At 36.9% G+C, this 57,671-nt stretch carries 64 protein-coding genes and 5 tRNA genes (1 of these 69 running past the window's edge); 14 read left to right on the forward strand and 55 right to left on the reverse strand.

The window, feature by feature from the left end; all coding sequences use genetic code 11:
* The coding region (locus L323_RS29225; protein WP_020815197.1) for a polysaccharide deacetylase family protein at positions 1–1,189 on the forward strand (1,189 nt) is incomplete at its 5' end.
* Positions 1,190–1,461: 272 nt separating this feature from the next.
* Positions 1,462–3,264, forward strand: a complete 1,803-nt coding sequence (locus L323_RS29230; protein ID WP_020815198.1) for a WD40/YVTN/BNR-like repeat-containing protein — start codon at positions 1,462–1,464, stop codon at positions 3,262–3,264.
* Positions 3,265–3,523: 259 nt separating this feature from the next.
* Here L323_RS29230 and L323_RS29235 read toward each other — a convergent pair.
* The 9 genes from L323_RS29235 to L323_RS29275 all read right to left on the reverse strand — a co-directional run bounded on the left by L323_RS29235 (position 3,524) and on the right by L323_RS29275 (position 11,519).
* A tRNA-Arg gene (locus L323_RS29235) sits at positions 3,524–3,598 on the reverse strand.
* A gap of 105 nt (positions 3,599–3,703) precedes the next feature.
* A complete protein-coding gene (locus L323_RS29240; protein WP_020815199.1) occupies positions 3,704–4,108 on the reverse strand; it encodes a hypothetical protein in 405 nt (134 codons plus the stop codon).
* Positions 4,105–4,578, reverse strand: a complete 474-nt coding sequence (locus tag L323_RS29245) for a GNAT family N-acetyltransferase (RefSeq protein ID WP_020815200.1) — start codon at positions 4,576–4,578, stop codon at positions 4,105–4,107. Before L323_RS29245 ends, L323_RS29240 begins: the two co-directional genes overlap by 4 nt.
* A gap of 36 nt (positions 4,579–4,614) precedes the next feature.
* Complete coding sequence (locus L323_RS29250; protein ID WP_020815201.1) at positions 4,615–5,301, reverse strand: HAD family hydrolase; 687 nt, start codon at positions 5,299–5,301, stop codon at positions 4,615–4,617.
* 1 nt (position 5,302) lies between these two features.
* On the reverse strand, positions 5,303–6,106 hold the full coding sequence (locus L323_RS29255) for a lipid II flippase Amj family protein (RefSeq protein WP_020815202.1): 804 nt from the start codon (positions 6,104–6,106) through the stop codon (positions 5,303–5,305).
* Between the two features lie 156 nt (positions 6,107–6,262).
* Positions 6,263–6,904, reverse strand: coding sequence for a hypothetical protein (locus tag L323_RS29260; RefSeq protein WP_020815203.1), 642 nt, complete (start codon positions 6,902–6,904; stop codon positions 6,263–6,265).
* A gap of 81 nt (positions 6,905–6,985) precedes the next feature.
* Entirely contained in the window at positions 6,986–7,354 is a 369-nt protein-coding gene (locus L323_RS29265; RefSeq protein ID WP_020815204.1) for a hypothetical protein, read from the reverse strand.
* A gap of 69 nt (positions 7,355–7,423) precedes the next feature.
* The gene (gene spoIIE, locus L323_RS29270) at positions 7,424–9,838 is read right to left on the reverse strand and encodes a stage II sporulation protein E (RefSeq protein WP_020815205.1); all 2,415 of its coding nucleotides are present in this window, start codon (positions 9,836–9,838) and stop codon (positions 7,424–7,426) included.
* A 241-nt stretch (positions 9,839–10,079) separates the two neighbouring features.
* On the reverse strand, positions 10,080–11,519 hold the full coding sequence (locus L323_RS29275; RefSeq protein ID WP_020815206.1) for a nicotinate phosphoribosyltransferase: 1,440 nt from the start codon (positions 11,517–11,519) through the stop codon (positions 10,080–10,082).
* 186 nt (positions 11,520–11,705) lie between these two features.
* On the opposite strand from L323_RS29275, the gene L323_RS29280 reads away from it, so the two are divergent.
* A complete protein-coding gene (locus L323_RS29280; RefSeq protein ID WP_020815207.1) occupies positions 11,706–12,551 on the forward strand; it encodes a YitT family protein in 846 nt (281 codons plus the stop codon).
* A 28-nt stretch (positions 12,552–12,579) separates the two neighbouring features.
* On the opposite strand, the gene L323_RS29285 is transcribed toward L323_RS29280, so the two are convergent.
* The 4 genes from L323_RS29285 to L323_RS29300 form a co-directional block, all read right to left on the reverse strand.
* Positions 12,580–12,655: transfer RNA gene (locus L323_RS29285), tRNA-Val, on the reverse strand.
* A 3-nt stretch (positions 12,656–12,658) separates the two neighbouring features.
* A tRNA-Glu gene (locus L323_RS29290) sits at positions 12,659–12,733 on the reverse strand.
* A 32-nt stretch (positions 12,734–12,765) separates the two neighbouring features.
* Positions 12,766–12,842: transfer RNA gene (locus L323_RS29295), tRNA-Met, on the reverse strand.
* Positions 12,843–13,163: 321 nt separating this feature from the next.
* Positions 13,164–13,895: a hypothetical protein gene (locus L323_RS29300; RefSeq protein WP_020815208.1), complete on the reverse strand. Its 732-nt coding sequence runs from the start codon at positions 13,893–13,895 to the stop codon at positions 13,164–13,166.
* Positions 13,896–14,143: 248 nt separating this feature from the next.
* Here L323_RS29300 and L323_RS29305 point away from each other — a divergent pair, with 248 nt between their 5' ends.
* Positions 14,144–14,374 carry a hypothetical protein gene (locus tag L323_RS29305; RefSeq protein WP_020815209.1) on the forward strand — a complete coding sequence of 77 codons (231 nt, stop codon included), beginning with the start codon at positions 14,144–14,146 and terminating at the stop codon, positions 14,372–14,374.
* Positions 14,375–14,610: 236 nt separating this feature from the next.
* Positions 14,611–15,903, forward strand: coding sequence for a S1C family serine protease (locus tag L323_RS29310; protein ID WP_020815210.1), 1,293 nt, complete (start codon positions 14,611–14,613; stop codon positions 15,901–15,903).
* Between the two features lie 43 nt (positions 15,904–15,946).
* On the opposite strand, the gene L323_RS29315 is transcribed toward L323_RS29310, so the two are convergent.
* The 10 genes from L323_RS29315 to L323_RS29360 form a co-directional block, all read right to left on the reverse strand.
* Positions 15,947–16,561: a GNAT family N-acetyltransferase gene (locus L323_RS29315; RefSeq protein WP_020815211.1), complete on the reverse strand. Its 615-nt coding sequence runs from the start codon at positions 16,559–16,561 to the stop codon at positions 15,947–15,949.
* 3 nt (positions 16,562–16,564) lie between these two features.
* A complete protein-coding gene (gene msrA / locus L323_RS29320) occupies positions 16,565–17,062 on the reverse strand; it encodes a peptide-methionine (S)-S-oxide reductase MsrA (RefSeq protein ID WP_347498647.1) in 498 nt (165 codons plus the stop codon).
* 43 nt (positions 17,063–17,105) lie between these two features.
* Positions 17,106–17,387: a DUF503 domain-containing protein gene (locus L323_RS29325; RefSeq protein WP_020815213.1), complete on the reverse strand. Its 282-nt coding sequence runs from the start codon at positions 17,385–17,387 to the stop codon at positions 17,106–17,108.
* 27 nt (positions 17,388–17,414) lie between these two features.
* Positions 17,415–18,089: a lactate utilization protein gene (locus L323_RS29330; protein ID WP_020815214.1), complete on the reverse strand. Its 675-nt coding sequence runs from the start codon at positions 18,087–18,089 to the stop codon at positions 17,415–17,417.
* Positions 18,090–18,108: 19 nt separating this feature from the next.
* The gene (locus L323_RS29335) at positions 18,109–18,570 is read right to left on the reverse strand and encodes a YaiI/YqxD family protein (RefSeq protein WP_020815215.1); all 462 of its coding nucleotides are present in this window, start codon (positions 18,568–18,570) and stop codon (positions 18,109–18,111) included.
* A 177-nt stretch (positions 18,571–18,747) separates the two neighbouring features.
* A complete protein-coding gene (locus tag L323_RS29340) occupies positions 18,748–19,752 on the reverse strand; it encodes a LacI family DNA-binding transcriptional regulator (protein ID WP_020815216.1) in 1,005 nt (334 codons plus the stop codon).
* Positions 19,753–19,819: 67 nt separating this feature from the next.
* Positions 19,820–20,947, reverse strand: a complete 1,128-nt coding sequence (locus tag L323_RS29345; RefSeq protein WP_020815217.1) for a hypothetical protein — start codon at positions 20,945–20,947, stop codon at positions 19,820–19,822.
* 212 nt (positions 20,948–21,159) lie between these two features.
* A complete protein-coding gene (locus L323_RS29350) occupies positions 21,160–21,885 on the reverse strand; it encodes a TIGR03943 family putative permease subunit (RefSeq protein ID WP_020815218.1) in 726 nt (241 codons plus the stop codon).
* A 22-nt stretch (positions 21,886–21,907) separates the two neighbouring features.
* Entirely contained in the window at positions 21,908–23,437 is a 1,530-nt protein-coding gene (locus tag L323_RS29355) for a permease (protein WP_020815219.1), read from the reverse strand.
* A 1-nt stretch (position 23,438) separates the two neighbouring features.
* Positions 23,439–24,371 (reverse strand): CobW family GTP-binding protein, encoded by a 933-nt coding sequence (locus L323_RS29360; RefSeq protein ID WP_020815220.1) that lies wholly within the window; start codon positions 24,369–24,371, stop codon positions 23,439–23,441.
* A gap of 126 nt (positions 24,372–24,497) precedes the next feature.
* On the opposite strand from L323_RS29360, the gene L323_RS29365 reads away from it, so the two are divergent.
* Positions 24,498–24,908 (forward strand): Fur family transcriptional regulator, encoded by a 411-nt coding sequence (locus tag L323_RS29365; protein WP_020815221.1) that lies wholly within the window; start codon positions 24,498–24,500, stop codon positions 24,906–24,908.
* A 10-nt stretch (positions 24,909–24,918) separates the two neighbouring features.
* Here the strand turns inward: L323_RS29365 and L323_RS29370 are convergent, their stop codons facing one another.
* Positions 24,919–25,476, reverse strand: a complete 558-nt coding sequence (locus tag L323_RS29370) for a GNAT family N-acetyltransferase (protein ID WP_020815222.1) — start codon at positions 25,474–25,476, stop codon at positions 24,919–24,921.
* Positions 25,477–25,700: 224 nt separating this feature from the next.
* Between L323_RS29370 and L323_RS29375 the strand changes: the two genes are divergently transcribed.
* A complete protein-coding gene (locus L323_RS29375; RefSeq protein ID WP_020815223.1) occupies positions 25,701–26,237 on the forward strand; it encodes a CarD family transcriptional regulator in 537 nt (178 codons plus the stop codon).
* Positions 26,224–26,691, forward strand: coding sequence for a hypothetical protein (locus L323_RS29380; RefSeq protein WP_242835261.1), 468 nt, complete (start codon positions 26,224–26,226; stop codon positions 26,689–26,691). The genes L323_RS29375 and L323_RS29380 overlap by 14 nt, the downstream gene beginning before the upstream one ends.
* A 233-nt stretch (positions 26,692–26,924) precedes the next feature.
* Here L323_RS29380 and L323_RS41610 read toward each other — a convergent pair whose 3' ends face one another.
* Both L323_RS41610 and L323_RS29390 read right to left on the reverse strand, forming a co-directional pair.
* Complete coding sequence (locus tag L323_RS41610; RefSeq protein ID WP_020815225.1) at positions 26,925–27,149, reverse strand: hypothetical protein; 225 nt, start codon at positions 27,147–27,149, stop codon at positions 26,925–26,927.
* A gap of 101 nt (positions 27,150–27,250) precedes the next feature.
* Positions 27,251–28,687: a condensation domain-containing protein gene (locus tag L323_RS29390; protein ID WP_020815226.1), complete on the reverse strand. Its 1,437-nt coding sequence runs from the start codon at positions 28,685–28,687 to the stop codon at positions 27,251–27,253.
* A 374-nt stretch (positions 28,688–29,061) separates the two neighbouring features.
* Between L323_RS29390 and L323_RS29395 the strand changes: the two genes are divergently transcribed.
* Positions 29,062–30,741: an AMP-binding protein gene (locus L323_RS29395; protein WP_020815227.1), complete on the forward strand. Its 1,680-nt coding sequence runs from the start codon at positions 29,062–29,064 to the stop codon at positions 30,739–30,741.
* 212 nt (positions 30,742–30,953) lie between these two features.
* Here L323_RS29395 and L323_RS29400 read toward each other — a convergent pair whose 3' ends face one another.
* The 7 genes from L323_RS29400 to L323_RS29435 form a co-directional block, all read right to left on the reverse strand.
* Positions 30,954–31,412, reverse strand: coding sequence for an FMN-binding protein (locus tag L323_RS29400; protein WP_020815228.1), 459 nt, complete (start codon positions 31,410–31,412; stop codon positions 30,954–30,956).
* On the reverse strand, positions 31,409–32,386 hold the full coding sequence (locus L323_RS29405; RefSeq protein WP_020815229.1) for an FAD:protein FMN transferase: 978 nt from the start codon (positions 32,384–32,386) through the stop codon (positions 31,409–31,411). The genes L323_RS29400 and L323_RS29405 overlap by 4 nt, the downstream gene beginning before the upstream one ends.
* Before the next feature lie 83 nt (positions 32,387–32,469).
* Positions 32,470–33,051, reverse strand: a complete 582-nt coding sequence (locus tag L323_RS29410) for a TetR/AcrR family transcriptional regulator (protein ID WP_020815230.1) — start codon at positions 33,049–33,051, stop codon at positions 32,470–32,472.
* A 373-nt stretch (positions 33,052–33,424) separates the two neighbouring features.
* Positions 33,425–34,531: a GerAB/ArcD/ProY family transporter gene (locus L323_RS29415; RefSeq protein WP_020815231.1), complete on the reverse strand. Its 1,107-nt coding sequence runs from the start codon at positions 34,529–34,531 to the stop codon at positions 33,425–33,427.
* A 258-nt stretch (positions 34,532–34,789) separates the two neighbouring features.
* Complete coding sequence (locus L323_RS29425) at positions 34,790–35,932, reverse strand: Ger(x)C family spore germination protein (RefSeq protein WP_020815233.1); 1,143 nt, start codon at positions 35,930–35,932, stop codon at positions 34,790–34,792.
* Positions 35,929–37,488, reverse strand: coding sequence for a spore germination protein (locus L323_RS29430; protein ID WP_020815234.1), 1,560 nt, complete (start codon positions 37,486–37,488; stop codon positions 35,929–35,931). The genes L323_RS29425 and L323_RS29430 overlap by 4 nt, the downstream gene beginning before the upstream one ends.
* 114 nt (positions 37,489–37,602) lie before the next feature.
* A tRNA-Met gene (locus tag L323_RS29435) sits at positions 37,603–37,678 on the reverse strand.
* Positions 37,679–37,919: 241 nt separating this feature from the next.
* On the opposite strand from L323_RS29435, the gene L323_RS29440 reads away from it, so the two are divergent.
* Entirely contained in the window at positions 37,920–38,543 is a 624-nt protein-coding gene (locus L323_RS29440; RefSeq protein ID WP_020815235.1) for a peptidylprolyl isomerase, read from the forward strand.
* A 174-nt stretch (positions 38,544–38,717) separates the two neighbouring features.
* Entirely contained in the window at positions 38,718–40,316 is a 1,599-nt protein-coding gene (locus tag L323_RS29445; RefSeq protein WP_020815236.1) for a hypothetical protein, read from the forward strand.
* A gap of 8 nt (positions 40,317–40,324) precedes the next feature.
* On the opposite strand, the gene L323_RS29450 is transcribed toward L323_RS29445, so the two are convergent.
* The 19 genes from L323_RS29450 to L323_RS29520 form a co-directional block, all read right to left on the reverse strand.
* Entirely contained in the window at positions 40,325–40,582 is a 258-nt protein-coding gene (locus L323_RS29450) for a hypothetical protein (RefSeq protein WP_020815237.1), read from the reverse strand.
* A 150-nt stretch (positions 40,583–40,732) separates the two neighbouring features.
* Complete coding sequence (locus tag L323_RS41315; RefSeq protein WP_020815238.1) at positions 40,733–40,903, reverse strand: hypothetical protein; 171 nt, start codon at positions 40,901–40,903, stop codon at positions 40,733–40,735.
* Entirely contained in the window at positions 40,900–41,598 is a 699-nt protein-coding gene (locus L323_RS29455; protein WP_020815239.1) for a peptidase M15, read from the reverse strand. Before L323_RS29455 ends, L323_RS41315 begins: the two co-directional genes overlap by 4 nt.
* Before the next feature lie 11 nt (positions 41,599–41,609).
* On the reverse strand, positions 41,610–41,864 hold the full coding sequence (locus L323_RS29460; protein ID WP_020815240.1) for a hypothetical protein: 255 nt from the start codon (positions 41,862–41,864) through the stop codon (positions 41,610–41,612).
* An 81-nt stretch (positions 41,865–41,945) separates the two neighbouring features.
* Positions 41,946–42,062, reverse strand: a complete 117-nt coding sequence (locus L323_RS40765; protein WP_020815241.1) for an XkdX family protein — start codon at positions 42,060–42,062, stop codon at positions 41,946–41,948.
* Positions 42,062–42,367 carry a hypothetical protein gene (locus L323_RS29465; RefSeq protein ID WP_020815242.1) on the reverse strand — a complete coding sequence of 102 codons (306 nt, stop codon included), beginning with the start codon at positions 42,365–42,367 and terminating at the stop codon, positions 42,062–42,064. The genes L323_RS40765 and L323_RS29465 overlap by 1 nt, the downstream gene beginning before the upstream one ends.
* A 1-nt stretch (position 42,368) precedes the next feature.
* Positions 42,369–43,475: a hypothetical protein gene (locus L323_RS41485; RefSeq protein ID WP_020815243.1), complete on the reverse strand. Its 1,107-nt coding sequence runs from the start codon at positions 43,473–43,475 to the stop codon at positions 42,369–42,371.
* A gap of 2 nt (positions 43,476–43,477) precedes the next feature.
* The gene (locus L323_RS29470; RefSeq protein ID WP_242835262.1) at positions 43,478–44,029 is read right to left on the reverse strand and encodes a putative phage tail protein; all 552 of its coding nucleotides are present in this window, start codon (positions 44,027–44,029) and stop codon (positions 43,478–43,480) included.
* Positions 44,016–45,071 carry a baseplate J/gp47 family protein gene (locus L323_RS29475; protein WP_020815245.1) on the reverse strand — a complete coding sequence of 352 codons (1,056 nt, stop codon included), beginning with the start codon at positions 45,069–45,071 and terminating at the stop codon, positions 44,016–44,018. Before L323_RS29475 ends, L323_RS29470 begins: the two co-directional genes overlap by 14 nt.
* The gene (locus L323_RS29480) at positions 45,072–45,473 is read right to left on the reverse strand and encodes a DUF2634 domain-containing protein (RefSeq protein WP_020815246.1); all 402 of its coding nucleotides are present in this window, start codon (positions 45,471–45,473) and stop codon (positions 45,072–45,074) included.
* Positions 45,470–45,778: a DUF2577 domain-containing protein gene (locus tag L323_RS29485; protein ID WP_347498649.1), complete on the reverse strand. Its 309-nt coding sequence runs from the start codon at positions 45,776–45,778 to the stop codon at positions 45,470–45,472. The genes L323_RS29480 and L323_RS29485 overlap by 4 nt, the downstream gene beginning before the upstream one ends.
* A 1-nt stretch (position 45,779) precedes the next feature.
* Entirely contained in the window at positions 45,780–46,736 is a 957-nt protein-coding gene (locus L323_RS29490) for an XkdQ/YqbQ family protein (protein ID WP_020815248.1), read from the reverse strand.
* The gene (locus tag L323_RS41895; protein ID WP_020815249.1) at positions 46,729–47,376 is read right to left on the reverse strand and encodes a LysM peptidoglycan-binding domain-containing protein; all 648 of its coding nucleotides are present in this window, start codon (positions 47,374–47,376) and stop codon (positions 46,729–46,731) included. The genes L323_RS29490 and L323_RS41895 overlap by 8 nt, the downstream gene beginning before the upstream one ends.
* Positions 47,376–49,292, reverse strand: a complete 1,917-nt coding sequence (locus L323_RS29500) for a tape measure protein (RefSeq protein ID WP_020815250.1) — start codon at positions 49,290–49,292, stop codon at positions 47,376–47,378. The genes L323_RS41895 and L323_RS29500 overlap by 1 nt, the downstream gene beginning before the upstream one ends.
* Positions 49,293–49,529: 237 nt before the next feature.
* Complete coding sequence (locus L323_RS29505; RefSeq protein WP_020815252.1) at positions 49,530–49,958, reverse strand: phage tail assembly chaperone; 429 nt, start codon at positions 49,956–49,958, stop codon at positions 49,530–49,532.
* A 22-nt stretch (positions 49,959–49,980) separates the two neighbouring features.
* On the reverse strand, positions 49,981–50,451 hold the full coding sequence (locus L323_RS29510; protein ID WP_014315266.1) for a phage tail tube protein: 471 nt from the start codon (positions 50,449–50,451) through the stop codon (positions 49,981–49,983).
* A gap of 21 nt (positions 50,452–50,472) precedes the next feature.
* On the reverse strand, positions 50,473–51,774 hold the full coding sequence (locus L323_RS29515) for a phage tail sheath family protein (RefSeq protein ID WP_020815253.1): 1,302 nt from the start codon (positions 51,772–51,774) through the stop codon (positions 50,473–50,475).
* A gap of 119 nt (positions 51,775–51,893) precedes the next feature.
* The gene (locus tag L323_RS0120625; protein WP_051153516.1) at positions 51,894–52,325 is read right to left on the reverse strand and encodes a phage tail terminator family protein; all 432 of its coding nucleotides are present in this window, start codon (positions 52,323–52,325) and stop codon (positions 51,894–51,896) included.
* Positions 52,326–52,477: 152 nt separating this feature from the next.
* Positions 52,478–52,933: a hypothetical protein gene (locus L323_RS29520; RefSeq protein WP_020815255.1), complete on the reverse strand. Its 456-nt coding sequence runs from the start codon at positions 52,931–52,933 to the stop codon at positions 52,478–52,480.
* A gap of 238 nt (positions 52,934–53,171) precedes the next feature.
* Between L323_RS29520 and L323_RS29525 the strand changes: the two genes are divergently transcribed.
* Positions 53,172–53,498, forward strand: coding sequence for a helix-turn-helix domain-containing protein (locus L323_RS29525; protein ID WP_020815256.1), 327 nt, complete (start codon positions 53,172–53,174; stop codon positions 53,496–53,498).
* Between the two features lie 275 nt (positions 53,499–53,773).
* On the opposite strand, the gene L323_RS29530 is transcribed toward L323_RS29525, so the two are convergent.
* Positions 53,774–53,974, reverse strand: a complete 201-nt coding sequence (locus tag L323_RS29530) for a hypothetical protein (RefSeq protein WP_020815257.1) — start codon at positions 53,972–53,974, stop codon at positions 53,774–53,776.
* A 451-nt stretch (positions 53,975–54,425) separates the two neighbouring features.
* On the opposite strand from L323_RS29530, the gene L323_RS29535 reads away from it, so the two are divergent.
* Positions 54,426–55,160 carry a LytR/AlgR family response regulator transcription factor gene (locus tag L323_RS29535; protein ID WP_020815258.1) on the forward strand — a complete coding sequence of 245 codons (735 nt, stop codon included), beginning with the start codon at positions 54,426–54,428 and terminating at the stop codon, positions 55,158–55,160.
* Positions 55,157–56,461, forward strand: a complete 1,305-nt coding sequence (locus L323_RS29540; RefSeq protein ID WP_020815259.1) for a sensor histidine kinase — start codon at positions 55,157–55,159, stop codon at positions 56,459–56,461. The genes L323_RS29535 and L323_RS29540 overlap by 4 nt, the downstream gene beginning before the upstream one ends.
* Before the next feature lie 26 nt (positions 56,462–56,487).
* Here L323_RS29540 and L323_RS40780 read toward each other — a convergent pair whose 3' ends face one another.
* Positions 56,488–56,622: an AgrD family cyclic lactone autoinducer peptide gene (locus L323_RS40780; protein WP_020815260.1), complete on the reverse strand. Its 135-nt coding sequence runs from the start codon at positions 56,620–56,622 to the stop codon at positions 56,488–56,490.
* A 110-nt stretch (positions 56,623–56,732) separates the two neighbouring features.
* Positions 56,733–57,671, reverse strand: partial view of a site-specific tyrosine recombinase/integron integrase gene (gene xerA, locus L323_RS29545; RefSeq protein WP_020815261.1) — the 3' portion only. The gene runs 54 nt beyond the window's last position; the window shows 939 of its 993 coding nt (coding positions 55–993); the start codon falls outside the window, past its right edge; it ends in the stop codon at positions 56,733–56,735.

Here is a 57,671-nt window from a genome sequence, read left to right on the forward strand (position 1 = left end):
CTATCAATACTGGAGTGTACGTACTTCAAAGAGATCCAGCGGAAGCGTAACTACTGCAAACCACTTTAATGCTTGGAAGAGCAAAGGATGGACAATGGGTAGTCACGATTACCAGATAGTTGAAACTGAAGGCTACCAGAGCAGCGGAAGCTCCAACATAACAGTAAGCGAAGGCAGCAGCACAGGCGGAAATACTGGCGGAGATACAGGTGGAAACACCGGTGGAGATACTGGCGGAACTACTGGCGGTATTAATCTTAATTCATGGCAGTGCAACAATCGCAGCAGCAGCCTAAACTCATGGACAGGTGCTGTAGGTGGTTGGAACGTAGGCGATTGGATAGAATTCGACAACGTTAATCTTTCAGGTGCAACTTACTTAAACTTTAATCTTGCATCTGCACAAGGCGGTAGCTACAAAGTAGTTACTGACAGTTACTACGGAACACAAATTGGTACTCTGAATTTCACCTCAACTGGCGGTTGGGATACTTATACAAACCAAAGTTGTAACCTAAGCAGTGTAAGCGGAAGTCACAATCTATATATCATATGTACTAGTGGTACAGCTAACATTGGTACTTTGACACTTGGAGGTTCAGGCTCAACAGGTGGAAATACAGGCGGAAATACAGGCGGAACTAACGGCAATGTTTATCTTTGCTTTGATGATGGCCCAAATAATAGCAACTCAGCTACTCTTATAAGTGCTCTAAAGAATGCAGGAGCCAGCAAAGCTACCTTATTTGTATGGGGCAACAGAATCAGCAGTAACTCAACAGGCTGGGATGCTTATAAAAATTCAGGATTCAGTCTGCAAAATCATAGCTGGACTCATTCTCATATGACCAGCTGGAGTTACCAACAGGTTTATAATGACTTACAGCAATGTAATCAAGCCATCGTGAACGCTGGAAAACCTGCTCCTACGAAGATTAGATTGCCTTATCTTGAGAGCAACTCCACCATTCAACAGGCTTGTTCAGCACTGGGTTTGACAGTAGTATCACCTAACGTTGATACTCAGGACTGGAACGGAGCAAGCACACAATCCATCGTTAGCGCTTGTAACAACCTGAACGCTAATGGTAATGCATTGATGCATGATGCATACGCAACAACTAACGCAGCTATTCCTACTATCGTTCAGAATCTGAAAAACCGCGGGCTTGGTTTCGCGCAATATTAAAAACTGAAATAGTCCCAAAAGTCGCCTGTTTTTACAGGCGGCTTTTGTATTGACTATGTCTATTTTAGCTTCAAAATCCTAGTGTGCAGTCGGAATCATGTCCCAATATATTTGCTTATTCAATGATTTTTGTAGCAGTCCCTATATTTCTCAAAAAACTTGTATCAAATAACAATTTTTGCTATTATTTAGTAGATTTTATACGTAATGTTGAATATTATATACGCACGTATTTTACAAAATAGCTAATTATAAATAAGGAGGAGAAAAACATGAAGAAGGTTAACCGAACCTTACTTAAATCTTTTCTAGCACTCGCGGCTCTGTTATTGATTGTGTCTATTATATTATTTATTCCCAAACAGGCATCATCTGAACCATGGGTACAAACCAGCGGACCATACGGTGGTTACATCCATTGCTTTGCAATCGATGGTAAAGATATTTTCGTGGGTACCGAAGGAAGTGGTGTTTTTCACTCAACCAATAGTGGCAAAAGTTGGAATGAGGTCAATTCTGGTTTGACAAGTAAAAATGTATATTCATTGGCTATTAGCGGCACAAATATCATTGCCGGAACCAACGGCGGAGTATATATTTCCAACAACAACGGCGTAAGCTGGGAGTTGGACAATTCAGACTTGAAAAATACTATTGTCCTCTCTCTTGCTACCAGTGGTACAAATATTTTTGCAGGAACCAGCAGCGGGGTTTTTCTTTCCACAGACAATGGCGCAAACTGGAAGGCGGTCAATTCGGGGTTGTCATTCATTAGTGTCAATTCTATGGCTATATGTGGCACCAATATCTTTGCCGGGACTGAGGACGGCGGCATTTTTCTTTCCACAAACAACGGTGAAAGCTGGAGTCCGGTTAATTCAGGTCTGACAACCACACAAATCAATTCCATCGCTGTGAGTGGTACAACAATCTTTGCCGGAACTTATGGCGGAGGTGTTTTTGCTTCTACTAATAATGGCACAAATTGGGATGCAGTTAACTCCGGTTTGACAAACAACCATATCTACTCTATTGCCTGCAGTGGTAGTAATATCTTTGCTGGTACCGATGACGGCGTTTTTCTGTCTACTAACAACGGTACAAGCTGGAATGCAGTTACCTCGGGGTTGACAAACAAATATATTTTTTCTCTTGCCGTCAATGACAAGAATATTTTTGCCGGAACCAATGGTGGTGGAGTATTCCTTTCCACTGATAATGGTACAAGCTGGAGAGGGGTCAATTCCGGTTTAACAAACACCCATGTTGGTACTATCACCAAGAGAGATACGTCCATTTTTGCCGGAACTAATGGCGCAGGTGTATTTTTCTCTAACAATGGTGGCAAAAGTTGGAAGGAGATTAACTCAGGTTTGACTAACCCTTATGTTTTCTCTCTTGCCGTCAGTGGTACCAATATCTTTGCCGGAACTAACGGAGGAGGCGTTTTTCTTTCTACTGACAATGGTACAAGCTGGAGAGAAGTCAGTTCAGGTTTGACAAACAAATATGTCTACTCTCTTGCCGTCAGTGGTACCAATATCTTTGCCGGAACTTTGGGTGGTGGTGTTTTTCTTTCAACTAATAACGGTACAAGCTGGAGTCCGGTTAATTCAGGTCTTCCAAACCCTAATATTGGGTCTCTTGCCGTTATCGATAAAAATATCTTTGTTGGAACTTTTGGTAATGGTGTTTTTCTTTCCAACGACAACGGAACAAGCTGGAAAGAGGTCAATTCAGGTTTGACAAATACTCAAATATTTTCTCTTGCTACCAGTGGCACAAATATCTACGCAGGAACTCCAGAAGATGGTGTTTTTCTTTCTACCGACAACGGAACAAGCTGGCACTCGGTTAATTCAGGTCTGACAAACCCAAAAATTGATTGCCTGGCAGCAAGTGATAAAACTGTCTTTGCCGGAACTTATGGTGGCGAGGTATTTATTTCTAAAAACAACGGAAAAGGCTGGAGAGCAGAGAACTCAGGATTGGAGAATATTGACGTTTATTCTTTTTGCATAAACGGTTCTAATATCTTTGCCGGAACTAATGGCAGGGGTATTTGGGTAAGATAGGGTATAAATCCAACTCTCTAAAAGATAACATCGAATTTCTTGAGACCACTGAAAAAGTGTCCTCATATTAATAGAAAAGGTCATAGGCATAAAAAATTGCCTACGCCTTTTTTTTGCATTTTGGTGTAAAACAAACGTTAAAAGTATAACAGGATGCAGCTAGTGGATAAAAACAAAAAATGGATTCGTGACTTTTCAAAGCCTCTTTATTTAGTATAAAAAACACCAGCACCCTTTTGGATACTGGCATTTTTGAACTTGGCGTCCCGGACAGGAATCGAACCCGCATCAGTGGAACCGGAATCCACCGCTTTATCCATTAAACTACCGAGACAAATTGAAAAGTCCACTGATATATTATAGACTATTGAAGCCCACTTTACAACAAAGGAGATTGAATTCTTTTGATATTCGACTATAAGTTAAAGTTTATAATAAACTATTTAAAATAGGCATTGAATAATAGCATAAAACCTAGTAAGAATGCTGTCAAACCGGTTAGTGCAAGATATATTTTACCTTTACCTGGAACCTTTCTTATTATAAGGTAGTTGCTGATTACTAGTGCTGTAAGAAAGATAACTATTATAAGTGATGTTATTACTTTTGAACCAGTTGATGGACTAACCAAAAATCCAAACAGCCCAATCAAAATGATAGGGGTTAAGGATATTCCTACCACAGAAGAAAATAAATTAATAAGTATTATTATTAAAAATTTTTTTGATGATACCGGGTATTTTATTTTAGTATCATCGATTGTATTTAATCTCAAATCATACCCACATTCACAATACCTTGTATTAGTTTCATGTATGGTTTTACAATTAGGACATTCTTTCATAAATCCCCTTTTATATTTTTCATCATAAGTTGTTCAGCTATGCCTTTTTTATACAAATCAGGAATAATACAGACCTCTTGGTATCCCACCTTTTCATATAATCGTTTAGCTCCAACATTAAAGTCTGCAACTACAAGAAATAATTTTGTATACTCTTTTGCGTTTGTGTCTTCAAAGTATTGAAGTAACTTTTTTCCTATACCAAGATTTCGATATTCCTCTTTTACAGCTATTAAATGTAAATAAGGGAAGCTATGGAATGCCCCGTTTTCAACTACCCAAATAAAGCCTACACATAAGCCTTCTTTATTAATAGCTACAAATATCTCTCCCTTTGAAATCCCCTCATTAACTGATTTAAAAGCTGAGTTTTCCTTAGAAAAATGTACTCTCCCCAATTCTGATTTCTGTAAAGCATTAATACAATCAGCAGAGTGTTTTTCCTCCCCTTTAATAATACTTACTTCCATTTAATTACCCCCCTTTTTCTTTGTTTAATCTATCATTTAAATAAACTCAAAAATATCCATTAAGTTCTCACAATATTTTTTATAGTTATGTGAATTTTCCTTTCTGACCAAAATAGCATTTATGCCTGCATTTACAGCCCCTAAAATATCAGCGTCATAGCTGTCTCCAATCATTGTTGCTTCACAAACATCCCTAAGTTCACTCATTACTTTTTTATATGCCTGTATATTGGGTTTTTCAAAACCTATATCAGCAGACGAATAAATACCTTCAAAAAATCTGCTAATGCCTAATTCATCAACTAAAAGCGTTAATTCAGGCACATGGTTTGAAACAATAATATTGTGATATCCTTTATTTTTCGTATTCTCCAGGCAAGGTATTGTATCGTCATAAAGCTGCCATTGTGTAACGTCTAAATATCTTACTTTGATTTGACTTGCCACCTTATATGACAGATTTTCTTTAACTCCAATTTCCCTAAGAATGTTTTCAAAATGCAATGTCATGTGATCCCACCAAGGAGTACCTTTAAAGAACTCGGTATGGGGTGTATTCGGGGAATGCCACGGGAATCCGTAATTCAAGTATTGTTTTATGTCGTTAAGTGTAACATCTTTGTAGCCGAATTCACGCAGAAGGTCGTATATTACCTGCCCCCACATACCATTCCTATACGCTAATGTGTTATCAAAATCCCAAAGAATATATTTTTTCCCCATATCATATCACCCTTGCAATACTTGCAATAGCCATTGCTGCCGGAACCAATAAAAGCTGAGCCAGCATGGTTCCTACTATAAGTCCGCAGACAATAAATATTACGCAGCGGCTGAAATCCAACTCTGTACACTCACCTTTGATAACATCATCTGTCATCATTGAAATATAAGGGTCAATAAACAAAAACATAAGGATAGTAGCAACACCATTTATTGCTGATGACAAGGTACTGCAGGTTGTTCTAAATTCAGGGTAAAGGCATCCGGCATATAAAGAAGCAAGTACACCTACTGTAGATATGGAGGATGTAATTACATTTAATAATACTATTTTCTTTGGTATCTTTCTTAAACTTTTCAGTTGAGACAGGTTATCCTTTTTAGGAATAGTAATACTCCTCTTGAACTGTTCTATACCGGACTTTGAAAATCCATGTAAAATGAGTCTCGGAACAGACCTATAAACACTAAAAGATTCTACTGCTTTTGTGAAAACTCTCATAAATGTAGGCAGAAGCATTGCACCGATAATTGTTGCAAGAGTAGCTGAAAGTAATATCCACCTGAAAATATGCAACATACCGTCGGTATTTCCGCCCTCAATACTTTTTTCAATGGTTTTTGCAAGCAATGGGGCCTGAAAGGTGTTAGCTGTCCTTGACAGCAATGCAAACACGTTAAATATCGCAAAAGCAATTGCTATTCTCCCAGTCTTTACACCTACTATTCTGACACTGTAGGCCAGCGTTCCGACAATATATATTACAAGTGTAAGTACAAGAACAGCTGTAACTTGTATGGTCATTTATGAATACCTCCATTATAAAATGTAAGTATTCTACATCTTCATGCCGATTACCTTCCATATAAGGTAATATATTGCACCACCACTACATAAAAAAATCCCTCTATGCAATTTTAAAAGCATAGACGGATAGTTTCTATAACATATTTTAGCTACCTACAATCTCATTATAATAAGTGATAGCAAATATTGGATTGCAGAACTGATTAGTGCATTCCAGCAAAATACAAGAACAAACACCAGTCCTCTTACATTGTTAGATAACCTGAACAACACGCACAGTCCTCTGGCTATTGCACCGTTAAACCAGAAATATGACAGTATTCCCATAACAGTTGTTATAAACAATAAAATCATTGAACCAGTGGAGAACGTCCATCTGCTGCTAAAGTAAATTAAGATATCCATAGGAGTTAATAGAATGTTAGCCAGGATATAAACCTTCACAACCTTTGTAATAAGACTTGAATATGTATTCACCACAGAAGCATTATATCCTTCACTCCTCTTTTTGAAATGCTTTATAACGTCAAAAACAGGGTATGAGAAGCAAATCACATCTACAAACCCTATTATTAACGCAGTTATAAATAAAACCGCTGCAGTTTTAAAATTAAAGCTTAAATTGGTTATAAAAAAACCCTTTGGATTTTGCGGATTGAGTATATAGAAAATAACATCCCGCAAACCTACAAAAACTATACCAATGTAAAGCCACATACTTTTATCAGTAAGCTTTGAGTAAAAGTCTTTTTGCAGCAAAAAAAGATCAATAATTGTATTGTATTTCGATTTCATTTCTGCTCCTATCACAAAACGCATTTATCATTATATAATATATATTATTTAACAGAGTTCAATCAATATAGCAAGATATTTTTAAAATATTTCTATTAAAATATATGCTATTGCTGCAATACTTCCGATAAGGGCAGAATTTATTATAAGAATCTTCATAAACCGGGATTCGTTAAACTTTCTTTTTAAATGTTTTTTACACGCCGGCCTTTGCCTTTCTTTCGGTACAGTTGCCAAGTTACCCTTGTTTTCCTTAACATAATTATTTATTATTGCTTCTGCCTCCCTTAGAATAAATTTGTTATTGTACACCGAACCTCCCTCGTTTTGATGTTTCTTTTCATTATCGCCGCTTTGCGCATCTTGTTTCATTACCAGAATAGCCTCCTCAAACAGGTTTGAATGTATGTCTCTGAGCACGATTACCTTTTTTTCCTTACCATAAAACATAGTATCCTCCATAAAGAACATTTATGGTTAGTTTGTGAATATTTAACATAATTATTCAATGTTAATTCACTATAATGGTTTCCAAATTTTAGAAACCATAACCATCATGTCATCTACGGGTTCTTTGTCCTTACAACGGCTCAATGCTTCCTCCAGAAGATCATCTGCAATTTTTTGAGGATTCTTACTTGTCATTTGTGAGATAACATTTTGAACCTCTATAATGCTATCGTCGCTGCTTTTAAAGGAATCTACGATTCCATCTGACACCATTACAATATACTCTCCGCTATTAACGCTTTTGTGAATCAGTTCCAGTTCAACATTGCACAATATTCCCGCCGGAAGAGAAGCAGCCCTTATTGTCTCAACATAGTCATCACGTTTGATAAAAGTAGGAGCGGCCCCCACCTTTACAAATTCCACTTCTCCGTCATATAAATCCACAACAGAAATATCAATAGTAGCAAAGGATTCATCATTTGATTTAAGAACAAGAATAGAATTTATCAGTTTTACAGTTGTGTCTTTGTCAAACCCTGATTCCATAAATTGTTCTATGAGATTGACTGTTGCCTTACTTTGGAGACATGCTTTGTGTCCTGTACCCATCCCATCACTTAAAGCAGCAATATATTTCCCGTCACCGCTGTTAAGAAATGTATAATTATCTCCCGACACATGCTTCTCATCTTTTGCAACTCTTGCAACACCCGTTATTACCTTGAATATTTCTTCCTTCACAAGCTTTATGCTACAGACGTCCGTTTTTGTATTAAGGCCGCAGTCACTTCCGTTCTTCACCATCCTGCAGCCTATGACATCAGACACAACTTTTTCTACACAGCCTATACAGCTTCTTTTTCCTCCGCAGCCTTTATATGATAATGAGATTTCATAGTTGCCGTTTTTGTTCTCATATACAATTGCTTCAACATTGCGTAAGCCTTTTTTGGTAAGCTCCAGAAGTATATTGTTTTCAATGTCCTCCTTAAAAATAATATTCGTATTCAATTCAACTGCCAGATTGGATATAATTGTGGACATACTCCTCATTTGTTGAGAAACCAGACCTCTGCTTTCACTGATTCTGCTCCGCCAAACCATATCAACCTTAAATAACTCATAGGTATAATTTACAGCCTTTACAAAATCGTCTATGCGCTCGCACCTGTCCAGGAAATACTGTGGAATATCCTGTTGGTCTATCCAGCCTTTGCAGTCAAGTTTCTCTACAATTTTAAAAAGAATCTGGTAGGTATTGCAGAAATTCTGCTCCCAACAATGGCTGCAAAGACTACAGTCCTTGCAAACCCTGTCTGCAACTCTGTCAAAAATAGCAGTTATGTCATGCTTTTCAGTAACTGACTTTGTTTCAGATATTTCATCAAAGGTTTTTGCCATTTCTCCAAAGGCTTTTGAGAATTTGTTCAGCTTTTCCACCGTAATCTCTTTAATTCGCATACTGTAGCCTTTTTTGTCTCCTCTGGCTTCAAGTGCTTTATTAAATTTGTTTACCACTATATCCGTTACTTTATTCGGTATTAACATAAACAAAATAATTGCCACAATTATTTCATACAGATATATAAGTACTTCCGTAGACCCGTTGGTATAAAACGTTAAAACCGCATTTCCCATCAAAACACCCATGCATGAGCCAGCTTTCCCCATCTTTCTCAAAATTCCTGAAAGTAAACCGCAAAAAGCATATGAAGAAACCATAAGTGGTGAAGAATTCGACGAAATACTTATTACCGTTCCAACGATTACACCTATGGCTGCTCCGTTTCCTGCCCCGGTTCTATAGCTGAATACTAAAATTGTAAGAATACAAAGAATATTTCTCAGGCTAACCCCAAGTACAGCCCATGTTCCCAGCCCTCCAACAGAAAGTGCACAGGCTATAGCTATACTTAAGACCTCTTCGTTAGTAAGAACATGTCTCTTAGTCGTGCTGCCTATTACGTCAAGTACATTTTTAAAAACAAATGCAAGTGCAAAAATCAGGAATCCGTTCAGAAGGGATTTTAAAACATCATATAAAAGAAAGCCCTGAAAACATGTAATAAGCATTTCAGGTATAAGAACACCTGCGGAAGCAGTTATAGCCGTTCGCAGGGACGAGCCTACGCTTTTTTTGAAGGGAATATTCATGGCATTAAACAGCAACATAGACACTGCGGCAATATATATCTGGACTGTAGCTCCCGAAGTCAGCATACCTGCGATTATTGCGAGTGCAATCAAAACCCTGCTTAAATTCAAACCCAGAGTTGCCGCATACAAAGCTATGCCAAAAGGCATCAAACCGCCCATCAGGGATATCCTGCCCAGCAGAAATGATGCCGGAATTACAATCAGATTTAATTTATTTGCTCTGTTCAAATAGTCAAGCAGTGCTGCTGCTTTTGAACTGCTGTTTTTGTGAAGTTTCTCTCCGAATTCACCTAAATTATTGTATGGAAGTGTTTCTGTTTTCATTTATCTAGTGACCCCCCGCCTTTTATCTTCTGTGTGATTGCCCGGTTACAGCACGTAGGATTGATTATAAGGCAGGAGTATAAAAATATTTGTCACTTTTGGTACTTAGGAAATAAGATATTTTAGACAGTTAATTTCAAAATATCTTACTTTTATAACATTAATTAAAGTATATTTTCCTAAGAATAACTTTAAGTAAAATGTAAATAATTACCTTTTATGTCATTCATGTCGAAAACTTCTATCTGTTCTCTTCAATAAGTTTATGTTTAATATCCCAAAGTCTTTGAGATAAGTCTACATAATATTCATGAGGGAACTCAAAACGCTTTACTTCGTCCCAAAGGGATTCAATTTGCTCCTTGCAGTATTTTCTGGTTTCCCGGATTGTCGGAACATCATACACTTTTTTGCCCCCTATAAATATGCGTACCAAAAGTTCCCTTGCTGTAAAATCAGAAATAGTCTTACGCTTCCATGTAGCATCAGGATCAAAAAGCTCCAGTTCCTTTGTTTGGTCTATTGTTTCATCGTATACACAAAGTTGGTCTGCAATAGCTTTGCCGGTTTCATTTTCAAACAGGCGATATACTCTTTTAAAATGGGGATTGGTTATCTTAGTAACATTTTCACTCAGTTTTATCTTTGGAATAATTTCACCATTTTCATTTTCAATAGCACACAGCTTGTAAACACCGCCGAATACAGGTTCACTTTTTGAAGTTATCAGCCGTTCTCCTACCCCAAAAATATCAATACATGCCCCCTGTGAAATCAAATCACTTATTATATATTCATCAAGAGCATTTGAGGCTACTATTTTACATTCTGTAAGTCCTGCATTATCAAGCATTTCTCTGGCCTTTTTTGACAAATATGTCATGTCCCCGCTATCCAGACGTATTGCACATTTTGTAATGCCTCGAGGAATGAGGACTTCCTTAATTGTACGTATAGCATTAGGAACGCCGCTTTTAAGCACATTATATGTGTCAACCAGAAGCGTGGTGTTATTGGGGTACAGTTCACAATAGGTCTTAAACGCCTCATATTCGCTATCAAACATTTGAATCCATGAATGAGCCATTGTTCCGCCTGCGGGTACACCGTAGAGTTTGTCTGTCATAGCACATGCGGTGCCTTCGCAACCTGCAATGAAGGCAGCCCTCGCTCCAAGTACGGCTCCATCTGCCCCTTGTGCCCTTCTGGAGCCGAATTCCAGAACTGTTCTGCCTCTGGCTGCCCTAACTATACGGTTAGCCTTGGTAGCAATAAGGGATTGATGATTAATTGAAAGAAGTATAAAAGTCTCAATAAGCTGGGCTTCAATAACCGGCGCTTTTACGGTTATAATCGGTTCATTGGGAAAAACAGGTGTTCCCTCGGGAACTGCAAATATGTCTCCGGTGAACCTGAAGTTTGAAAGATACTCCAAGAAGCTATCTGAAAACATATTGAGGTCTTTCAGGTATTTTATATCATCTTTTGAAAAATGCAGGTTTTGAATATATTCAATCACCTGTTCAAGACCGGCAGCGATAGCAAAACCGCCTCCATCAGGTACTTTTCTGAAAAAAACATCAAAGTATGCAACTTTGTCGGCAAAACCATTGAGAAAATATCCGTTGCTCATCGTAAGCTCATAGAAATCACATAAGAGAGCATAAGTTTCATCAGTCATAATAGTATAATCCTCCATATAATAATGAAAATTAGTATTTTATATATAAAAGTCTCATTATATTCAAGAGTATATACCAAATGCCATAAAAATTACAGTAAGGCCCGAATGATTGACTATTAATATTGTGAAGAATAATATTATATATTGGGTACATTAATATTGCTATAGGGGCTGTGATATATAATGAAGAAACATATTATGGATTTCATTTTAATTAATGTAGGATTGCTTCTGGTAGGTATAGGTATTTGTTTTTTTAAAATACCCAACAATTTCGCAACAGGTGGAGTAAGCGGACTTGCAATAATAGCCAGCAGTTTTTTTAAAGACATAGACGTAGGCCCGATGATGCTTATAATAAATATAGTCCTGCTCATTGTAGGATTCATTTTTCTAGGCCGGGATTTTGGCTCAAAAACAATGTATTCCAGCTTTGCCCTTTCAGGAATCGTATGGGCTATCCAAAAAATGTATCCGTTAAAGCATTCTCTGACTGACGATATGATGCTTGAACTAATCTTCTCAATTATTTTTCCTGCCATAGGCTCTGCCCTTGTTTTCAATCTCAATGCCTCTACAGGAGGAACAGACATTGTAGCCAAGATACTCAGCAAACATACAAACCTGAACATCGGAAAAACACTGCTACTGACTGATTTTCTCATTGCAGCCGGAGCTGGAGCGGTCTTTGGAATAAAAATAGGAATGTATTCTATTTTGGGTCTTTCGCTTAAAGCTTTTGTTATTGACCTTGTAATGGAAGGGTTCAACGTTAGCAAGCAATTTGTTATTATCAGTTCCAAATCGGATGAGATAAAGGAATATATTGTAAGCCAGCTTAACAGGGGAGCTACTATATATAAAGCCGAGGGCGCATTCAGCCACAAGACTGAGGATGTAATTTCTACAGTTCTCAACAGAAGACAGGCTATAAAGCTCCGAAACTATATACGCAGTATAGACGACTCTGCATTTATAACCATAAGCAATACTTCCGAAACCATAGGTAAAGGCTTTAGGAGTATATAAAAAAAGACTGCATATAATGCAGTCTTTTTGGTGGGAACTATAGGGCTCGAACCTATGACCCTCTGCTTGTAAGGCAGATGCTCTCCCAGCTGAGCTAAGCTCCCGATTGGTGACCCATAGGGGAATCGAACCCCTGTTATCGCCGTGAAAGGGCGGTGTCTTAACCGCTTGACCAATGGGCCATAAAATAAGCGATAGTTACTATCGCTTAAAATGGTAGCGGCGGTGGGATTTGAACCTACGACCTGCCGGGTATGAACCGGATGCTCTGGCCAACTGAGCTACGCCGCCATTTTTATGTCGCCCGTTCTCTAACGTGCTTTTACATTATACATAAGAAACAGGACATGTGTCAATAGGAAGTTTTATATTTTTTTTTAAAAATATAAACACCGTTAAATAGTCGCAAAAGGGCAGTAAAAAACCCTTAAACCACAAGGTATAAGGGATCTATTTTTCAGGAGGAATATATTTTAAGACCGGCCGGCGGAATAATCCGCCGACCAGAATTGATTGTTTTCAACAATACAAATTTTATAGGAAATAGTTCTATTTGTATATGTATAAATTATTTAAAATTTTTATTTAATCAATTAATTTTATTGTACACTTTTACTCCTGAGATCCAAAAATAGCTACGTATTGGCTTGAAAGTTCAAACTTCATGTTTTGGAACTTCAATATACTCTGTACGTACCCCAGAGAATCCGCATGATACCGTCCTGCTATTTTCTGATAACCCAAAAGCTCATATACTCCGTTACCGTCAAAATCGACCGGATATAATCCGCTTAGGGGGTCAACCCAGCCTTCAATGGGTGCTTTGAGAATTCCCTCGTTAGTGTAAATATCACTTAGATACTCTCTGCCTTTATATGTTATATCCAGTATGTACGTAGTTTTCTCTGCCAAGCTTTGAACTGACACCTTGTAATAATTCAGATAGTTTACTTTGTATTGGTATTTATTATTAAAATCTTCATAATTGAATATCATTGCAAGGCGGTTATTAACATCAGAAAAAACGTAATAAAACATTATGCCGCCGCTTCCGCCTGAATTAATTCCTACTAATATATCATTAATTCTATCTCCGGTGAAATCCCCCAGAAACAGCCTCGGGGAATAGCCTGCATCTGAAGGAAGCTTGGAATTCTGCTTAATACCCGTTCTTCCATCCTTTATGACTAATGTAATATCCCGCAAAAAATTGCTGTCAGGTGTTTTTACAGCTGTGAGATATACATAATCGGCAATCCTGTCTCCGTTCACGTCACCGTAGGCACTGGCAACTACGTTTCCGATATCGTTTGGAAACGAACCTGAATTGTTTGAATACAGCATTAAGTCTACCCCTTTTTTCAATATTTTGAACTGCTAATATATAATATGAAGAGCTTCTTTATTGGTGAAATTATATATTTCCCATAACCCAAATATTGAATAAACAATTCTCTGCAAGGGTATAAATATTAATGCCACTTTCGTACTCATTTACAATTTGCAAATACAATATATATGTTCTTCAAATCAATTACATCTAATATTATTATATGGAAGTGAGTAAATTTTGTATAAGGTCAGGTGACCATATGATAATTCAATGTGAAAAAAAGGAATTTATTCAGCAGGGCGACCAATTGGCAATAACCCGAGATGACAAGCTAATCGGCTACGGTAAAGTTATCGCCCTTCTGGACGAACACGTACTAGTAGATATTGATGATTCAGCCAGTAAATCATTATTTGAACTCTTCGCAGAAGCTATCCCTTGTGACTTTACATTCGTCAACGAAAAATATATCCCCAAAAACATCGAGTAAACGTCAATATCAGGTATCCCATGTTTACCGGGGTAAAATCGTTTGCTGGAAAATACCCGGCTTACGGTTACCCTGGCAGACAGGAATTGCACTATTACTTTTATGTCATGTTAACATTTTGTTTTAAAAATCATAACAGTTTATTAACTTTTTCTTCGTAAAAAATACATAATTTACAGCTATTATATAAACATAAGATAACTTAATGAAATTTTAAACGATAGGAGGACTCAATTATGTATAACAATAATGATGATTGGAACAATGAATACTATAATAATTCAAACTTTGATAACAACCAAATTATAACAATAACCCCTAAAAGAAAAAAACATAAGTTTACTACCTATTTATCACTTGTACTTATAACCTCAATGGTTACCGGGGCAGCAGTTGGTGGCGGAATGTACTACAAGTTTTCAAAGGAACTTGACAGACAGGTGGGAGATCTTCAGAAAACGGTTGCGCTCTCAGCAAAAAGCAATACAGACTCCACTGTAGGAACCCTTACTTCATCCTCAGCCGAATCACTCAAAGCTGCCACTCTTCTAAATACTTCGGCGGGAGACATGAGTATTTCCGAAATAGCAAAGAAAGTCGGCCCCTCAATTGTAGGTGTAACAATGAGCGTTCAAAACAGTCGTTCTTCGGGATTCTACGGTTTTGGAACACCATCCAACTCCAGTTCTGAAGGTTCAGGTATAATAATCAGTTCAGACGGATATATAATGACAAATTACCATGTTGTATCATACGCAGACCCTAAGAGCGGAGCAAAAAACACTACACTTACAGTGTATTTACCTGATAAAAGACAAGCAAAAGCTACATTTATAGGCGGTGATGAGGATAACGATCTTGCTGTTATAAAGATAAATCTTACTAACCTTCCTGTTGCAGAACTTGGCAGCTCCTCCCAAGTAGAAGTCGGAGAAACTGCTGTAGCCATTGGAAACCCACTTGGAATGGAGTTCGCCGGCTCTGTAACCGTTGGTGTAATAAGTGCACTAAACAGGCAGGTTGATACAGGTAACGGGCCTATGGATCTTTTCCAGACAGACGCTGCAATAAATCCCGGCAATAGCGGCGGTGCCCTTGTAAATTCAAAAGGACAGGTAATTGGTATAAATTCGGCCAAGATATCTGAAAGTGGTGTTGAAGGCCTTGGCTTTGCGATACCAATGGACACAGCAAAACCGATAATTGAACAGCTAAAAACCTATGGATACGTTAAAGGAAAGCCTTTGATAGGAATTTCAACTCAGGAAGTTCCTGAGCAATACTCTCAAATGTATGGAATTCCTGTAGGACTCTACGTAGTGGAGGTGACTCCGGGCGGAGCCGCTGCAAATGCCGGTATCAAAGCAAAGGACATTATTATTAAGGTAGACGGTAAACAAGTTAAAACGAATGCAGATATCGATGCAATTAAGAAACTGCATAAAGCCGGTGATACTGTAGACGTAGTCGTTTCCAGAAGCAGCCAGCAAGTAACTCTCAAACTTACATTTACTGAAGCTAAACAGTAGCAATCAATTTCTAATGACAAGTCAGGGCTTTAAAATATACCCCCTAAAGCCCTGACTTGTTTTTTATTTTCAGTTCCATCTTATGAAAGAATTTTTCACCCAGAAGTTTAAGATAAATATCCCCCATACCCTTCTCAATTGTTTCATTTAAACCGCTGATGGAATTTGTATTAATCTGTAGAGTTTCCTTCGGTAAAATCATCAGATACATAGGAATATCCCATATAGAATATTCAATATCCGGCAGCAGTATGAAGCCGGCTTTTTCATAGAATTTTATCCTGTTTTCCCTTATATTGCGTTCTTTCTGTTCCAAAGCATCCTCCGGCTTTTCAACCTCAACAATAATACTTCTCTCACCGCAATATCTGTTTTTTAACATTTCAATGAATTTTGAGCCGAATCCTTTTCCCCTATATTCCTTATAAACTGCCAATAAGCTTATTAGAACTAAAGAATTTGTACTGTCTCCGGTACAAATTGAGTATGCAACAGCTTTCTCGTCATTTACAAGCACAAAACCCTTTTGAATGTCTTTCTCAAGCTGATTGTATAAAACTTTATAGGGCGGATACTCTCCCGGAGCAAAGTCATTTACTATGTTTATGTATAAATCCCTGACCTCTTGCAGATTAATAGGCCTTATATCGTATGCCATAGTTCATTCCTTTCCAATGTCATTAAGTATGGACAAGTCAATGTGACAGTACCCATGAGGATTTTTATCAAGATACTCCTGATGATAATCCTCTGCTTTATAAAAATTATCAAGAGGAAGAACCTCTGTCAGGATTTTTCCTTTGTACAACTGCTGTTTGCTGTTGAGGTAGCTTTCTATAACTTCTCTGTCGTCGGAATTCTTATAATAAATACCTGTACGGTACTGTGAACCTATATCGTTTCCCTGTCTGTTCAGCAAGGTTGGGTCTATAATTTTGAAAAAGTAATCCAGCAGCTTTTCAATGGAAATTTTAGTTGTATCAAACTTTACATAAACAGTTTCAGCATGGCCTGTTGACCTTCTGCAAACATCTTCATAGGTAGGGTTTTCAGTGTTTCCGTTTGCATATCCAACCTCCGTATGGATTACTCCCGGAAGTCTCGACAAAAAAGCCTGAACTCCCCAGAAGCATCCTCCCGCAAGCCATATCTCCGAGATACTCATATTTGCTTCAATCATTGCAACCACTCCTTTTGTATATTTATCTGTCCTCAAATAAAACATCAGTTATTTCTGCTTCTGTATTTGCCTCTATAAATTTCATGACTTCATTCAGAACAGCATTTGCCTGTGCTCTGCCTGTAGACACACAGGCCATACCTATTACAATAGTCTGATATAAATCCTGCTCCTCTGTTTCAGCTATGGAAATGTTAAATTTGTTTCTGGCCCTTTGCACGATACTTTTAACTATCATACGCTTGTCCTTGAGCGAATGGCACATAGGTGCATAAAGCTTTATTCTCAGGGTTGATACAATCATACAGCCTCCCTCTACAATTGAAACCTATTAATAGCCCAGTTCCTCTCCAACTATTATTACCTTAATCCTGTCCTTTTGGTTCTGGTATGCACTGACAACATAATTGCAGCATATTCTGTTTTGCCCGCCGCATCCACTTGTCATACAGGAATTCCCGGAAGCCAGTCCCATGCACTCTCCTTTTTCCGAACAATAGGAGGTATAATCAAGTCGAGTGGCGTTTGCCGGAGCTGCCATGGTTTTTACCCTTTTAACTGCATCATCCAGATTTCCTACTATTTTATTTATACCCACCACAATTATTACTGATTCCGGACCGTAACATATAGCAGCTACCCTATTGGAATTACCGTCTACATTGTATAGTTCCCCATTTTCCGTAATGGCATTCGAACTACTTAGATACACATCAGCAAAAAATGATTTTCTAAAAATTTGTCGCATCTGTTCCCGGGATAATCCCTTTTCATAGCGGTCTAGAAGGGTGTATTTACCCGAACGAAGCAAATCTATAATTCCTGCTTCAAATAAGCTCATAGAACCGCCCACTGCAACCGTATCTCCCTCTTTAAGCAATTCAGCTACCTTCCCTGCAACATCCTTTACAGTTTCTACATAATAAGGTTGCATGTTATTGGCTTTCAGATTTTCCATGGTTTTCTTAATTCTTTTGTCTAAAATAGCCTTTGTATTTTTATCCATTTTTAACCCCTCCATTATCCTATATATTAAAATCCTGCGTGCTTTCAGACTCTGATTTTATGAGCATCAGGAGTGCTTTTTCAAAGGCTTCATCATTCTCCTTTGACCTTTTTCTTATAGTGCCGGTTCTTCCTCCCGCCCTCCTGATTTTTTGTCCCAAATGTCTTTCAAATAACAATCTGTCGATATTATTGTCCGAGTATATCAAGCCATTCTGATTCAGAACTTTTGCGCCTTTACCCAGTCCCATAGCAGCTACACCATAGTCCTGAGTGACCACAATATCGTTCTTTTGGAGCATATTGATAAGCTTTATGTCAACACTGTCACGTGCCTTGTCTACGGTAATTACCGTACTATATCCATCATTTAGTTGGTGACTGGTATCAATAATCATGATAACTGGAATGCCATATTCCTTTGCAATCCTGATGATTATATTCTTTACCGGGCATGCATCTGCATCTACAAGTATTTGCATATAAGTTCCTTCCGGCTTTCATTTTATTTATTATTCTATACCAAATAATTCAATTAAATCAACTATCCTAAATCTTTTCAGACTCAGGACATTAGGTTAACGTTAAGTTTCATATTCTATAAAAAATAAAAAAATCACATGGAATACCCATGCAATTTTTTATTTTATTTTTGCCGGTTAAATTTTTTTAACTGATTCCCTGTATACAATCCTTCCCTTTATGGTGGATCTGCCTTGGCTTTTGTTCTCTTTCTTTACCTTGCCAAGTATGGATTTGACTGCTGTTCCCGCCATTTCCTCTACATCCACCTCTACTGTTGTAATTTGAGGTTCAGATATTGTGGCATATATATCGTTATCAAACCCGACTACGGAAAAATCCTCCGGTACACTATAGCCCATTTCCTTCAGCTTTATTATGAGGTTATATGCTATACCGTCACAGTTGCACACAAAAGCAGTAGGCATATCTTTGGGAAATTTTAGCTCAATATACTTTCCATGCTGGTCCCTGTCGCATATCACATAATCTTCTCTCAATTTTATACCATGTTCCAAAAGAGATTTGCACATACCCAGATATCTGTCCTGAATACTGCTGGTTGCATATATATCGCCGACAAATGCTATATTAACATGTCCGTTTTTTATAAGGTAATTTGTTAATTCATAAGCTCCTGAATAATTGTCCACTGTTATAGAATCAACATTTGTACTTTCATCGTAAAAGTCCAGAAAAATAGCGGGTATTTCAATATTCTTCAGAGCCTTTATATAAGCTTTATTCACCTGTCCCAGAACAATAAGTCCGTCTACCTTTTTGTCATAATAAAACTTAGGTAGTATAACATTGTGCTCATCCCCCGAGTTTAATACCTGAAGTATTGCGCAATACTGGTACCTCTCCATTATCTGAGATAGGTGTTTGAAAACACTGAAATAATATGACTTGTCATCCCCCAGAAATTGTTCAGGGATGATTACTCCTATATTGTATGACAAACCATCTCTCATGGATTTTGCCATCATATTGTACCTGTACCCCATTTTATCGGCTAAATCTTTTATTTTTTGCTTTAATTCTTCACTGACACCGTCTTTATCATTCAGTGCTTTAGAAACTGTGACAATGCTGACATTTAATTCCCTGGCGATATTCTTCATGGATATGCTGCTTTTCATAATCTCACCTCTCATAAAAACTGTCAGTACCATTTATCTTTAGTGGTTGATTATATTTTACTATAATTTATTTAGTTTTGCCAGTTCTGGTTGCAGCAGTACTAAAGTACTTTGTTAACATAATATGTAAATTAGATTCCAATTCAATTAAATCCTTAATCATTGCAGCAGTTTTGTTATTAAGGTTATTAACTTTGGACTGAAGTATTTTATTCATGTGCTTTTCTAAAATGGTCCATCTGGAAATGGATTCTCTGAGGGTACCCAAAAGTTCCTCAAATCTCACGGAGTTATCATTGTTGGCCTGCTTTAAGTACTCAAGAAGAATTTTTCTTGCTCCGTACAGCATCCAGAAATCGAAGGTGAGTCTATCTCTTTGCTTCCAGCCCACTGTCTGAAAATAGTTTTTAAGATTGTACTCCTCATCACATAATTGAATAAATTTATGTAAAGCATCTATTCCATAATAAATTGTATATCCGTACAAATCATTATTGCTTCCCTTAAAATAATTGTCTCCCATAGTTTTTATAAAGCCTGTAATTTCTTCTTTCATTGTACTGCACTTATACAACTCGGTTTCATTGATTTCCAGAGTGTAACATCTCAGAAAGTGGCTACAGGCCTCAGCAAGTTCGCTTATGGGTGCCACCCCAATCTGACTGTTCAAATCATATGTAACGTAATTATTCTTGTTTACTGAAAAGGGAGCCTTCTCAGCAAAATATATCTTGTCATCCTCGTAATGGAGCAGAATATTCACATGGTTCTGAGGTCCCTGAAAATATGTGCTTACATCAAAGTTGGAATCATATTTGTGATAGAATTTCATCTTTTCGAAGACAGTTTGAAGTATAACCATATGGCCTTCATCAAGAAGCTCCTTCAGAAAGTCTATGGAATCCTTTTCCTGAATTTTAACATACTCATTCAGCTTTACATATTTACTCCAAAGTGACGTTAAATTCTTACTTTGATTATTTATCCGTAAAATATCATCTGAGTTGTGAAGCCAAAGAGCAGGATTTATATCTCTAATAAAAAGAGATGTAATTACGTTTTTGTCTATGCTGACACTGTTTTTTAGTATGTTGTAAATCGAAGATTCCATGCAGTTGAGCTGCAGTGAAACAAAATCATCTTTTCCGTCACTAAACTTAAAGAAGTTAAGATCTTTTAAATCACATTTATTCATATTTCCACCTCATTAAATTTTAGATTTCAAACGGGTTTAGACCGATTTGACTTCTGAAACATTTATGGTTAAGTAGCCTTGGTAACAACAAAAATATATGTTATTTATTTCCATAATATAGCAATTAACTTAGATTGTCAATGAGATTATGTTATTTTTTGTATTAATATGTAGTATTTTGGCATTTGCCATGAATAATTTTATGCCAATTACTAATAGGGAGAAACCAGTTCATTTTCCGGCTTGTGTGCAGGAATAACTGATACCGCATAGAGTACGGGCATTTCCTTTTTCATATGGGGCTCGTACTCTATTTTTATTCTGGCTGTAACGTAAACCCACTCACCGTATTTCAACATTTCAGCATCCTCATATTTGCACATAAAGCCATATGGTACAAGGTCTGCGGCACAGCACACCATAGACATCCGGGCTGGAACAAATTCATTACTGCCAAACCCGTCCATCCGCAACACAGCACCTTTGACTCTCACTGTCTTATTGTTGTATTTGTCTGGATTTTCACAAGCATCAGTGTACCATTTTAAATATTCTTCATCGCTTATATAAACTATATCGTTGTCATTCTTCAAATGCGCTTCAGACAAATCTCTATCTCCTCCATGTTGTATTTGCCCGATATTAGCCTTGATACCGAAGCTGTCAGCAGGAACTGCCGGGGTTATAATGCCTGCAAGTAGAGGGATAGCAAGAATAACACAAGGGAGTATGTGATTTCTGCGTTTTGGCTTGAACAAACCCGGCGACAAGGATATTGCAATAATTATAACTCCCGTTACAGAAAACCAGATGTATTTTACTATGTGTATGTTAACATAATACTTAATTTTGTCTGTAATAACAGCATAGGTGAGTAAAGCCGCAATTAATAGTAAAATTGTTATCTGTGCAAGAACCTCTCCGTTTACTTTTTTCATAATATTACCAATCCCTCTCCCGTCAGCTAAAAAATGCTGCTGCTATTGAGAAAATAAAAACCGCAATAACTATGAGTATTAAAATCAGCTCTATGAGAAATCTCTTTTTGAAACCAGCTGAGAGCATCATGATATTTTTCAAATCAAGCATGGGCCCCATTACCATATAACAGACTACCCCATACATTGGAAAGCTGTAGGAAAACCCCCTCGCAATAAATGCATTGGAAGTTGAACATACGGACATAAATACAGCTGCCCCCAACATTACCAGGAGTTCCACGTATCGACTTATCCCCGTTGCCGAAAACAGCTCTCTGGATAAAAACATCTGTATAAGTGAGGTTACAAATGCTCCTACAACTATGTAGCTACCCACATTGAAAAATTCCATTCCTGCATGTCTTATAAGCATCCCCAGTTTTCCTATAAATCCCTCTTGTGAAAAATCCCCTATATAACCGCCTGCACACGGTGTTTCCAGAACCGTCTCATTTACGGCATATTCTTTTGTAACCCCTGCAAATTTCACTATAAATCCCACCGACAGTGCTATCATAACCCCTAGTCCTACTCTCATTAATACAACTTCCGGTTTATTGGGAAAGGCATAGTATGTAGACATAATTACTACAGGATTTACAACAGGTGCACTTAACAAAAATGTCAACACATAGTGTAGGGGAACTCCCTTTCCGGCAAGTCTTGAACATATGGGGGCCATTGCACAATCGCATACAGGAAAGAAAACTCCCAGAACCACAGCTGCTGGGAAACCCGCCCACTTAAAACGGCTAAACACTTTAACTATTTTTTCGTCAGAAACAAATACTTGTAGGAAGGATGAAATAAATATACCTATTAATATGAATGGAAGGGCTTGAATCAGAATACTGAGAAAAATGGTTATAAAAGCAGAACCTGTATTTTTAACTGATATAAAAACCAAGTATAATACAAACAATAGCGCCACTAATAAAAAAGCACTGAAATCTTTATTATTATTTTGTAGGATTTTATAATCATTTTTAAAATATACAGCTTGCGCCTTACTGTTTACAGCCTTTATGGCTCTTTTGATATTTGTTTTCTCCACCGAATCCAAGGATTTGTCCCGGTTTAAGATAACAATATCACTGTTCGAAATCTGCTCCGTCATTATTGACTTCATATTGTTCAGGTACAATACAAAGTTGGAAGCATTCGCAATGAAAAATATATTGTATATATGACAGTCTGAAGGCAGCCTTATCCTTAAAAATTCTCCTATAGGCCATGTTCCGTTATATTCTATAAAAATCCGGGCCGGGTCATGTTCCTCAATAATTGAACTTATAAAGCTTCTGTCAAGCATATGTATATCGTTTACATTAATACGAATGGTATTGTATCTCTTTAGTATACTTTCCCGGTATTCCTCAAATCCCTGTTCACAGCATATTAATACGGTTTTTTTACTATTTGTGCAATGCTGACTTTTTAATAGATTTTGTATGAATGTGGTCTTGCCGGCTTCAAGGAATCCTCCAATTATACTTAATTGTATACTCACATTAAACTCCCGTAAAAAGTTTTTTTAATTCTCCGGTGTTGAGTTTTTCGCCGATAACGCAAATACGTCCCGTATAGTCCGGCAAGCAAGGCTTAATCCTGATTTCTCCCGGTACAAAATCAAACTGTACCCAGCTGTTTTTCTGTAAGGGAATTATTCCTTTTGACCTAAGTATATTTCCATACAAGGATTTATCTGAAAGGGACTTTAGTATGCTGCGTATAGCTTCATCGGTATAAAGTTTTGGCGTCTCAACGCCCCAGCTTTGAAACGTTTTATCGGCCCCTGTATGACTGTGCAGCCTGTTTTCAGGTGAATTCCCCATGTTTATGACTCCGCCCTGTTCTGCAAGAGAAATAATATCCTCACCCTTTAATTCTGACCAATCGGTTGTTACAATATTGGCTTCCGGATTACGTTTCTGAATATCATTTACAACTTTGGAAAGTTTTTCCTTACCCATCGTTTGTGTTCTGCTTAAAATTACGGTCTTTGCATTTTTTATCTGGTCTTGAAAAAATTCTCCAAAGTTGTTTACATAAATTATATACTTCATTGCATCCACAACTGCTATACACATATTCACAGCAACATCTGCCTGATTTTCCATCTTACCGCAGGCCTCCAGAACCCCTGAAAGTTTGCCTACACCGGAGGGTTCAATAATAATCCTGTCAGGAGTATATTTCCGCAGAACCTCCTTGAGAGCCGAAGAAAAATCCCCTACTAGTGAACAACAAATACAGCCAGAATTGATTTCTTTTATCTCTATGCCTGAATCCCTTAGAATTCCACCGTCAATTCCTATTTCACCAAACTCATTTTCAATAATAACAACTTTTTCTGAGGCTAATTTTTCTTTCAGAAGCTTCTTTATTAACGTTGTCTTTCCTGCGCCAAGAAAACCCGAGACTATATCGATTTTAACCGCCATATGATATGCTCCCCCTTATTTAATTATATTCCGTTACTTGTAATTAATGATTATCCGCCGGTCATTGACATATAATCCTACAGTGAGCTATATTATATTTGAAAAGCATTAACAGGAGCAGCTATTATGGATAAAAATGTTCTAAAATCCTCAGATTTGAAAACCACTAAGCGCCGTACGGCTATACTTGCGGTACTGGAAAATTCAGTTGTACCATTGACGGCAGAAGAAATATACTCACATGTTATCAAGAATGTTCATATGAGCCTGTCAACTGCTTACAGAACTCTGGGGACTCTTTCTGAAAAAGGAATTCTTTTAAAGAACCTTAGTCAGGATGGCAAAACATATTACCAGTTAAACAGCCATCAGCACAAGCATCAGCTGGTATGCACCTTGTGTAATGAAACTGTGCCCATTGATGATTGTCCCTTATCAAATATTGAAAAAAGCCTCATTAAACAAACCGGGTTCACCATAACAGGTCATAGTCTGGAATTTTCGGGTATATGCCCTAAATGTGCCAAACATACTTAAAATGATGAATTTAATGGTTAGCTACCTTCCATTCTTCTAAAAGGATTCCGTAGTTTTTTTCACCATCCCAACTTCCGTTTTTGAATCTTACTTTGCGTAGCTCACCTTCCAAGGTCATACCGGCCTTTTTCATAATTCCTTCTGATTTAAGGTTGTTTGAATTGCATCTGGCAGATAACTTGTGAAGTCCAAGCCTTGTAAAGCCAAATTCTATCAATGCATTTGCAATCTCTGTTGCAAAACCTTTTCCCCAGTATTCAGGCAGCAAAAAGTATCCGATCTCTCCGCAGCCCCCTGAATTATTCCTGCTATGTATCTGTATGTCCGCAAAGCCTATAAACCCATCTCCCTCTTTGGAAAAAACCGCAAAGGCATAGGAGCCGTCTTTGTTAACCTCCTCTCCGGTATTTATGAATCCTTCAAAAAAGGTATATGCACTTTCTTCACTGCTTATTTTATCTATCCACGCATATCTCATTACCGTTTCATTTGAAAAAACAGAATAGAATAATGGAAAATCTTCATGTGTAAAGAATCTGAAACTGAGACGTTTACTTGATATTTTCATCTTATCCTCCCAAAGTTGTATACTTGACTAATATATTTTATTACACAATTATATATTCATTTTGCCTAATAGTAACGTTAACTTTGCTAAATTTTTTCAAAAATGTTCTTTGAGATTTTTAACTTTAAAAATGTTATAATTAAAGTATGCGCTAAAATCCGCTATACAGTATGTATACGAGACTTTAGTCAAATACTTTTTATTTTAGAGGTAGGAGGAGTTATATGTTTTCAGTCGGTGACAATATTATATATGGAAATCATGGTATTTGTAAGATTGAGGGAATACAGGATATGACGATTGATTCAAACACTCGTCCTTACTATGTTTTAAAGCCTGTTTTCGAAAACAGTTCTACCATTTATTTTCCCGTGGGAAATGAAACAGCTGAACAAAAGATGCGACGTATCCTCTCAGTTGAAGAAATTTATTCCTTGATTAGGGAAATGCCTGACGGAGATACAATCTGGATTGAGAATGAGAACGAAAGAAAGGAATTCTATAGGAACATTCTGTCAGGTTCTGACCGCAGTGCTCTTGTGAAACTCATCAAGACCCTTCACCTAAGAGAACAGGACTTGAAGAGCTTAGGTAGAAAGCTGTATGCTTCTGACGAAAAGTTTTTAAAAGATGCTGAAAAATCCCTGTATGATGAGTTTGTTTTTGTTCTGGATATTAAGCGGGAAGAAATAATTCCTTTCATCACGGAGCAGATTGAAATCAATACAAATAAGCAAGAAGAAGGTGATGAGATTGTTTAATGTCGGTGAATTCGTCCTCTGTGTACGGGGTGGTGTTTGGAAGGTTATAGATGTTATTGGGAATGAGTATCACCTGCAAAAGCATGAATCAGAAGAAATGATAACTGTCCCTGTTGCTGATTCAAAAGAAATTGTTCGGAAAGTAACTTCTAAGGAACAGCTATTGGAGCTAATTGACCGGGTTGGCTTTATTACTACCATTAAAGCTCCCAATGATAAGATCCGCAAAGAATTTTATGTAGATGCCTTAAATGAGTTTGACGAAGTCGAGTGGGTAAAGGTTATCAAGTCTGTCTATTTGAGACAGCAGGACGGACGGTTTATGGAAGGTGAACTTGAATACGCTGATAAAGCGAAAAGCTTTCTGCATGGAGAGATATCCGTAGTTTTGGGAATACCGGTGAGGGAGGTAGATGGGTACATCTCCTCCGCCGTTTCTGATGATAAATGGTGAGTAGGGGGTAGTATGCTTCTTGGTACGTAAAGGACAAAGTTTAGAATCACAGACGAGAAAACGCTGGATGATGGCTCTATTATTGTAAAAATCCAAAATCAGCTTAACGATTATGGTGTAGGGAATTATATGGATCAAGGCTCAAAAACCTATGTTTTAAACATTGGAAATACTCCTTTACGGTTCCAAAATTTAATAACCGTAGAGGAGTATTTTTTTATAATTACAACTGATTATTTAGGATTAGTCAAATTGTCCGAAGTCTTCACCCTCATTGTTCCATTATTCTTATTAAGATATCCGACTCCAATACAGGTATTATATTTCTGTGCCATCTGTATAGCCCATGCGAATGTATCACGGCCACAGGAATCCGTATATTGCCACATCTCTTGGTTTGCCTCGGGCTTTCCTTTTCCAAACCGTAAAGCACCAATGTCCATAGACGCAAGATACAAAGCAAGCTGTTCGCCTATAATATTATCATATAATTTATTTTTGTATCAGAACCCTCTTTTTTACCTGAAACTTTAAACAAATTCGTATATCAAATATTATACTACTCTTCGGATGGTTGTTTACAACCTTCTATCAATTCATCCTTGATTTTTTCAAGGAGTTTCTCCATAACGCTACGATGAACTGAAGGCTTATAATAACCAACTGATAGCGTTATTATACCATTATAAGTACTTGCAACAAGGAGAATTCCGGGAGCACGTACAAGTGGCGGGATAATATATGCATCAGTAACGTTGTGTTTGCCAAATTTAATTGGTGATTTAGACACAAAGCCAAGGTTTGCTAATACTATACCACACTTGTTAGTAACATAAAAAGGATTATTCGAAGCCATATCAACAATTTGTGATGAGGCTTTATAATAGCTGATGAATTTGCAGAAATTCATATTTTCAACACGTTCTGCCCATATGGCATTTTCTATTCCCGGGTGACCGTCTTTCAATTTTTTTGTCGTAGCCATTACCCTGGACAAGGTTTCTGAAAAAGATTCGTGCTTTTTTCTGGCTATTGTTGTTACATATCCACCGGCAAAATTCCTTATTGCCTCAGCTTTCTGATCTGGAAGATAGCGACGTAAATCAAGTGTTATAGGAATATCCATTGGTACGTTACATGGAGGTTTGGATATTTCAAACATAACCCTGTAGAGAGCAGTTAGGATCAAATCATTGATTGTTGCACCTCTGGCTTTTGAGTAGTTTTTCATTTTTTCCAACTGACCATTTGGAAGTTTGCAGACAACAAATCGGGTAGCACCTATCCGATTGTTTCTCCATGGAAAATTCCACAATGGCAGCCCTATTTTTGATTTCAAAGAATTTGCATGTGAAACATCTATATCCAGTGCCTTAAACAGTCTAATCTGGTCATTTTTATCTCGTATACTTTGTACTGGAGTATAATCGCTGTTTTCTTTATCGATTTGAGAGTAAATATCTGCAAGCAGCAAAAAATATTCCTTCGCACCAGCGGCGTCACAGCATACATGGCTGGCTTTCATACACAATGTCTCGCTTGATCCTGATCGAATCAGTCTTACCTTGGCCATAGGTCCTCTATCCAGATCCAAAGGGATATCTAGAAATTTTTGAATAGCCTCATCCGGATTGTCAGTTTCCTCAAATGTACAAAATTCAACACAGTCAATGTCATTTATACGTTTCCAATAAGGATGAGTGCTTTTAACAAAACGGGACCCGAAAACAGGCTCAACATCAAAAGATAATCCTACTGCTTTTGATAGTTTGTCGAAATCCAGCCTGCCATCGAGCTTCATTACCGCTTGAATCTGAAAATTTGCCATTTTATAACGAGCAACATAGTTACATATATCATGCCCATCAGCCGGTATACAATTTGGACTTATTTTGATTTTTTTACGTTTTGCCTTATTTATTCCAATAAATTTTAAAAATATATTATTAATATTTTCGTGCGAGGGATATAATGGAATCTTTAATTTGAATTTCATGTTAAATCGCTCCCATCAATTAGATTTAAATATTTTCGACTATCCTGTCACCATGAGTTTAAATAGTTAACCAGTAATTTATATTATGTAAATATAAATATATATGTTACATTGTCAAACTATTTTAATATCGAAAATGGACTTTTTTAAGGTATATTGTTCTGCTTTGTCTTGTAAGAAATAATTTTGATAAGGTAAAGGTAATAATTTCTGAACTCGGTTTACACTTTTTAATTTATGTAAACATATAATGATATATATTAAGCTAAATTTGATAAGCAAAGATTGACATTGAATTTTTAGTAAAAATCTATGAGGATATTTTGCTGGATTTGAAATAAGTGATGATAGATGTGAGTTTTGGAGGCGAATATATGCAATATTGGGATCCAACATATAAGTGTATGTCTCGGAATGAAAAGGAGGATTTTTCCAAAGAAACAATTGGCGGCATCATTGACAGAATGTGTATCAAATATGAAAACAATGAAGCCATAGTCTGCAGGGACAAAAATGTTCGGTATTCTTACAGAGATTTTAAGAAAATGTATGATGGCATAGCAAAAGGGCTACTGAAACTAGGGATAAAGAAAGGAGACCATTTATCAATTTGGTCATTGAACAGTCCAGAATGGATTGCACTTCAAATTGCGACCGCCAAAATCGGGGCAGTTCTTGTATGTATTAACATAGATTACAGTAAGCATGAACTTGAATTTAATTTAAAACATTCAAATTCAAAAGTTCTCTTTTTCTCAAAGGGGTATAATGGAAACAATTATGCTGATTCCGTGTATTCTATATGCCCAGAACTCAAATATTGTTTCCCAGGAAAGTTATCAAGTAAAGCCCTTCCTGATATGAATAGTGTTATAAGTTTAGATGGTCAAGACAAAAATTTGATGTCTCTTGAGAAACTTATCGAAATGGGCAAAGATGTGTCCGATGACGAATTACTTGAAAGAAGTAAATCTTTGGAATGTTATGATACAACAAATATTCAATACACTTCAGGTACTACAGGAAATCCTAAAGCCGTAATGTCCACGCATTACAATATCATTAATAATGCTATCATTTCAGGGAAAAACCTTGATTATTCTGAGAAAGACAGATTACTTGTTTGTCTCCCACTCTTTCATGTAATGGGATGTGTTTTAAGTGCTATTCAATGCTTGTTATATGGGTCAACAATAGTACTTGTGGATAGATTTCAAACAACAAAAGTTCTTGAATATTTGGACAAAGAAAAGTGTACGGGATTAAATGGAGTCCCTACTATGTTTAAATTTCTTCTTTCCCATCCCAACTTTGACAACTTCGACTTATCTAGTCTTCGAAAAGGGATGATTGCCGGCTCTTATTGCCAACCTGACCTCATGAACGAAATAATGGATAAAATGAACATGAAAGAACTCTGTATCGTTTATGGGCAAACAGAAGCTATGGGGATAACACAAACTCTCATTTCTGACCCTTTTGATAAGAGAATAACCACTGTAGGGCGGGGTATGTTCGGAACAGAAATAAAAATAATAAATCCTGCTACCGGAAAAGAAGTGCCTAATGGTGTAGTGGGAGAGCTTATCACTAAAACAGAATATATTATGAAGGGATACTACAAAAACCAAGAGGCTACACAAAAGAGTATAGACAAGGATGGATGGCTACACACTGGAGATTTAGCTATTAAAGATGAGGTCGGCTATTGTAAGATTATTGGCAGAGTAAAAGAAATAATCATCAGAGGTGGTGAGAATATATCAGCTACAGAAATCGAAGAGTTATTAGTAACGCATGTGTCTATAAAAGAAGCCGCAGTCGTAGGTGTTCCTGACAAAAACCTTGGAGAGGAGATATGTGCTTTTTTAATTATTGAAGATAAACATACTTTATCCAGGGAGGATGTAGTTTCATTTATTCAAGATAATCTTGCAAAGTATAAAATCCCTAAATATATCGAATTTGTAACAGAATTTCCCACTACGGCAAGCGGAAAGATTAAAAAATTTATGTTAAAAGATTATGCCATTGAAAAATACAATCTTAAATAGGATGGCTCTGATTCAAAATCAGAAAGCTAGTCTTTTAAGCTATTATAAATTTAACCTCTAAGGGACACATTGAACTTCTTCAATCTGTCCCTTTCAAATCATATGCATTATTTCAATTCCTGCTATTGTCTTTCCAAAAGAGTCAACCGCTCGATACAAATAACAGTCTTTACCTTTATTCCTTAACTCTTTAGATTTTTGAAAGAACTCAATTAAGTCTCTTGTGCCTGCTCTAGAGCGTTTTCGAGTGCCTTGAGATGTGTTTTGGAGGTAAGTGTGGCACCGCTTATAACATCTACCTGAAGTGTCTGGAATTTAATCACATTGTCAAATACATCCTCCATACTTTGACCACCTTTTAAATTTGCTGGTTTTCCTTCCTTATCCACGGCTCCTTTCAATATTTTGATATCGGAGATATCACCCTTAGATATTGTTACCTCAACTTTTGTATCCCTGAAATGAGACTTTGTACCTTTATATTCACCGACATAGGTTCCATTGCGAAGGTTCTTAAAGTCTATAGGTGCAAATGAAAGCTCTCCGATTTCACGCCGTCCAGGTGCGTCTACGAGAATTCCTCCCACTGATCCGAATACAATTACTGCTACAATAATCAGTATTATAACCCACACTTTGCTTCTCCCCTTTCTTTTTACAATTTTGCTCATTTTGCGTGCTCCTTCCATATCATGTTTACTTTAATACCCTCAGCAGTTTGATAACACTCTTTTAAGCCTTGTGTGATAAAAACCTGCTGACGATTGTCCACCAGAACCGCTTCTGCTCCGGGAAACTGTTCCAAGTATTCAAATCCTTTATCAATGCCGGCTACAAATATTGCAGTAGACAATGCATCCGCAATCATTGCGTTATCATTAACCACAGTAACGCTGATTAAGCCTGATTCAGCAGGATATCCAGTGACTGGATTTAAGATGTGATGCTGCCTCTCACCCGTACTGTCAATAAAATACCGCTCGTAATCACCTGAGGTAACCACTGCTTTGCTGGTTACCTTTACTGCGCCAAGCAGGCAATTATCCCGTCTGGGATGCCGGATACCCACGCTCCACGGAGAACCGTCAGATTTTTTCCCAAGCGTGGATACATTTCCTCCAATATTGATAAAAGCTGAGGAAACACCATGCTCTTGAAGTATTTTTATAAAGCGGTCACTGGCGTAACCTTTTCCGATGCCGCCTAAATCAATTGACTGTCCCGCTTTCCGAAGACAGGCCGTTTTATCTTGTGAATTCAACAGCAAATCGCGGAAATTGACCTTAAATAGAGCACTCTGAATTTTTGCTTTCTCCGGTACATGGAATGAATGCTTATAATCCCATAGATCAATCAAAGGTCCTACTGTTATATCAAACAAATCCTCGGAGATTTCAGAAAGCAGGAGTGCAAATGACAGAACCTCATAAGTTTCACAGCTGATTTTTACGTGCCCTTTTCCTGCAAACAGATTGATCTTGCTGATCTCGCTGTCAGGTATAAAGCGACTTAGTTTATTCTCCAGTCGTGAAAGCTCCGTTTTTGCATCGGCAACTGCCAATTCTGCCTTTTCACCAAATACCCTATATGTAATATCAGTATTCATACCAACGCTGCTGTCCTCTGTAACTGCGAATTGTAACATATTGATCCTCCTTCCATCTAATGTACGTAAATGAATGAACACATTTTTATTCGTTCACTATCTGTCGCAAAAAAACTGCTCTTCTATTCAGAGCAGTCCATCAGGCCTTTCATAATTAGATTAGTCATAATTTCCAAAAGCTGTGGAAAGTATTCAAGTCCGATTTCTTCCTTATGCGTATCTATATTTATTATAGCGGCAAAAATCATCATAATCATTTTATTGTCAATGTCTTTACGCATTTTCCCCTGAGCTTGCCATTCCTTCACAAGCTCAAGGAAGCCGTCATACAGAAAATCAACCGCTCCAAGCCCGTTTTCCTCACGATAAAGTTTTTCTATTTTTTCAAAAACACTTTTGTTATACCATTCCTTCAAAATGGGATTTGCGTTAGTGCCTTCCGCATTCAGCGCTAGCATTTGCCCCACGACCTCCAACGGACTCCGGGTTAAATCAAGCGACTGCAAACTTTGTTTTTTTAACTTAGCGTTTTCTTCAAGAAAAATATCCATGAAGAGTTTTTCTTTTGACGGATAATATTTATAAAACGTTCCTACAGCCATTCCTGCCTTTTGTGTAATCTCAGATATGTTTGTATCTTTAAAACCTTTATTGTTAAACAATTCTTTCGCACAAGCGTATATTAACGTCTTTTTATCTTCCACAATCATCTTCTCCATGAATGAATTTTTTTATTTTCATTCACAATATAGCATCTATAATTTGATTTGTCAATATGGCTTAGAACAAATACTTTAAAATCAATATACTCATAAAGAACCTACACCTATAATAATTGATTTACTATGCCATTACAAAAGAGTATTTGGAAGTTTTTAGGCTCCCACCACATAAATAAAGCCCCGTTTATAAAACGGAGCTTCATAAAAATAATTTAATAAGAGGAAAAAACAAAATGAAAAAAAGTTTATGTACTTATATTAACAGCACAATATTAATAAATAATATATAAACAATGAACTTTTTGTAAACACATATAATTTAATATCATTACACCAATCCTTGTGGGGCATTTATTCAATTAGATTGCTGTAATTTCCTTTTTCTAGAAAACATTTTTCTGGCTTCAATTACTATAAAAGTTATACCAGGGAGAACAACTTGAAAAATAAAAGCATAATACTTATAAATCTTATCAGACCAGTCGAACATTTCCGAAGTATTACTATAGATTATTACTGATAAAATTGACATAGCAAGCCCTAGCAGTGCCACTACCTGTCTATAGCTATTAAATCTGAACAAATGTGCTATACCAATGCTGGTACTATATAAGCATATGCTAATCTTAATAAATCCTGCAAAAAGAAAAACCATAGCAACTGTTATTTCTATCCTTTGCAAAAAATCCCCTATGTTTATAAGACGCACGGAAGCAAATGTCGGAAAAAACAGAATTGATATATTAGGCACTCCTAAAGTCAAAAGTGTACGAACAGAAACCAGTAATATGGATATTCCGCTTATTAGCAAATTTAAAAAATAGACTTTATAAACGCTCTTTTGCTCCTTAAGATGGCTAAGAACTGCCAAAAAAATTACAGTCTCTGCAAAAGGGAATGCAAATACTGAAAATGCACTATCAATAACAGGGCCCATTCCATTATAAAGTACCGGTTTTAGGTTTTTAAAATTGAATAGAGGTGCAAACAGCAAGGTAACGGCGAAAATTACGAATATAGTAACAGGAAGCATAATAGCTGTCCACCTGCCAATCGTTTCAATACCCGCTCTTACAGCCCATATGCATAAAAAAATCATAAATAATCCGACAATGTTCTGAGGAGTTTTTTGTAGTGAAACAGTTACTATAAACTCAGTAAAATTTCTAATTACAAGTGAACCAAGATGAAAAGAGTACCAAATAAACACCAACGACATAACCTTACCTATTACCTTGCCAAAAACACTATCAAAAATTTCATATATATTTTTACCAGGGTAAAACATTTGAATCTTGCAATAAAGTAATAGAATAGGAGCACTCATCAGTATTGAAATTAAAATTGCAAGCCAAACATCATTCTTAGCGAATCCTCCTGCACCAAGTACAAGTGTACTGCCTAATGTGTACATAATTATTACGGCTGAAGCTTGCTTTTGAGAAACTATCTCTTTACTCATATTTTCTTCCTTCCTACATTACCAAAAGTATCAAATTCTATCTAAATTCCAAATCATAATAACTAACTCCTTTAAATATTTCGAGAAACTTGGAGTTCTTATATCAAATACAATTAATATTGAGCTAAAATATACCATCACAGAAAATGAGACAAATACCCAGAAAACAGGTCTTTTATTTTTTTTGAATATTTGGATAAGGTCCTTTATGACATAGAAAATTATAATAATGTTGAACAATAAAAAGTAAGCCAATTCCTAGTCTCCCATCATAATTTTTCTGGAAAGTAAGCCTGAATTGCTTATGTCAATATCAACATTTACACTTACGGAAACATTCTTGAAAACAGTATTCCAATCAGACTCAATTTTCTTCCATAAATCCGGAATATCCTGCTTTACACTTTTTCCAAACCCAAAAATATCGATGCCGTATTCATTTTGGGCAGCTTTTATAATGTTTTCAACTTCCTTTTTCAATTCACTTTGTGCTTCAGCTTTAATTTTTTGCACGTCTTTAACATTGCCAAACTTAGTAGTATTATTAATTTCGCTCAAGGAAGTTTTTGTTTTAATATTTAGATCAAAGTACAACTTTCCATTATTGTATACAGGTTTTAATTTGGTTTTACTTTTTATAATTTTTAACGTAATATTATCAGCACCACCCTTTACATTTAAAATGCCTCCCTTAATTTTATTTATTACGAACAGATAGTATTTAGTATCTTCCTGATCGAACATATACTCAAGCTTGTCCTTTTTAAAAACTGCTGTACCTGATAGCTGTGATGTCTCCTGCCCCGAGTTTTTCGTCAATCCTATAACCGGCATTATCGGTGAGATACCCGATTCTCCCAAGGAATTTATAAACTCATATATTTCAACTTTTGGGGATTTCTCCAATTCTTTTTCAAGATCAAGCATCTTATTTATTTCAAAAGTACGGACTTCTGTTGTAATACTTTGCGAATCCAGTATTTTCTCTGCGGTCTCTTCCTTAGAAACCAGAATATCAATTGTCAGCCTGGGTTCAGGATCCCTGCTAAAACAATCAAGTATTTCTACTATTCCTTCCTTGGCAACGTCTTTACTTATAATAAGAATTTCAGCGTGACCCCAATAAAGTTTATTGGCATTAATACTAATTGCATTGCGTATAGCATCATAAACTGAGGCTCCGTAGCATTCCAGTTTCTTAGAGTGTACTTTTGCTTCTACTCCTCCTGTTTTCAAATCAATAATTTCAACACTCAACTTATATTTACCGTCAGAGATTTTATCAATTGCGGCTCCTGCTACTATTGACATCTGGTTTATTTCCCTGTAGTTCCAGCACCCTGTGCAAAGCCCAGCAACTACATTAAGCATTAATAGAGTACAAAATAATCTTTTAATCATTTTTTTCTCCCTATCGCTTGTCTTACCATATTATCGGTAGAAATCAATTTAGGTCTTTTTTTCATATTCCATAATGGAGCTCTTATTATAGTATCTTTTAAGTCATATGGATTCATAGAAGTTAAATATAACAAATAGGGTACCCCGAAGGACCGCATCTCACACAGGTGCAATAAAGCACCGGTAATACCGAAAATCAGACCATAAAAACCTAAAAATGCAGCTAAAAGCAGAAATATAACTCTCAAAATAATTGCAGCTCCCTGTATTTTGGGAATCATAAGACTGGTGATTCCAGAAATTGCAACAACGATAACAATAGGTGCACTCACAATTTTTGCCTGTACAGATGCCTGCCCCAATACTAATGCGCCGACTATGCTGAGTGCCTGTCCTATATTGGTTGGCATTCGGGTACCTGTTTCTCTTAATATTTCAAAGACTATTAAAAGCAACATTATTTCGACTATAGTCGGAAAAGGCACTCCCTGCCTTGCAGCTGATATACTTATCAGCAAGGGTGTAGGTATCATTTCCTGATGAAAAGTCATAAGGGCCACGTATATCGCCGGGACACTTACTGTCAGTATAAATCCTAGTATTCTTAGCATTCTGCTTATTGATGAGAAGTAATAATTTATATAGTAGTCCTCGTTAACCTGAAAGTATTCAATAAACAAGTGAGGAGCTGTAAGTGCAACAGGAGTTCCATCTACAATAATAGCTATTCTCCCTTCCAACAGCTTTCCTACAACAACATCTGGCCGTTCAGTGCTTCCCACTGTTTTGAAAGGCGAATATGGTTCATCATTAATAAGTTCTCCTATATAACCGCCTGCAAGGACACCGTCAATTTTGATGCTCTTGAGTCTCGTTTCCACTTCATTTAAAATTTTACGATTTACTAAACTATTCAAATAACAAATGCATATCTTTGTATTGGTCTTGGTGCCCAAATTTATAAACTTAAACTTTAGATCCGGAGTTTCCAATCTTTTTCGCAACAATGACAAATTAATCATTAAAGGTTCTGTAAACCCTTCTCTCGGACCTCTTATAAGCTTCTCGGATTCCGGTTCCTGAATAGCTCTGCTCTTTACTCCAATCGAACTGATAATCAATGCCTCGGAAGAATCCTCAAGCAACAAAACAGTATCACCTTTTAGTATTGAATTTGTTAATAAATTTACATCTGAACTTTTCTTGATATTATCCGATGTAATTACTCTATTCTGAAATTGATTTAAGATGTCATTATTATTTTTCAAGTTGTTATCCTGCATAATCGGCCGGAGTATATTTTCGCTGACTACAGTAGTGTCAATCATTTCCTCCATAAAAAGAATGCAGCATTTTATTGACTTATTGTTTTGGTTCTCAACATTCCTTACAATAAAGGTATCATCATCTCGAAAGATATTCCTGAACAGGTCTATATTTTTTGATAATGTTGATGAAATGCTGCCTGCTTCAGACTTTTCTCCGTTTGCAACGGACTTATTTTTAGCATTATTTTTATCTCTTTTCCATAAGCCCAATATAATCACCATGTCCATAAATTTTTATTATTGTATGTAACATAAACAAAATTATTCTGTAGGTTATTAGACGTATTTAGTGAGAACGGCGAAAAAACTTCCAAAGTTAAAACCTTGGAAGTTTTTCATTCATGGTTGCGGGAGCTGGACTTGAACCAACGACCTTCGGGTTATGAGCCCGACGAGCTACCAACTGCTCCATCCCGCGATGACTGTATTTATAAGTATGTTCAGCAGTTAGAAGTTTTATTCATTACCGCCGACAACTATTATAATTTAACACATTACTTTTAAAATTGCAAGTATTATTTAAAAAGAATTTTAAATTCACTAAATGGAGACAATATTCTAAATAAATTTACAAAAAGTATATACATTTTACACAATAATATTATTTAATTATATATAGCTAGGCCTTTTAATAGTTATTACACATAGGAGGATTTAAAATGATTAAAAACCTTATTAAAAAAACAGCTTTTTTCATAATTACCGGACTTATATTTACCGTCTTACTTTCCGGCTGTGGTAAGCCGGGTTCACAGGGAAGCTCAAACCAGCCTTCGGGTCATCCCAAAATTCAGTTTGAAATGGAAAATGGAGATAAGATGACTTTTGAACTGTATCCGGAATACGCTCCCGAAACGGTAAAGAACTTTGTATCGTTAGCGGAATCCGGTTTTTATAATGGCTTGACCTTCCACAGAATAATTAAGGGATTTATGGTACAGGGCGGTGACCCAGATGGTAACGGTTCAGGAGGCTCAGACAAGAACATAAAAGGTGAATTCAGCTCAAATGGGTTTACGCAAAACACCTTAAAGCACACCAAGGGTATTATATCTATGGCAAGAAGCGGTGATCCTGATTCTGCATCCAGCCAGTTCTTTATAATGGATGAAACGTCAGCAACCCTTGACGGCGAATATGCTGCATTTGGTAAGCTGACAAGCGGTGAGGAAACATTGGACAAAATTACAAATACCCCTGTAGAATTAGATTCGAATTCAGGTGAAGTTTCACTTCCTGCGGAAAAAGTAATTATTAAAGCAGTAACAGTCCTTGAAAAATAATTATTCAAGCATATTAGTCGAAAAACATATAATATTTTTTCGATTTAATATGCTTTTTTATTTCTTTACCGTTTGAACTTGTATTTATGAAAATATTTCTATAAAATAACATTAAATGCTTCAGTTGCTAAAACTGGTAATAGTAGTACTGATTTGTAAAGTGGGGGTTTTAACATGAGTTTTTTCAAACAGCTTGATATCGAACCATTTCACAGCGACTTTGCAAATTGTTTCGAAGAATGTATGATTTCTGTATCAAATTTCTACCATCGAGATTATATTTTAATGTATTCTCAAGCATGGGGATTTTGGTTTGATATTGATAAATATAAATTAAATGGTACAGGTAATTCTATAAAGGATGACAGAGGCAAAGTATATGATCTTTATCAGCTCTATCACGGTATTAAAATCTCTTTTGATGATAATAATAATCCTCAAGATGTAATCAAGATTATTATCAGCCATATTATGAACGGCAATCCTTCCGGAATCTTTATGGACACATTTTATTATTCATGGGACCCAAATAAGAACCAACATGGAAAGCACTGGTTCCTCATTACCGGTTTTGATACTGAAAAAGAAGTTTTTTACTGCACCGATCCCTACTTTTTACAAAAAGATGCCATACTTAGTTTTAATGATTTTATAAGCGGATATCTTGGAGTATTGTTTACATTTGAAATAACCAATGATGAAATATTTGACTACAATTGGAAAGAGCTTATCTTAAACTTTTCAAAAAAGCTTAACGGTGAAAGCGGTGGGAAAAATATTTTCAATAGTATGGAAGATTTTGCAGCTAGTGTTGAAGAAGGATTTTGTATAGAAAAAGAAACAGAATCAATCAAGAGAGTTATTGACATGCCTTACTACGTTAACCTCCAATCTTTAAATCGAGGAAGGGTTCAATATGCAAGATTTCTTGAGCATACGGCTGCAAAGTACGATGTCCTAGAATTACTCCCTATTTCTGAAAAGCTTAAGAAGGTAAGCTATAAATGGGATGTATTGAGAGGAATTCTAACAAAGGCTATTCTGACTAAGAATGAGGCAATTATTAAATCAAAAATCCCACCTCATATCAGGGAAATCTCTGATATTGAAAAAGAAACTTTCAATCTTCTGATTAAAACTGCATCCGGTACTTCACATATTAATAGCAATGTCTTTAAAAAAATTGATAGCGTATCAAAAAAACCTGAAAAGATGAATTTTAACAGCTATTCTTATTTAGATTTATCAAATTATTTCAATAATAAGGGTTTTGGAGCTTTATTGGACGAAACCGGCAAATCAAATTTGAATGGTGCAGGAATGTTTTTTGTTTCTGATGATATCTCTTCTGATGAAATATGGGAAATTGATAACATGAAGTTTAAATTTCCAAAGGTTCTTGAAAGCCGGTATGACAACGTTTCATGTTCCGGACAGGAAATGGAATTTTCTCCAGTTGATTGCAGCAATATAATGTTGCTTGGAACCGCTGACTTCGGAAGCTTTAAGGAATCAATAATTCTCAGGTTTATTGACGGTAGTACCGAAGAAGTTAATATAGGCTTTACAGAATTGGTTTTTGCCCCTCTGTATGGTGAATCTGTCGCATGGGAGGGTAGGGCTTGTGAACGGCTTGACGGCAAAATACAGGTTCATAATTCCAAAGTAAAAATATTTGCAAAAACCTATAAACTGAACAAACCGGGTAGGGTAAAAGGTATTTCCCTTCCCTACCTTCCCAATATGCATATTTTCGCTATTACACTGGTATAGAGATAGTACTAACTCTTTCCGTCCTTGTACCCTTCTATGTATAAGGCCTTGAATACTAATTCGGATATATCGTTGTTCAATTTATCGTATATTTCCAGAAGTCTTAGCTTGTCGTCACGTAAATCACCGGCTATCCGCTTTCTGGTTTCAATTAATTGATTCTGAAGTTCCATATAACTTATATTCAGACATTCTCTATTGCATACGGAAGTGATTCTGCCTTCTACTATACTATCAATTAATTTACCCCTGCTTTGGTTTCCCATCAGCCTTTTACCTCCAATTTAATTAGTACTCGCACTTATTCCTTGTCATAAACAGAACATATGTTCTATTTATATAGTATAATACTGTTCTTAATTTCATTCAACCCCTTTTCCATTGTTTATTTTTAAATACAATTATGGTAAACTCTGTTATGTTTTATTGAGTTTAACCGCAAAGAAAAAGGAAACCGCCATTGTAGTCAAAGGTACTATCTCCTTGGCCTCCAGTCTTCCTGTAACAATGAACCCGATTAATGCCCCTACCAGAACAAAGGTAACTATTGTTTTTACATCAATTAGCTTTGCAATTTTCTCCTTCATAGTCGTTCTCCTTTCATTCTTTCAACTATATTCATCACGAAATCAGGGAAATATTGTTCTGTTTTAAGCTTCTCCAACCATATTTCAGGATTTTTCTGAGTAATTCGAACAGTTTCCTCTGCCGATTCAAAGTTATTTCCAAGTATCTTTTGACATACTTTAACTAATTCTTGTGCTTTCCCTTTTGTTTTGGGGCCTGCGATCCCGTCTACCGCAAGTCCCGTCACTGCTTGAAATTCCTTTACCGTCATGTCTTTTTTCACTCCCTTAAAAACACTGTCTCTGATCGCTTCCTTTTGTGATAGGCTTAACCCGGTGTGTTCCAGAAGTTGAACATGCCATGGTTCATAGCTCATGGGTTTTACAAGTCCGTATTTTTTCAACTCCTCATTCTCGAGTAATTTAAACCAACTGTCGCAGATATCCATTGCAATACAATAACAATGATTACTTTTACCATAAGCAGCAGCAAGGCACTCTCCGTTTTTACTGTACACAGAGCCGTCTTCTCTCTGATGGCTGCCGGGATTACCTGCCAAGACCTCTTTTGCTATGGTCCTCTGCTTTTCAACACTTCTGTAACCTGAGGTACAGAGGCAGTTCCGGCCTTTTGCGATACACATTATATTTACAGCATTTATTAGTTTTGGGTACACACATGATTCATCCTGATATTTAAACTTTACACAAGGCATGTTATCTCATCTCACTTTCCCGAAAATTTCAAAGCCCCTACTATGGCCCCGATTACTGTTATTGCGGTAGTGAGTGCTTTGATAAGCTCCAGTACAATGGGAGACCATGTTTTGGTTTCTGCTTCGTTTCTCTTTTTGATATCTGTTTTTATTTCCGTCAAATCCTCTTTTATTTCCTTAACATACACTTTTGTCTCGGTGTGGTTTTGCTCCAGCGTTCTAATTCTTTCCTCATTTATACAACGATAGCCACACTCTCCAGTCATTGACAAACCTCCTTTCTACACGGCATAAAGCTAAAAAAAGGATTACCCGGGCTGTGGGTAATCCTTTTTTGCTATTATGTACTATTTAATTAGTTGAGCCTTTTGGGCTTCTGTTATCCAGCCTTTAGACACCGCAATATTCAGCTGTTCTGCCGTAAGCCTACCAGCTTTATATAAGTAGCTTAATCGTTCAAACATTAGGTATCACCACCTTCTGTAACCTTTTTGCCTATAATTATATCTATTTGGCTTTGCACTTTTAGGTTATCTACTATTAAATTATCTACTATGAATCTGAGTTTTTCAATTTCAGTTAAATCCGGGATGAGTTTAATTCCATCACGATAAAAATATCCGTCCTCATACTTGTCTCCTTTAGTCACATCAATCGTACCACATACTATAGCCCCTATTGAATTAGCGAATGACTGATCCGCAATTATTATATTTTCAACTGTAGTCTTATCTTCTGCCAATATGGCACATCTTAAAGCTAAATCCATATCAATACCCCCATCGAATTATTACTATTCCTGAGCCTCCAGAGCCACCTATTCCAGAACCACAGCCACCACCACCTCCTCCTCCTCCATAGCCCCCGCCACCGGTACCGCCATCTCCTACCTGTCCACCAGACCCGAGACCGCCTTTCGTTCCGGCACCTCCAGTTCCGTTAGCAAAACCGCCAATTCCAGGTTTATTATTGGAACTAAATGAAGATGCTCCTCCTCCACCTCCAGCTGCATGAATAGTACCAAAAAAATCACATGTGGATGTTCCCTGACCTGGTGTTCCGTTTGAGCCTCCATTTGTTGCTGCTCTTTCGGCTATAAATCCTCCAAATCCACCATTGCTACCACCAATTCGTCCGGAAGCACCATTTGCAACATATATTGTTCCAACTTTGCTTTGCCCGCCAATAATTCCCCCAGAACCTACTATTATAGTTGTAATTGCCTCGATGTTTACGCTCATGTACATACTTGTGTATCCACTGCCTCCGCCGTTACCTCCGAAGTAGTTATCTCCACTCATATCACCTCCTTTTTCACCATTAGCTCCCCCACCGACGAGGAATATATCAACTGTCTGAGGTACCGTTGACCAAGTTAATGTACCTGAGGAATAAAATTCGGCACTACCCTTGCTTTCATCTATCCGTGTTATTTTTGCTAGGCCGGAATAAATAGGAATAATATCTGCCCCCCCTTCACCCAATAACTGAAAATTTTCTCCGTCCCGTATAAAAGAATAAATGCCTGCCTTTGGTTTAAAATCTTCACCACTGGGTTTTTTTAAGCTTCTTGCTAATCCATCAGATGAAATATTCAAAGTGGCTGACCCTGTGGCAATAGCATTAAATTTAACACTGAATTTTGAACCGTCTGAAATATTTTTTTCGCTATCAATTGTGTATGTATTACCGTTGTTAACTGTGGTACCCAAATGCGGGACATGATTATGCGTATCCCCCACATGCCCCTCCAGCTCCGTTTCAATCTTCTTAATCTGTGTATCAATAATATCCATATTCCCGTTGTGATCCCCAATGTTGTAGAAATCCTCCTGGGATGGCTTTTTTAAATTGTAGTTAACCGTATTTACTGCCATAATTAAAACACCTCGCTTCTTAATTGTTCATGTGTGTACTCTCTCATTTGAGCGTGGGTATAGCTGACCAAAGATGAGTTTTGTTTGTAGAGCAAGCTCAAATCAACGTACATGTTGACCGGTACGATTCTTTTCAACTGCTTTTCCACCTCGGCAAGCATGGACTTAGCAGTCAGTGCCACTCTTACTATAAGTTTGTATTCATCATTTTTTAGTTCAAGTGAGTAGCCCGACTCACCGCATAACGTTTCCAACTGCTGTGCCAATTTTTTGCAAGTATAGGGCAGCTTTTCATTGAGTCTTGTCAGAATCCTGAATTTCCTCACCTCTAGACTGTCAGAGCCTTTTGGATTTATTTTGAGGATTGCTTCCCAACGCTTTACTCCGTTTTCGGTGGAATCGTATATAAACTGCTCCTTCAGCACATTGCCCAGCCTGCCCCAAAGGGACCGGATTTCAGGATTTTCAGAAGCAGCAAGCTCTCGGAATTCCCTGAAATCCTGTAAAAACTCCGGCAGATAGTTCAAAATATCGATTTCCCTATCCAATAACATCACCCCTGACCGGAATAGCATCTTTATCAAGCATCAGATTTTGCTCTATACCATTGATTTTTGTCCCCGAAATGTCCAAAATCCCTTCAATCTCCAACAGACGGGTTTCAATCTGGCTTATCCTGACTATGAGATTATCACTGTCAGCCCACGCTTTACTTAACTCATTAAAATAATTATCGATAACCGTGTTCACATACCCCTTTACGTCCTCCCAATTCCAACCTTCACGGTATGTCAGGTTCAGTGTTATGTCAACCTTCTGTTCCATTACACCTATAACCGTAACTACATGCCCGATAGGTGCAAAGCCTACACCTTCGCCTTGGCTGTTCAAAGGGTCTATCTGGGATTGAATACTGGTGATTAAATCATTTGAAGGCTTTTGAAACTGGGAGCTTACAACCACAAGTTTAACCGTACCACCGCCGTTCCATACTGGATAAACCTTAATACCCCCAACCCCTTGAAGCTGATTTACCTTTTCCTTATAGTCGGACATATTACCCCCAAAAGCCTGTGAATCTAATGTTGCAAAATACCTGGCTCTAAGTTGCTCGGTATCTTCTTCATCCTCTCCCGAAATAAGCAGTTCGGTAATTTCCGCTTTTGTCAGTCCCTCAATATAGTTCACTGGAATCAACATTCCGAAATATCTGTTTCCTTCTGCTCCGGCAGTTTCGCATTTGAGCTTGAATTCACACTCTCTTATTTTTTCGGTAACAACATAATTAAGGTTTCCCAAAGAAAACCTTGAACCCAGCGGAATATTAATATTAAATACCCCTTTTAAAATTGCATTGGTAGCTTCCGTCGGAACAATCCCTCGTTCCGCAGCCCTTTTAATCAAAAAATCCCTTGACGCTGAATCGGCAAAGGTTTCATTCAATATTACGTCTGCTTCAATATACATTTGGGCCAGTTCTGCAGCCGCCGGAGCCAACGCATCAAAAATAACCGAGCCCTCACGCTTGTCAATCGTATCAGGAACCCGATCCAACATCCTTTTCAAAAGTACCTCATAGGTTACATTTTCATACATTTAAACCATCACCACCTTTTCAATATCAGCAGTACCTTCCGTAGTGTATGCAGTAAATCTGACCAAAACCTGACGTTTACCTGACTCAAAAGAAAAGTCTCTCACGTCCGTAATTCTGTCATCCTCCTGCAAAGCCTCCCGTATTCTGTTTTCTATCTCTGAATAAACAAGTGCCGTGGATTCACCAAAAAGGTCTGTTAATTCAATCCCGTAATCCCAGCTGTAAATCAAATACTGGAATTTTTGAGTATTCAGAATTTTATAAATTGCCTGCTTAATCGCCTCAATCCCGTCAACAGAACCTCCGATTCTCATTTCCTCAAGATTCATTTTATAGGTTCTGCCCGGCTGCTGACAGACTTCAAAATCAGGCTGTAAATCATCATTTAAAGTTGGAATCATTCCTTCACCACCTTATCAAAAACAAGGTATTTTTGTCCGCCCTGTATCTGAACCATTATCACACTGTCACCGACTGTCAATCCGTTATGAACTGTAAATTTCCTTTTTTCCCCCAGTTCATCCGATATTTCCAGCACATGTTCTTTTACATTATTGGTAAATATCAGATGGGCCTCCTTTAAAATCAGCTTTTGATCAATACTGATTGCAGTTGGTGCGGTACTTAGAACATTCCCAAAAACAACAGTTGTAGGTTTTGAATCATTCACCGCATCTATTGCCGCCATCTTGATAATTTCAACCATATTAGGCAACAAAATCACCGCCCCTCAATGTGATATCCATATAATGCTGGTTGCTCTTAAAGGTGTGTTTTACGGTCTCCACAAGCATGTAGTTCTGAACCTTCACATCTCCGAGCTCCAACCAGACCGGAAAAAGGCACCCCCCTCTGACTCTGATATCTCCAATTGCATTGGAAACAGAAAGGTTGCGGGTTTTTTTGTTATACAGCTTAAGAAGTCCGTCAGCTTTGGCTTTAGCATTAGTATTCTGATTAACTTTCTCATAATATTGAAGAAGTCCCCACTCAGCAATTTTATTACTGTCCTTGGCCTCATAAATTTCACGTTTCTTTGTTTTGTCATTATCGTAGGCCAGTTTTATAAGGTTGTAGGTATTTGAGTCAATAGACGAGGTGTAATCAAAATCCTCAGCTGTGCTCTTTTCGATAAGAATGTCAAGTTTCATGGAATCAATACTCTTTAAGCTTATAGCCCCATAGTCGTCAAACAGTACATACATCTTATTCCTATTCTGCATTGTAATATCAAGGGCACTTTGAATCATATCCATTAATGTCTTGTTATCCTCAACCCTTGTTTCAATTACATAACCTGTATCTTCAATGGTTCCGGTTACCAGTTGGAAGTCATCTGCCAAGCTTTTGATTATCTGGCTTGCCGTACGGTTTTCAAATACCTTTGTGTCTTTATTTTTGAGATACCTTAACTGGTCGTATGCAGTAACCTTTATAATCTGATCGCTGCTGCGCTTTTTAGTGAAAATATGGCCATTGAAAACCTTTTTATTGTCTACTTTTAGTTGCACTAAGTTGCCTTCCTGAAAGCTAATTATTTCGTCTTTTACCACTGAAAATTCCAGCTTACCCGGAACACCTTTTCTGGAGGTCTCCCATGTGATTTCATCCTCAATGCAAGGCAGATACACCGTAGAACCATTCTGAATCTTTAACTCAACCAAGCTTAATCACCTGCCCTACTCTGATAAGGTTAGGATTTTTGATTCCGTTCAGTTTGGCTATCTGAGGATACTTTGAGCCGTCACCCAGATATTTTTTACAAATGGCCCAGAGGGTGTCTCCCTTTTTGACTTTATAGGTTTTAGGTTTGACAGGGGTGGATTTCTTACTGCCTCTAGCGGGTTTAATGCCTTCTAACGGATATTTTAGTGCGGTACATAGCTTATACTGTTTGAGGGTCATAGAAACGGTATAATCAAGACCGTTTCCTGCATCCTCTGTTATACTGTACTCTTCAAGAGAAACCCATGTATTTGTTATTTTACGCACAAATTTATCCTTAAAGGATATCTCTTCTTCAATATACAGCTTAAATGGTTTACAATCCTTTTTTAAACGGCTGAAATGGTCCAGATAATATTTGGGATTTACAAATTCCTTATCAGGGTAGTCTGCAAAAGGGTAATTCACCTGAGGAATGAGCAATTCAAAGGAAAACTCCGTTAATCCCGGAGCCTTTAGTATACTTGCTTCACTCCCGTCAATCAGACTGACAGTCTTATTCTGATTCTTGATTTTTGTTTCAAACTTTGAAGGGGCAACAGGCATCCGAACCCCTCCCAGCCAGATTTGGTAAGGCATCAGTTATACACCCCCTCTGCTGCTACCGACATTGTTTCATAAACCTTCTGCTCCATATATGAAACAATCCCGTCTAAATCAAGGTTACTGTTGATATTGTTATGATTAGTCATATCCACCTTGATTTCCGCAGTAGTAAATTTATTTACTACCTCCTGTTCAGCTATGTCCCTCATGTACTTCAAGTCCTCTTCGGAAACTTGCATTGAATCCTTCATGGCACCTGTGTTAGCAGCAGTATTGGCTATATGATTTTTCGTGTCGCTATCTGCAATACCGCCGGCTTTAGCGGAAGCGGGATTTTTCAATGAGTTATATCCGGGTACATTGAAATTTGAAGCTGATTTGTCCTTTTTAGCAGCCTGGGCCTTTGCGTTCTCAATGTTGTCTTGTCTTTTTTGCATATTTGCACCCGCCTCAACTTGACGTTTAAGTATATCAACGTCATGTTGCTGCTTTATTGAATCTATTTTCTGGTTGTACTGCTTAAGGTCTGCCTCTCTGGCTGCCTTTTCGGCTTCATTCTGGATTTTTGCCTCAGTTCCGAACGTCACATGACTAACAGCCTTAATGGATACCTCTGGAAGTACTTTGTTCAGTAATCCAATAAACTTATTAATAATATCAATTGCGCCATTTACCATGTTCTGTAGAATGGTAAGTACACCTACTCTCATATCACCCATAAAATTCTGGATTGCAACACCTGCCGACTTCATACCCGCCATCATTAAATTCCAGAGATCAATAACCCAGTACACACCTGTAAAAAATGATATTTTCAGAGCATCCCATAAAATGAGAATAGCATTAACCACAATCAGCCATGCAACATGAATTCCGCCTACAGATTGAACCCATTTATAAATAAGACCTATTATTACTCCTATTACCAATGCAATCCAAAACAATGGAGAAGTGAACAATGATGCATTTAACCCATCCTGTGCTATTTTCTGCATAGTTGTAGCTATAGTCGAAATACCAAGCCCTATTGCATAAGCACCTGCAGCCGCAGCAATTCCCCAGAAAACAGGTGCAACTGTGGCCCAGTTATTATAAACCCACGTAGCAGCGTTTGCTATTGCTTGCAATACAGGAATAAATGCTTCAAACAGAGTATTTTTAATAGTTGAACCTATCTGTTGGAAGGTTACGGGCATTGTGGCGAACTTTGCATTAATTTGGTCGTAAGCGCTCAATACTGAGTTTTTCAAAACTTCTGCCGAAACACCGTTTCCGGCAATAAGCTGCTGCTGAGACTGTCCCGTGTAATTTGAGACTGCCCGCCCCATTGCAGGTGCATTTTGGAAAACAGATGCCATGTCCTCTCCCTTTAGATTTCCGGATACCATTGCATCTGTTATTTTATCAATGCCCTTTGTAGCCTCACCTGACTCGGCCCCGGCAAAAGACTTATTCATCAGTTCTGTAAAGCCAAGGATTTCATTATTATCTTTAAATCTTCCTTTAGCCGAAAGCCCAAGCTTTGTCACAGTTGCAGCCGTACTGTCAAAAGTACTTCTTGAATTATTCGCTGCAGAATACACCTTGTGCTGTAATTCTCCTGTGCTCTGGCGCTTATCAGTCATCATTGAAAGTCTAGCATTCTGGTTTGAGTATTTATCCACCATTTCCATACCTGATGAAATTTTGGATGAAATATCCTTAACCTTTGCCATCTTTTCAATGGAATCAATAGACTCCTTGACTTGATCCTGAACTGCATAAAATTCCTTTGCAATTAGTCTCGCCACATTTGCAATTTCCCTGAATCCACTCATATTAAAGGGTTTTTTTAACTGATTCTGAAGCTCCTGAGTTTTATCTATGATTTCTATCACAGGCTTTACAACCGTACTCAATGCGGTTGTAGTCCCACCAATCAACTGTAATGAATTCGCTACTGTAGCCATTTATATCACCTACCTTTATGAAAAAGGCACCCCATTACGGAGTGCCTTTTATTTTATACTACCTTTTTCTTGGCTTGTTTTTGTTCATTTCCTTTTTATCGTTTTCAATTTTAATCTGAATAGCCGCAGTTATAAAGGCCCTTTCCTCTCTTGGAAGCTTCAAAAACTCACCGGGTGTTATATGAAATTTGTGAAGGCAATAGTATGCAATATTAGCATCGCTGTCACCTTCGTTAATTAGTTTTTTGCTTCGTCAACCAAATCTTCCATAGTAACGTCAAAGCCGTTAACCTCTTGGATTTTAGCCAGATAATCGGCATATTCTCCCGGTTTGAGCATGGTCTTAAGAAGAGTATCCTCACCCATACAGCCATAGCTGTTCTGCAGTTCTGCATTATGTAAATCAGGGTAAACGGTGCATCTTGCAGCCAGCTTTCCAAGGTAAGCATTGTAGTCGGTTTCTGGAGTATACTGGTTTTTCTTACCCGGAATCTGCACCTTGCGTGTGCATGCCTTTCTTATGGCTTCATCCTCTTCCGAAGTAATGGAGCAGATTTCCCACTCTATAGGCACCCCGTTTTCATCTACAAATCTCTTTGATGCAACATACTTTACATTCTCATTGTCTAATACATTTTGCCTTAAAAAAGAACTTAATCCACTCATATTAATAACACCCTTTCCTTATTTAACATTCCATTCCCGGAAGTACGGAGAATTTTTCATGTATTTCAAAATCTTCAAAAGTAAAGTCCATATCTTCATCCAGATATTCTGCATCAGCATCAAACTTTGTAAGAATTCCGCCGTCAACATTACAACCCTTTAAAATAACTGTCTGCCTGCCTGCACTGGAACTTGAATCTTCATTTGTTACCTGAATGTCAAAGTATATATCCTCTCCTGTGTCCTTGTATCTTGCCAGCAAATCTCTGAAAATAGAGGTATTGTAATGGAAGGTTGCAGAGCCGGTTCCCTTCCAGCCTGTAGCTTTGTTACCCTTCCCCGTTCTGCCGAGAATAGGTACTTCACTCTTGGTTTTTTCAACCTTTGCTTCAAGATTTATAGCCTGCATAAAATTATATCTTTTATCCTCAATAGTAACGTAACATTCTGCCAAAGATGCACTTAACGCATCCTTTCCATTCATTGTCTGCATATTCATCCGCTCCTTTTTTTATTATTGTACAACCGTTGTCATATAAAGCTGTTCCATAGAATTCATAATAGTAACAGCATCCTGAATTACAATTGCCCTTTTGCTGTCTCCCTTTGAAATAACAACATCCTCAGGCTTAAAGTTTTCAATGGCCCTTATGCTCTGAAGTTCCTGATGATGCTTTACAACGTCATTCCAGAAGGAAATTCTTCCGGCTGCGTCATTTGGAACATTGCCGTTGTATTTAGTGTTAAACAGAACCGCAATATCGTTTGCAATCTGATCAAGAACCCTGATTGTCTGATTTCTTCCGAAATCGTTGTTCTTGTCATCCGTGTAAGATACATAACTGTTGATATCCTCTAATATACGAATGTCATCACCAACCCTGTGAAGAATAAATTTACCTTCTGAAACGGCAGCTTCAAGCTCGATTTGTCTGAAGTCCGCATTCACGGTAAACTCGCCGTCATAAACCTTGTTTGTATTGCTCTTATTTACAGGGCAGCCTGCTGCTATACCTGTCACCCAGTAAACCAATGCTGATGAATTAATTTCTTCTGCAACATCATTCTGAACACTGATAATACCTTCATAATCTGCCGGTGTCCTGTAAAGAACAGTCTGGAATTTAACTCCCGACTCATCCCTCATTCTTTTTGTGAACTCAACAAACAGGTCTGTTATCTCAGGCGATGTTTCCACACATCCAAGAGTATTGAAGGAATAGGACTCAATCTTGTCAAGAAATGTCTGGTAGTCCTCTACTGTAATATTCTCGCCGTTTGTTCCGCCAATCAGTTGTATTCCGCTTGTTAATGCAATTTCACCAACAATAAAATCAACAAAATCATTTGGAATCAATTCAGCCATGCTTGAAACCGTTTGGGAATCTACTCTGATTGTTCCCAGAAATGTTTGGACATCAAATTTGTTTGCATCATTACCGTGCTGTGCAATAACAATTTTAAGATCATTTCCTCTGGTTCCTGCATATTTTGCAGTAGCATATTTGCATGCCGCCTTCTGTCCTTTATTGAGCTTGTAGAAATATCCGGCTCTTATATGTCTGAACAAATCTCTGAGCCCCTTTAGTTTTTCATCCTTGATGTTGTAGCCGAAAATCTTCAGGGAATCTTTCTGGAAGCTGTCGGCATCAACCTTGAAAACCTCTCCGTCAACGCCCCAGTCAAGAACCAGCGGCATTGCTGCATACCCCCTTTCGCTAAGTGTTGCGGTTGCCCTAGATGTGCTAACAAAATTAATGTAGCTTCCGGGTAAAACCTTGTTTTGTTTTAAAAAAGTGCCTCCTCCAAGTGCCATGTAATTCACCTTTCCTTTCAAAAATTTTGTTTTATTAAATTATCAACCCCATCAAAAAATACATTTTAGAAATCTGCTTCTTTGAAAAGGTTGGTATTTCTGATTTTGCTGCTTTATTACTACTGTTTAAGGCCGCCTTCCACAGCTATATTTTCCATAGGCTCCTCTGACGGTGTTTCCTTATAAACATAGAAATTGTAATTTACGTAAAAAAGTAGTACGCCCTCGACAACCTCACAGCTCATTTTGGAGCCTCTGAACATGTCAGCTTCTATAAGAATAGACTCCAATGTGTCGTAGAGACGGTCTGCAACCTGACAAACTTCTGTATTTTTGTTTGCGGTTGCGGGACAATACTTAATAGTGAATCGCTGCTCTCTGTAGTACCTCTTCCCTGTTATCTGCTTCTGACTGAAATTATTAAGAGAAATTAAAAAGCAAGGTGTTGCCATCTCCTGCTCTGCCTCCTCCTTGTAAACCCCAACCGAACTGCCGAAATCCCGGCTCAGCTTAGTTGCAATTGCATCAATTACCTCGATAAGAATAATAATCCCTCCCTGCTGTTTGAATTCTAATTAACATACAACTACCTCCTTACAAGCTTTTTTGATTTAATGGGAACAAAAAAGGAGCCGGAATATTATCCGCTCCCCATCAACTGCAAGTTCCTTTTGAAATATTTTGTTGTCTCTTTTTACAAATACTATTTTACATCATATATACTGGTATTGGTTGGTATTGTTTTAAGGAATTTATCATGTTTTTTTCTTACGGTCTCCCATGAGTAGCTCATACATTCTCCCGTCTGCTCCCAGGTCAATCCGTCTATGTAGCGGTAAACCATTATCTGTCTTACGGTACTGTCCTCAATACTTTCTATAAATTCATAGGCCTTGTTAACTTTTTCCATAAGACTCTGTGTTTTGATTCTTATTCGAACTCCAATCTCATTCCTCTCTTTAATACATTCCTCAGACATTTCCTCGCGTCCTGTAATTGTAAAGGATCTTGGCAAATAGGGGAACTGTGCCATACTACCTCTTACCTTATCCGTTACAATCGTTTCGTTGTCTCCATAGCTTAATTCCTGAAGTTTTTCGTTTAGCTGTTTTATTTCTTTTTTTAGCTTAATTATCTGACTTAATTCTTCTTTTATCATATTACTCTCCTTTTATATAATTAATCACGCTGTTATTCCCATTCGGGAACAGATTGTTTAAAATAAATCTATACTTAAATGAACTCAATATAATATTGTCTCTCATTGGGAACAATAAAATAATATCACCTGGATTTACCAATGTCAATAAAAAGTCTCCAAACGGAAAATATAATTTGCATTTGGGAACAAAAGTTGTATAATATAATTGTTACGACTTACGCAGGAGGGTTTAAAAATGGCATCTATCAATGAAAGAATAAAAGAGCTGAGGGCATCTCTGGGTTTTTCAGTTGATGAATTTGCAAAAATACTTGGTATTCACAGAAGTTCCGTTTATAGATATGAAGGAGAAAACGAAAAAGAGACTAGAGATGTCCCTATGAGTTTGGCTATAATAATTTCCGAAAAATTCAACGTAAGCCTTGATTGGCTTGGAGGACTAACCGATACAAAGCAGCCGGAACTAAGTACAAAGGAACTTACAGAAGTGTATGCTTCTCTTAATGAGGAAGCAAAAAAAGAATTATTCAACTATGCAAATTATTTAAAAAATAAAGTGTAGAAGTACGTTTCAAAATTGTTTACATAACATGTATTTCATAAATTGTTTTGCTTTTTCAAAGTAAAATAAATAAAGGATTGAGATTATATCTCAATCCTTTATTTGGTGCCGAAGACCGGAATCGAACCGGTACGGGAGGTTAGTCCCGCAGGATTTTAAGTCCTATATTTTAAAATATTGTTCATGTTTGTTAACTCCATATATAGAGCACCTTTCAGAAAATACCTATTTTACAGGATTTCTGAAAGGTGCTCATTTTTGCTTCTTTCCAACGTTTATTTTTGTGAATAAAAATCATATATGATATGCTGATTGTCGTCTGTTTTGTCGTCCAACATTTTGGACTCTACTATCTGGATTTCGGTAAGTATGGTTTCGTATTCAAACAAATAATGCTTATCTTCATTATTAAGTTTGGAATTTATAGTGTTAAACAATTCTATGCTTTTGTTTCTTAATAATTCTAATTGAGCCATTGTAATTCCTCCATAATTCGGTGAAAGTGTGTTTTCAAGCGGTGAAATTGAAGTTAAACAAAACATACTTAACGACAACTTCAATTTACAGATTATTTTTTCACACTTAATAATAAAATGCTATAATACACATAAGTTGAGCAGATATTCTTTTGAGCGCCTCCCAAGCTGTCTCAAAAGATGTTTATTAACAAGAATAAATAACAAAAAACATATCACCTCCATTTGCTGGTGTTTTTGTATAAACTATGTTTATAGTATATACTACGTTTTTTGTTATTTGTTGTGCCGTTCGGTAAAATGTCATTTTCGGTCGGTAAAATGTTGTAAGAATACAATAATTAACCATATTTAACGCAAACAGTATAATATTTGACTGTTTGCGTTTTGTTTTTTACAGTAATCTAATATATTATTATAGTAAAATAACTAATTGGGAGGTAGTTATAATATGCTCAACTTAGCAATACTGGATGATGATAAGGGTACAATTGACGAAATGATTACAGAAATATCGGGATTATTTGAAAGACATAATGTTGAAGGTGACATAATCATAGCAACAACGGACTATAATAAATTCCTTAAGGCAATTGATGAAAATAAAGTTAATTGTTGCATCATTGACATAAACCTCATGGAAAAAACAAACGGCATGTCTGTTGCCAAACAAATTAGAGAAAGCAATCACGAAATAAAAATAATTTTTTACACCGCTTGTGCACATTTTATTCAGATTGCATACGAAGTGCAAGCGTACTGGTTCGTCCATAAGCCACAATTGGACGTATTGGAAACGGCCTTATTAAGACTTAATGACGAAATAAAGCGCCAAAAGCAAAGAGTAATTTGTATAGAAGTTAACACAGGGGATAGAGAAAATTACGGACAATACTTCATACCTTTAAAAAGCATATATTATATAGATTGTAATAACGAAAAAACGTATATACATACAGTTTTAGATAAGGTAGGACAGGTCGAATACGCTACAACCGAAACTTTAAAATCTTTAATGAGTCGTATTGACGATCAAATTTTCCAGCAATGCCACAAATCAATTGTTGTTAATACAGAAAGAATATTACACAAATCAAATAAATCTCTTACATTGCATGATGGTTCTGTCTGCGACATTGGACCTCGTTTTCGAGGATATTTTAAAGATTGGAGACCCCAATTATGATTCAAAATTTTCTTATTAATACTTTGTTCCCTGCGTTGACAGCAGTATTGGTATATATGTTCCTTAAATTAAATTTTCGTTATAAAAGGTCAAATACCAAAATAACATTGTTTATTTTTGTATTTGGGGTCGTCAACGGAATTATATCAACACTTTGGATGGAACTAATTGATATGACAAGCATATTGCAGATGCTTAAGCCAGTTACAATACTTATTATAAGTATAATTATGATAAAAGTTATTTTGAAAGTAAAATGGGTCCAAGCCATATCGTCATTTTTACTTATATTTGTTGCGTTCGGAATTGGTAATATAGTTGCTGCTATATTGCTAAATTTATTTGGAATGAATATTACAACAAAAACAGTATCGGAAAATTCGACCTTATATCTAATATCAAATATTTCTGCTTTTGTAATAGCTTTAATTATGGTTTTTACACTATCTAAAATTTTGAAGTTCAGGAAAGTACAAAATTTAAACTCGTTGCTTGTTTTGTTTTGTGTAATTATAATAGTCGTAATTATATCTTCTCAAACATACGGTTCAGAGTCTAACAATATTATAGCTTTTTCTGTTCTAATGGGAATATTAATATTCTTTTTTGTAGTTATACTAGTAATTCATAATATGCAACAACAAAAAAATGAGCTCCAAGAAGAAATGAAACAGCAATCGTTTTATAATCAATCACTAGAAGAAACATTAATAAAATTGAGAGGAGTTAAACATGATGCGGTAAATCACAACGAAACCTTAAGATTAATGTTAAAAAGAGGAAATACAGAAGAAGCTTTAGCATATTTAAATGAGTTCCAAGATACAGTAACAACTATAAATACTTCTTTATATAATATAAAAAATGTTGCTTTACACGCAATTATATCAGCCAAACTCGAAAAGGCGACACAAGCGGGTATTAGATTTGAATTCACATGCGTTGGTGAAATAAATGTACTATCAGGTATTAAGATATCTGATTTTTGTGAATTAATAGGAATATATCTCGACAATGCTATAGAATCTGCAGAAGGTACAAATGAAAAAATAATTGAAATGCAGTTTGTTTCTTATCCTAGCATGATTGAAATTAAATTAAGCAATAGTTGTAAAGAAATAGTTAATATTAAAAAAATAAATCAGGATGGATATTCTACGAAGGGGAGTGGGCGTGGACACGGTTTGGCTATAGCAAATCAGATACTATCAAAATATAAATGCATTACTAACGAGGCTTACTTTTTTGATGATTTAATGCGTTACGAACAAAATATGAAAATAAAAAAGACTCCGGTTTGAATGGAGTCTTTTTTATTTTACTTGTGTTACTTTAGCAAAGACTTTGGGCATTCTTTTTCATAAAAAGAGAAACACCAGCACGCCCCAGCAGATGCAGTAGCTGCAGTAATACCAATGATAGACAACGCCATGAGTACAATTAGTTTAAGCTTGTTCTTCATACCATTCACCTCTCTTAATTTTATATTTATATATATATAATATACTATCACAAAATATTTGTCGATTATTGTTTATTTAAACACAATTTTGTAATATTGGTAAGTTAATCTTATGAGACGAATTTTCTATGACTTATTTGAACTTCATCCACATTTAGGTCTGCGTATATCTGCGTAGTAGCAGGTGTAGTGTGTCCTAACATTTTCTGTACAGCTTGAATACTTGCTCCGGCATTTACTGCTGTTGTAGCCGTTGTATGTCTTAGCAGGTGCGGATGTACCGACTTAGTTATGCCTGCCATTACTCCTAATTGATTAAGTACTTTTTGATATCCCCTATGACTTAAACGTTTCATAGGTAATCGCAACCCCACAAAAAGTGCCTCATTATTGTCTTTGCGCAAGTCTAAATACCTCCACAAATGTACCCTTGCTCTGGCATTTAAAAAAACTGTTCTCTCCTTATTCCCCTTTCCAATTACATTAACAGAGCTTTTATTCCAATCGATATCATTTTTATTTAGTTTATACACTTCATCTAGTCTGCAGCCCGTTGAATAAAAAAATTCAATCATTGCTTTTTCTCGTTGATTTCTGCAAGCTAACCTCAACATTTCAAGTTCCTCCTGAGACAGTGCCTTTCTAATTCGTTTTTCTTTTTTAGCCGGCTTTATTTTTCTCATGGGACTTTTCAATATGTAATCCTCTGCTTCTAGCCAATTAAAAAAGCTTCTTAAAATACTGATTTCTGTATCCAAAGTAGAATTTTTTATTCCTGTAGAAGCATATTGAGCAAGGTATCTTCTTATGTCTATTACAGTGATATCTTCTATTCTTTTTTGTACGGTTTTTGAAAATCTAGCTAAATGAAGAGAATAACTTTTTAATGTTTTTCGAGAAAGACCTTCAAGTTTTTTAGTGGTAATAAATAAAACAATTTTTTCCGGAATACCTTCGAAAGGTATAATAGCATTTTCAACCGGCTGCAAGTCATAGTTGTAGAGTTCTTCTTCTAAGATCACTTTAAGCTGAACGGCAACTTCCTGAGT

This window comes from Ruminiclostridium papyrosolvens C7 (assembly GCF_000421965.1).
GTDB classification, from domain to species: Bacteria; Bacillota; Clostridia; order Acetivibrionales; family DSM-1351; genus Ruminiclostridium; species Ruminiclostridium papyrosolvens_A.

Bases quoted from the DNA above. Each gene is read 5' to 3' on its own strand.
- L323_RS29230 (WP_020815198.1), top strand. From the start codon at position 1,462: ATGAAGAAGGTTAACCGAACCTTACTTAAATCTTTTCTAGCACTCGCG.
- L323_RS29240 (WP_020815199.1), bottom strand. From the start codon at position 4,108: ATGAAAGAATGTCCTAATTGTAAAACCATACATGAAACTAATACAAGG.
- L323_RS29245 (WP_020815200.1), bottom strand. From the start codon at position 4,578: ATGGAAGTAAGTATTATTAAAGGGGAGGAAAAACACTCTGCTGATTGT.
- L323_RS29250 (WP_020815201.1), bottom strand. From the start codon at position 5,301: ATGGGGAAAAAATATATTCTTTGGGATTTTGATAACACATTAGCGTAT.
- L323_RS29255 (WP_020815202.1), bottom strand. From the start codon at position 6,106: ATGACCATACAAGTTACAGCTGTTCTTGTACTTACACTTGTAATATAT.
- L323_RS29260 (WP_020815203.1), bottom strand. From the start codon at position 6,904: ATGAAATCGAAATACAATACAATTATTGATCTTTTTTTGCTGCAAAAA.
- L323_RS29265 (WP_020815204.1), bottom strand. From the start codon at position 7,354: ATGTTTTATGGTAAGGAAAAAAAGGTAATCGTGCTCAGAGACATACAT.
- spoIIE (WP_020815205.1), bottom strand. From the start codon at position 9,838: ATGAAAACAGAAACACTTCCATACAATAATTTAGGTGAATTCGGAGAG.
- L323_RS29275 (WP_020815206.1), bottom strand. From the start codon at position 11,519: ATGACTGATGAAACTTATGCTCTCTTATGTGATTTCTATGAGCTTACG.
- L323_RS29280 (WP_020815207.1), top strand. From the start codon at position 11,706: ATGAAGAAACATATTATGGATTTCATTTTAATTAATGTAGGATTGCTT.
- L323_RS29300 (WP_020815208.1), bottom strand. From the start codon at position 13,895: ATGCTGTATTCAAACAATTCAGGTTCGTTTCCAAACGATATCGGAAAC.
- L323_RS29305 (WP_020815209.1), top strand. From the start codon at position 14,144: ATGATAATTCAATGTGAAAAAAAGGAATTTATTCAGCAGGGCGACCAA.
- L323_RS29310 (WP_020815210.1), top strand. From the start codon at position 14,611: ATGTATAACAATAATGATGATTGGAACAATGAATACTATAATAATTCA.
- L323_RS29315 (WP_020815211.1), bottom strand. From the start codon at position 16,561: ATGGCATACGATATAAGGCCTATTAATCTGCAAGAGGTCAGGGATTTA.
- L323_RS29325 (WP_020815213.1), bottom strand. From the start codon at position 17,387: ATGATTGTATCAACCCTGAGAATAAAGCTTTATGCACCTATGTGCCAT.
- L323_RS29330 (WP_020815214.1), bottom strand. From the start codon at position 18,089: ATGGATAAAAATACAAAGGCTATTTTAGACAAAAGAATTAAGAAAACC.
- L323_RS29335 (WP_020815215.1), bottom strand. From the start codon at position 18,570: ATGCAAATACTTGTAGATGCAGATGCATGCCCGGTAAAGAATATAATC.
- L323_RS29340 (WP_020815216.1), bottom strand. From the start codon at position 19,752: ATGAAAAGCAGCATATCCATGAAGAATATCGCCAGGGAATTAAATGTC.
- L323_RS29345 (WP_020815217.1), bottom strand. From the start codon at position 20,947: ATGAATAAATGTGATTTAAAAGATCTTAACTTCTTTAAGTTTAGTGAC.
- L323_RS29350 (WP_020815218.1), bottom strand. From the start codon at position 21,885: ATGAAAAAAGTAAACGGAGAGGTTCTTGCACAGATAACAATTTTACTA.
- L323_RS29360 (WP_020815220.1), bottom strand. From the start codon at position 24,371: ATGGCGGTTAAAATCGATATAGTCTCGGGTTTTCTTGGCGCAGGAAAG.
- L323_RS29365 (WP_020815221.1), top strand. From the start codon at position 24,498: ATGGATAAAAATGTTCTAAAATCCTCAGATTTGAAAACCACTAAGCGC.
- L323_RS29370 (WP_020815222.1), bottom strand. From the start codon at position 25,476: ATGAAAATATCAAGTAAACGTCTCAGTTTCAGATTCTTTACACATGAA.
- L323_RS29375 (WP_020815223.1), top strand. From the start codon at position 25,701: ATGTTTTCAGTCGGTGACAATATTATATATGGAAATCATGGTATTTGT.
- L323_RS29380 (WP_242835261.1), top strand. From the start codon at position 26,224: ATGAGATTGTTTAATGTCGGTGAATTCGTCCTCTGTGTACGGGGTGGT.
- L323_RS29390 (WP_020815226.1), bottom strand. From the start codon at position 28,687: ATGAAATTCAAATTAAAGATTCCATTATATCCCTCGCACGAAAATATT.
- L323_RS29395 (WP_020815227.1), top strand. From the start codon at position 29,062: ATGCAATATTGGGATCCAACATATAAGTGTATGTCTCGGAATGAAAAG.
- L323_RS29400 (WP_020815228.1), bottom strand. From the start codon at position 31,412: ATGAGCAAAATTGTAAAAAGAAAGGGGAGAAGCAAAGTGTGGGTTATA.
- L323_RS29405 (WP_020815229.1), bottom strand. From the start codon at position 32,386: ATGTTACAATTCGCAGTTACAGAGGACAGCAGCGTTGGTATGAATACT.
- L323_RS29415 (WP_020815231.1), bottom strand. From the start codon at position 34,531: ATGAGTAAAGAGATAGTTTCTCAAAAGCAAGCTTCAGCCGTAATAATT.
- L323_RS29425 (WP_020815233.1), bottom strand. From the start codon at position 35,932: ATGATTAAAAGATTATTTTGTACTCTATTAATGCTTAATGTAGTTGCT.
- L323_RS29430 (WP_020815234.1), bottom strand. From the start codon at position 37,488: ATGGACATGGTGATTATATTGGGCTTATGGAAAAGAGATAAAAATAAT.
- L323_RS29440 (WP_020815235.1), top strand. From the start codon at position 37,920: ATGATTAAAAACCTTATTAAAAAAACAGCTTTTTTCATAATTACCGGA.
- L323_RS29445 (WP_020815236.1), top strand. From the start codon at position 38,718: ATGAGTTTTTTCAAACAGCTTGATATCGAACCATTTCACAGCGACTTT.
- L323_RS29450 (WP_020815237.1), bottom strand. From the start codon at position 40,582: ATGGGAAACCAAAGCAGGGGTAAATTAATTGATAGTATAGTAGAAGGC.
- L323_RS41315 (WP_020815238.1), bottom strand. From the start codon at position 40,903: ATGAAGGAGAAAATTGCAAAGCTAATTGATGTAAAAACAATAGTTACC.
- L323_RS29455 (WP_020815239.1), bottom strand. From the start codon at position 41,598: ATGCCTTGTGTAAAGTTTAAATATCAGGATGAATCATGTGTGTACCCA.
- L323_RS29460 (WP_020815240.1), bottom strand. From the start codon at position 41,864: ATGACTGGAGAGTGTGGCTATCGTTGTATAAATGAGGAAAGAATTAGA.
- L323_RS40765 (WP_020815241.1), bottom strand. From the start codon at position 42,062: ATGTTTGAACGATTAAGCTACTTATATAAAGCTGGTAGGCTTACGGCA.
- L323_RS29465 (WP_020815242.1), bottom strand. From the start codon at position 42,367: ATGGATTTAGCTTTAAGATGTGCCATATTGGCAGAAGATAAGACTACA.
- L323_RS41485 (WP_020815243.1), bottom strand. From the start codon at position 43,475: ATGGCAGTAAATACGGTTAACTACAATTTAAAAAAGCCATCCCAGGAG.
- L323_RS29470 (WP_242835262.1), bottom strand. From the start codon at position 44,029: ATGTTATTGGATAGGGAAATCGATATTTTGAACTATCTGCCGGAGTTT.
- L323_RS29475 (WP_020815245.1), bottom strand. From the start codon at position 45,071: ATGTATGAAAATGTAACCTATGAGGTACTTTTGAAAAGGATGTTGGAT.
- L323_RS29480 (WP_020815246.1), bottom strand. From the start codon at position 45,473: ATGATTCCAACTTTAAATGATGATTTACAGCCTGATTTTGAAGTCTGT.
- L323_RS29485 (WP_347498649.1), bottom strand. From the start codon at position 45,778: ATGGTTGAAATTATCAAGATGGCGGCAATAGATGCGGTGAATGATTCA.
- L323_RS41895 (WP_020815249.1), bottom strand. From the start codon at position 47,376: ATGCCTTACCAAATCTGGCTGGGAGGGGTTCGGATGCCTGTTGCCCCT.
- L323_RS29500 (WP_020815250.1), bottom strand. From the start codon at position 49,292: ATGGCTACAGTAGCGAATTCATTACAGTTGATTGGTGGGACTACAACC.
- L323_RS29505 (WP_020815252.1), bottom strand. From the start codon at position 49,958: ATGAGTGGATTAAGTTCTTTTTTAAGGCAAAATGTATTAGACAATGAG.
- L323_RS29510 (WP_014315266.1), bottom strand. From the start codon at position 50,451: ATGCAGACAATGAATGGAAAGGATGCGTTAAGTGCATCTTTGGCAGAA.
- L323_RS29515 (WP_020815253.1), bottom strand. From the start codon at position 51,774: ATGGCACTTGGAGGAGGCACTTTTTTAAAACAAAACAAGGTTTTACCC.
- L323_RS29520 (WP_020815255.1), bottom strand. From the start codon at position 52,933: ATGATAAAAGAAGAATTAAGTCAGATAATTAAGCTAAAAAAAGAAATA.
- L323_RS29525 (WP_020815256.1), top strand. From the start codon at position 53,172: ATGGCATCTATCAATGAAAGAATAAAAGAGCTGAGGGCATCTCTGGGT.
- L323_RS29530 (WP_020815257.1), bottom strand. From the start codon at position 53,974: ATGGCTCAATTAGAATTATTAAGAAACAAAAGCATAGAATTGTTTAAC.
- L323_RS29535 (WP_020815258.1), top strand. From the start codon at position 54,426: ATGCTCAACTTAGCAATACTGGATGATGATAAGGGTACAATTGACGAA.
- L323_RS29540 (WP_020815259.1), top strand. From the start codon at position 55,157: ATGATTCAAAATTTTCTTATTAATACTTTGTTCCCTGCGTTGACAGCA.
- L323_RS40780 (WP_020815260.1), bottom strand. From the start codon at position 56,622: ATGAAGAACAAGCTTAAACTAATTGTACTCATGGCGTTGTCTATCATT.